Source organism: Streptomyces sp. WZ-12, from assembly GCF_028898845.1.
In the GTDB taxonomy this organism is placed as follows: domain Bacteria; phylum Actinomycetota; class Actinomycetes; order Streptomycetales; family Streptomycetaceae; genus Streptomyces.
Genome location: NZ_CP118574.1, coordinates 9,027,484 through 9,085,154, shown reverse-complemented (window position 1 = coordinate 9,085,154; position 57,671 = coordinate 9,027,484). Strand labels below are relative to the sequence as shown.

34 protein-coding genes and 1 pseudogene (2 of these 35 only partly in view) are annotated in these 57,671 nt (G+C 69.5%); 16 read left to right on the top strand and 19 right to left on the bottom strand.

Going from position 1 to position 57,671, the window contains the following annotated elements:
* The 5 genes and pseudogenes from PV796_RS39835 to PV796_RS39820 form a co-directional block, all read right to left on the bottom strand.
* Window positions 1-1,266 (bottom strand): annotated as a pseudogene (locus PV796_RS39835) (penicillin acylase family protein); its annotated part reaches 861 nt to the left of the window's first position; the annotation flags it as partial.
* Window positions 1,267-1,284: 18 nt separating this feature from the next.
* Entirely contained in the window at window positions 1,285-2,049 is a 765-nt protein-coding gene (locus PV796_RS39830) for an IS5 family transposase (protein WP_274918887.1), read from the bottom strand.
* A 95-nt stretch (window positions 2,050-2,144) separates the two neighbouring features.
* Entirely contained in the window at window positions 2,145-2,312 is a 168-nt protein-coding gene (locus PV796_RS42505; protein WP_446750715.1) for a penicillin acylase family protein, read from the bottom strand.
* A 762-nt stretch (window positions 2,313-3,074) separates the two neighbouring features.
* Window positions 3,075-3,212 carry a hypothetical protein gene (locus PV796_RS39825; protein WP_274918756.1) on the bottom strand — a complete coding sequence of 46 codons (138 nt, stop codon included), beginning with the start codon at window positions 3,210-3,212 and terminating at the stop codon, window positions 3,075-3,077.
* Window positions 3,213-3,351: 139 nt separating this feature from the next.
* Complete coding sequence (locus PV796_RS39820; RefSeq protein ID WP_274918755.1) at window positions 3,352-4,833, bottom strand: alanine/glycine:cation symporter family protein; 1,482 nt, start codon at window positions 4,831-4,833, stop codon at window positions 3,352-3,354.
* Window positions 4,834-5,254: 421 nt separating this feature from the next.
* On the opposite strand from PV796_RS39820, the gene PV796_RS39815 reads away from it, so the two are divergent.
* The 5 genes from PV796_RS39815 (at window position 5,255) to PV796_RS39795 (ending at window position 11,287) form a co-directional block, all read left to right on the top strand.
* Window positions 5,255-5,821 (top strand): glycerol-3-phosphate responsive antiterminator, encoded by a 567-nt coding sequence (locus tag PV796_RS39815; protein WP_274918754.1) that lies wholly within the window; start codon window positions 5,255-5,257, stop codon window positions 5,819-5,821.
* Between the two features lie 275 nt (window positions 5,822-6,096).
* Window positions 6,097-7,383 carry an MFS transporter gene (locus PV796_RS39810; protein ID WP_274918753.1) on the top strand — a complete coding sequence of 429 codons (1,287 nt, stop codon included), beginning with the start codon at window positions 6,097-6,099 and terminating at the stop codon, window positions 7,381-7,383.
* A gap of 25 nt (window positions 7,384-7,408) precedes the next feature.
* Window positions 7,409-8,185, top strand: a complete 777-nt coding sequence (locus PV796_RS39805; RefSeq protein ID WP_274918752.1) for an SDR family oxidoreductase — start codon at window positions 7,409-7,411, stop codon at window positions 8,183-8,185.
* Between the two features lie 80 nt (window positions 8,186-8,265).
* Window positions 8,266-9,723 (top strand): FAD-binding oxidoreductase, encoded by a 1,458-nt coding sequence (locus tag PV796_RS39800; protein ID WP_274918751.1) that lies wholly within the window; start codon window positions 8,266-8,268, stop codon window positions 9,721-9,723.
* A 130-nt stretch (window positions 9,724-9,853) separates the two neighbouring features.
* Window positions 9,854-11,287, top strand: coding sequence for an FGGY-family carbohydrate kinase (locus PV796_RS39795; protein WP_274918750.1), 1,434 nt, complete (start codon window positions 9,854-9,856; stop codon window positions 11,285-11,287).
* A gap of 155 nt (window positions 11,288-11,442) precedes the next feature.
* On the opposite strand, the gene PV796_RS39790 is transcribed toward PV796_RS39795, so the two are convergent.
* Window positions 11,443-11,718, bottom strand: a complete 276-nt coding sequence (locus PV796_RS39790; protein ID WP_274918749.1) for a hypothetical protein — start codon at window positions 11,716-11,718, stop codon at window positions 11,443-11,445.
* A gap of 87 nt (window positions 11,719-11,805) precedes the next feature.
* Between PV796_RS39790 and PV796_RS39785 the strand changes: the two genes are divergently transcribed.
* Window positions 11,806-11,943, top strand: a complete 138-nt coding sequence (locus PV796_RS39785) for a hypothetical protein (RefSeq protein WP_274918748.1) — start codon at window positions 11,806-11,808, stop codon at window positions 11,941-11,943.
* Window positions 11,944-12,019: 76 nt separating this feature from the next.
* On the opposite strand, the gene PV796_RS39780 is transcribed toward PV796_RS39785, so the two are convergent.
* Together PV796_RS39780 and PV796_RS39775 are read right to left on the bottom strand one after the other, a co-directional pair.
* Window positions 12,020-12,835 carry an SDR family NAD(P)-dependent oxidoreductase gene (locus PV796_RS39780; RefSeq protein ID WP_274918747.1) on the bottom strand — a complete coding sequence of 272 codons (816 nt, stop codon included), beginning with the start codon at window positions 12,833-12,835 and terminating at the stop codon, window positions 12,020-12,022.
* A gap of 547 nt (window positions 12,836-13,382) precedes the next feature.
* Window positions 13,383-14,132 carry a hypothetical protein gene (locus PV796_RS39775; RefSeq protein WP_274918746.1) on the bottom strand — a complete coding sequence of 250 codons (750 nt, stop codon included), beginning with the start codon at window positions 14,130-14,132 and terminating at the stop codon, window positions 13,383-13,385.
* A gap of 321 nt (window positions 14,133-14,453) precedes the next feature.
* Here PV796_RS39775 and PV796_RS39770 point away from each other — a divergent pair, with 321 nt between their 5' ends.
* The 4 genes from PV796_RS39770 (at window position 14,454) to PV796_RS39755 (ending at window position 18,844) form a co-directional block, all read left to right on the top strand.
* Window positions 14,454-15,095 (top strand): DUF1963 domain-containing protein, encoded by a 642-nt coding sequence (locus PV796_RS39770; RefSeq protein WP_274918745.1) that lies wholly within the window; start codon window positions 14,454-14,456, stop codon window positions 15,093-15,095.
* A 422-nt stretch (window positions 15,096-15,517) separates the two neighbouring features.
* Window positions 15,518-16,423, top strand: a complete 906-nt coding sequence (locus tag PV796_RS39765; RefSeq protein ID WP_274918744.1) for a hypothetical protein — start codon at window positions 15,518-15,520, stop codon at window positions 16,421-16,423.
* 357 nt (window positions 16,424-16,780) lie between these two features.
* Entirely contained in the window at window positions 16,781-17,371 is a 591-nt protein-coding gene (locus tag PV796_RS39760; RefSeq protein WP_274918743.1) for a snapalysin family zinc-dependent metalloprotease, read from the top strand.
* A 522-nt stretch (window positions 17,372-17,893) separates the two neighbouring features.
* On the top strand, window positions 17,894-18,844 hold the full coding sequence (locus PV796_RS39755) for an NADP-dependent oxidoreductase (RefSeq protein WP_274918742.1): 951 nt from the start codon (window positions 17,894-17,896) through the stop codon (window positions 18,842-18,844).
* Between the two features lie 286 nt (window positions 18,845-19,130).
* Here PV796_RS39755 and PV796_RS39750 read toward each other — a convergent pair whose 3' ends face one another.
* Window positions 19,131-20,567: an FAD-dependent monooxygenase gene (locus tag PV796_RS39750; RefSeq protein ID WP_274918741.1), complete on the bottom strand. Its 1,437-nt coding sequence runs from the start codon at window positions 20,565-20,567 to the stop codon at window positions 19,131-19,133.
* Window positions 20,568-20,698: 131 nt separating this feature from the next.
* Between PV796_RS39750 and PV796_RS39745 the strand changes: the two genes are divergently transcribed.
* Complete coding sequence (locus PV796_RS39745; RefSeq protein WP_274918739.1) at window positions 20,699-21,664, top strand: Lrp/AsnC family transcriptional regulator; 966 nt, start codon at window positions 20,699-20,701, stop codon at window positions 21,662-21,664.
* 257 nt (window positions 21,665-21,921) lie between these two features.
* On the opposite strand, the gene tpg is transcribed toward PV796_RS39745, so the two are convergent.
* From tpg to PV796_RS39720, 5 genes are all read right to left on the bottom strand, one after another.
* Window positions 21,922-22,479: a telomere-protecting terminal protein Tpg gene (tpg, locus tag PV796_RS39740; protein WP_274918738.1), complete on the bottom strand. Its 558-nt coding sequence runs from the start codon at window positions 22,477-22,479 to the stop codon at window positions 21,922-21,924.
* A gap of 9 nt (window positions 22,480-22,488) precedes the next feature.
* Window positions 22,489-24,729 carry a telomere-associated protein Tap gene (tap, locus tag PV796_RS39735; protein ID WP_274918737.1) on the bottom strand — a complete coding sequence of 747 codons (2,241 nt, stop codon included), beginning with the start codon at window positions 24,727-24,729 and terminating at the stop codon, window positions 22,489-22,491.
* 311 nt (window positions 24,730-25,040) lie between these two features.
* On the bottom strand, window positions 25,041-32,606 hold the full coding sequence (locus PV796_RS39730) for a non-ribosomal peptide synthetase (RefSeq protein WP_274918736.1): 7,566 nt from the start codon (window positions 32,604-32,606) through the stop codon (window positions 25,041-25,043).
* Window positions 32,603-46,939, bottom strand: coding sequence for a non-ribosomal peptide synthase/polyketide synthase (locus PV796_RS39725; protein ID WP_274918735.1), 14,337 nt, complete (start codon window positions 46,937-46,939; stop codon window positions 32,603-32,605). The genes PV796_RS39730 and PV796_RS39725 overlap by 4 nt, the downstream gene beginning before the upstream one ends.
* Before the next feature lie 334 nt (window positions 46,940-47,273).
* Complete coding sequence (locus PV796_RS39720; RefSeq protein WP_274918734.1) at window positions 47,274-47,492, bottom strand: MbtH family protein; 219 nt, start codon at window positions 47,490-47,492, stop codon at window positions 47,274-47,276.
* Between the two features lie 724 nt (window positions 47,493-48,216).
* Here PV796_RS39720 and PV796_RS39715 point away from each other — a divergent pair.
* The gene (locus tag PV796_RS39715) at window positions 48,217-48,807 is read left to right on the top strand and encodes a terpene synthase family protein (protein WP_274918733.1); all 591 of its coding nucleotides are present in this window, start codon (window positions 48,217-48,219) and stop codon (window positions 48,805-48,807) included.
* A gap of 151 nt (window positions 48,808-48,958) precedes the next feature.
* Here PV796_RS39715 and PV796_RS39710 read toward each other — a convergent pair whose 3' ends face one another.
* Window positions 48,959-49,891: a LysR family transcriptional regulator gene (locus tag PV796_RS39710; RefSeq protein WP_274918732.1), complete on the bottom strand. Its 933-nt coding sequence runs from the start codon at window positions 49,889-49,891 to the stop codon at window positions 48,959-48,961.
* 71 nt (window positions 49,892-49,962) lie between these two features.
* Between PV796_RS39710 and PV796_RS39705 the strand changes: the two genes are divergently transcribed.
* Window positions 49,963-50,850, top strand: coding sequence for an SDR family NAD(P)-dependent oxidoreductase (locus PV796_RS39705; RefSeq protein ID WP_274918731.1), 888 nt, complete (start codon window positions 49,963-49,965; stop codon window positions 50,848-50,850).
* Between the two features lie 42 nt (window positions 50,851-50,892).
* Window positions 50,893-51,825 (top strand): SDR family NAD(P)-dependent oxidoreductase, encoded by a 933-nt coding sequence (locus PV796_RS39700; protein WP_274918730.1) that lies wholly within the window; start codon window positions 50,893-50,895, stop codon window positions 51,823-51,825.
* A gap of 118 nt (window positions 51,826-51,943) precedes the next feature.
* Here the strand turns inward: PV796_RS39700 and mdlC are convergent, their stop codons facing one another.
* Both mdlC and PV796_RS39690 read right to left on the bottom strand, forming a co-directional pair.
* Window positions 51,944-53,593, bottom strand: coding sequence for a benzoylformate decarboxylase (gene mdlC, locus PV796_RS39695; RefSeq protein ID WP_274918728.1), 1,650 nt, complete (start codon window positions 53,591-53,593; stop codon window positions 51,944-51,946).
* Between the two features lie 243 nt (window positions 53,594-53,836).
* Entirely contained in the window at window positions 53,837-54,463 is a 627-nt protein-coding gene (locus tag PV796_RS39690) for an isochorismatase family protein (RefSeq protein ID WP_274918727.1), read from the bottom strand.
* Window positions 54,464-54,617: 154 nt separating this feature from the next.
* Here PV796_RS39690 and PV796_RS39685 point away from each other — a divergent pair, with 154 nt between their 5' ends.
* Window positions 54,618-55,067, top strand: a complete 450-nt coding sequence (locus tag PV796_RS39685) for a MarR family winged helix-turn-helix transcriptional regulator (RefSeq protein ID WP_274918726.1) — start codon at window positions 54,618-54,620, stop codon at window positions 55,065-55,067.
* A gap of 68 nt (window positions 55,068-55,135) precedes the next feature.
* Here the strand turns inward: PV796_RS39685 and PV796_RS39680 are convergent, their stop codons facing one another.
* Window positions 55,136-56,200: an NAD(+)/NADH kinase gene (locus PV796_RS39680; RefSeq protein ID WP_274918725.1), complete on the bottom strand. Its 1,065-nt coding sequence runs from the start codon at window positions 56,198-56,200 to the stop codon at window positions 55,136-55,138.
* Window positions 56,201-56,559: 359 nt separating this feature from the next.
* The gene (locus tag PV796_RS39675; RefSeq protein WP_274918724.1) at window positions 56,560-57,108 is read right to left on the bottom strand and encodes a winged helix-turn-helix transcriptional regulator; all 549 of its coding nucleotides are present in this window, start codon (window positions 57,106-57,108) and stop codon (window positions 56,560-56,562) included.
* Window positions 57,109-57,247: 139 nt separating this feature from the next.
* Between PV796_RS39675 and PV796_RS39670 the strand changes: the two genes are divergently transcribed.
* Window positions 57,248-57,671 carry the 5' portion of an SRPBCC family protein gene (locus PV796_RS39670; protein ID WP_274918723.1) on the top strand. 89 nt of this gene lie beyond the right edge of the window, so the window shows 424 of its 513 coding nt (coding positions 1-424); it begins with the start codon at window positions 57,248-57,250; its stop codon lies off the right edge, out of view.

The following is a 57,671-nucleotide window of genomic DNA, read 5'->3' as shown; positions in this document are numbered from 1 at the left end:
CGGATTGGCGATCCAGGGGCTGTTGTTCGCGTTGAACACATAGTCCCGGCGGGTGAGTTGCGGCCAGCGGCTCGGCGGCAGCAGCCCCGGCGCGGCCGCTCGGGGGCTCACCAGCCAGTCCTGCCGGGGGTCGCTGCCGTTCAGGAGGCCGATCGGGCTCGCCAGCCACGCCTTGGTCGCCGCGCGGCCGAGATAGGGAGTGCTCGCCGCGTCCCCGTACCAGGCGTTCCCCTTTTGGTCGGCGGCCAGGGTGTTCAGCCAGGGCGTGCCGTACCTCGCGTTCGCCTCGGCGACCTCGGCGACGCTGCCGGACCGTGCCAGGTCGAGCCAGAAGTCGAGTTGGCGGGTGTTGCCGGCGTTCGCGTCGCGGAAGGCGATGGCGCTGGTGGTGCTCCACCCGTAGCGCGGGTCCAGCGCCGAGAGGTCGACGATCGGCCCGTAGTCGGTCGACCACAACGTCCGGGTGACCGTGCCGAGTCGGCCGCCGGCCAGCCTGACCTTGACCGACGCGGTGGCCGGCCGCAGCCGTCGGAGGCGGTCACCGCTGCGATAGCGCGTCGGGTCTCCCGCGACCAACTGGAGCTTGGCGAAGGTGTAACGGGGCCCTTGTGCGACCGTGTGGGTCCAGGCGACCTTCTCGTTGAAGCCGAGCTGGATTCCCGGCAGGCCGCCGACGCCGGCACCGTAGACGTTCAACTCGCCGGGTACCGTGAGCTGGCACTCCCACAGCTGGAGCTCTCCCTGCCAGGGAAAGTGCGGGTTGGCCAGCAGCGCCCCCCGGCCGGTGGTCGACCGCTCGCCGCCGATCGCCCAGCCGTTGCTGCCCGGTGCCGCGCCATGGGCCCCCGGCAGCGCCTGCCGGACCGAGTCGGCGACGGCAGCCAGTGGCACCCGTAAGTCGGGCGGGTGCCGTGGGTCGGCGGGGCGGGCGGCCGGTGGCTGCGCCACGGCGATGGCGGGCAGCACGGCCCGACCGCTGGAAACGATCGCGAGATCCTGCTCGTAGGCGAGGAGGTCCACCGCGGTGAGGGGGCCCACCCACGGCCGTCCCGCGCACCAGCCGTGGACTCCGCGCGGCCCGACGGTGGCCAAGTACCGGTTGTATCCGGCGGCGTAGCCCTCGATCATGGACCGAGCGCGGCCCGACAAGGTCGGAAGCGAACGCCTCGCCCGGTCCACCAGGCGCAGGGCCCGGTACCCCAAGTCCGACGCCAGGTACCGGTCCCCCGGTCCGCGGCCGAGCCACCGCGCGCGTTCACCGCGGACCTTGAGCCTTTGCCAACCTCACTTTGAGCAGTTCAGGTGAAGCGTCAGCACTGCTTGAACGACGCCGGTGATGCGGGTGGTGCTGCAGCGGAGTTTGCGCAGGAGGCGCCACGTTTTGAGCGTGGCCATCGCCTGCTCTCCGAGAGCCCGAATGCGCGCATGTGCGACGTTAACAGCTTGCTGACCTGCGGAGAGGTTGTTGTGCCGGCCGCGGAAGGGCACCCGGACACTCCCGCCGGCGCCCTGGTATCCCTTGTCCGCCCAGCAGGCCAGGTCGGCATCAGACAGGGCGTTGATGATGCCGTGAGTGCGGGCGGCCTTGATGTCGTGGACGGCGCCGGGCAGGGCGGGCGATGCCCACAACAGTCGGCCGTGCGGGTCGGTGAGGACCTGCACGTTCATCCCGTGCTTGCGATGCTTGCCCGAATAGAAGGGTCGGTCGGCGGCGATCCGGTCGATCGGCAGCAGGGTCCCGTCCAAGATGACGAACGCCTTGCCCTGTGCCGCCTTCACCGCCGCCGCGAGCTCCGGCGCCAGGGCGGCCAGCAGTTCCACGGCTTCGGCGACATATCGGTAGACGGTGCTGAGACCAACCTTGAACCCGGCTGCGAGCTGCGCATACGTGTGCCCACAGCGCAGGTGCGCCAACACCAGCAGGGCCTGTCGGCCAGCGGGCAGCCGGCGCCAGCGCGTACCCCGCCCGGCCCGGTGTGCAGCCAGTTGAGCCGTCAGAAACCGCAGGTGGGAAGTGGACAGGTCGAGCGCGGACGGGTAGACAAGCACGCGAAGCTCCTGGAGCAGACGAGCGATCTTGGTCGTGAACTCGTCTACCAGGAGCTTCGTCATGTCACGCACCTGGGCCCCACCCCAACACCCCATCAAGCCCAGCAGGTTGGCAAAGGCTCCTTGACCACCTGGTCCGCGAGATCACACAGCCGGTCCTGGGCATAGGCCCAGCCCTGTCCGAACGCCACACTGCCCAGATTCGCCGCCCGAATATGGGGAATTCCATAGCTCGTTCGATATATCTCGGCGCGGTAACCCACCCCGCCGACCGCAAACTGTCGGCCAACTTCACGCGTCGGTACCGCACTCCCCAGCGCCGGCCCCGGCGAGGCCACCGGTAACAGGCATGCGGCGACGAACGCCACGGCCGGTAAAACCAGCGGGGCTCGGCGCCGACGCCTCCGGGCGTCAGGGATCGTGGACAGAACTCCTCGCCTCCAACAGGCACAGCCGTTCCGGAATCACGAAAGACTTTCAGTCCACAGCAGAATTCCCCCGACCCCAACTCGGACTGCTAGAAACTTCTACACACCGCCGCCCGCAGAAACAAGAGGACGGTAAGACTGGCTTTCGGACTCCATTCCGCCCGCACAGCCAACGGTCACGCCGAACAAGTGAACGGAATCCGCGGCCGCAAATCCCCTACCCGCTCAGGGCTTTGGGGCTCCAGAGGAAGTAGCGCTGGATGGGAAGAAAGTAAACGAATTGCCACCACGAAGAGTTGAGACGGGACGCGCTCGCGCTCGCCGACTCCGCGACCGCACGGCCATGTGAACTGGCTGAAACCCCTGGGGCGTTGCCGATGACTCCTGACTCACCGACCCCCCGCTGAGAAACACAAACCCGCCAAGCCCTCACGCCCATGCGCTGCTCAATGCACGCGCTGCTCGGGAACTCCACCTGATCTGAGCCATTTCGCTGACCGGGGGCGGGCAACACCCCACCGGCGCCCGCGCCGAGAGGTGCGCGCCCATCTGGCAGCGGCCGGGCGTTCCCTTCAGACCAGCCCTGCACCCCGGAGATCACCGCGTCTCACTGTGGGAGACGGACGGGAAGACCTCGGGCATCCGTCGCTTCAATTCGGCCTCGATACCCAGGATTTCGGCGATCTCCACGATCGGCGCCCGGCTCAGGCGCAGTTCCTGAAGCCGGGCGCTCATCCCGTCGCCGCCGGCGAAGCCACCCCGTACCCACCGTTCACGGGCACCGTTCGGTGGCGACCGTGCAGCGCTCCGTGTCCCCGGCGCGGCCAGGGTCTCGTCGCGCCGCCGTGCCGGGGATCTCGGCGTGGAGGTCGGGTCAGAGCTGTTGGGTGCTCGGCTGGCTCGTGCCGACCAAGGAGAGCTGGGGGTTGCTCGGCGTGCGGGGCGGGTCCCAGCACTGGATGCCCTTGAGGCCGGGCAGGCGGTCCCGGGTGAAGAGGGGGTCCAGGCCGGCCCGGCGCTGGGCGAGGTAGTCCTCCAGGAGCCGGAAGGCGATGCCGGAGAGGGGAATGATGGCGAGCAGGTTGATCAGGGCCATGATGCCCATGGAGACGTCGGCGAGGTTCCAGACGATCGAGACGGAGCCCAGCGAGCCGAGCACCACTGCGGCCAGGACCAGTGTCCGGTAGGAGGAGAGCACCCAGCGCTTGCGGGTGATGAATTGGATGTTGGTCTCGCCGTAGTAGTAGTTCCCGATCATCGAGCTGAAGGCGAGCAAGAAGACCACGGCGGTGAGCACGTGGCCGGCCCAGGAGCCGAGGGTGCCGCTCAGCGCGTTCTGGGTGAGGTCGGCGCCCTGCCGGCCGGCGAGTTCGGGGTTGGTGACCAGGACGATGAAGGCGGTCATCGTGCACACCAGGAGGGTGTCGAAGAAGACGCCCAGGGACTGGACGAGGCCCTGCTTGACCGGGTGGGAGACCTCGGCGGCGGCGCCTGCGTTGGGGGCCGAGCCCAGGCCGGCCTCGTTGGAGAACATGCCGCGCCGGATGCCCTGTTGGATGGCCGCGCCGATCCCGCCGGCGGCGAGCTCGCGCAGGCCGAATGCGCCGCCGACGATGTCTGCGATGACGCGGGGGAACTCGGTGATGTTCAGCAGCACCACGGCCAGACCGAGGAGCAGGTAGACGATGGCCATCACTGGGACGAGCACGCTGGTTACGGAGGAGAGTCGGCGGACCCCGCCGAAGACGGCCAGGCCCAGCAGGGCGGCCAGCAGGAGGCCGGTGGCCGGGCCGAACCAGGAACCGTCGGCTTCCGGCAGCGAGCCGCCGACCACGGTGGTGATGGTGTTGGCCTGGACGGCGTTGAAGACGAAGCCGAAGGTGGCGGTGATGACCACGGCGAACAGGACGCCGAGCCAGCGCTTCCCGAGGGCCCGCTGCATGTAGTAGGCCGGGCCGCCCCGGTAGGTTCCGGTGGCGCCGCGCACCTTGTAGAGCTGGGCGAGGGCCGACTCCACGAAGGCGGAGGCGGCGCCGATGATCGCCATCGCCCACATCCAGAAGACGGCCCCTGCTCCACCGAGGGTGATCGCGGTGGCCACACCGGCGATGTTGCCGGTCCCGACCCGGGCGGCCGCCGAGATGGTGAAGGCGCCGAAGGCGGACACCTGCTTACGGCCGTCAGCGCGCGGGGAGGTCTTCTCCCTGAGCACCCGGAAGGTCTCGGGCAGCAGGCGAAGCTGCACGGCCTTGGATCGGATCGTGAAGTACAGACCGGCGCCGATCACCAGGGGGATCAGCAGCCAGGTCCATAGGTGATCGCTCACGGAAACGATCAGTGTGTCCAGGTTCTCCATGTCGGAAGTGTCTCGGGGGGCGAGGAGCCCTCGACAGGGACTAAGGTCCATCGCTCGCAGGTCGCTGGACCTTGGGTTTGCGTCTTTGGTCCTTTCCCGCTGCGCGGTGGTGTTCGGGGAGCGGTGTCTTGGGCTCCGTCGCAGGTGGTGTCCGGTGCGTCGGTTGTCTGGGGGCTGCGCGAGCCCGGGAGGAGGGCGGGGCCGGTGGAGCCTGGTCCTGGCGATGGTTGGGGGCCCGGTGATGGGTTGGTCGTGGAGTGGGTGAGGGCGTTCGCCGTGGATCTGGCTGGGGGCCCTCCCGGCCGCGGCGCGCATACTGGGGGCAGGTGGCAGGGGTGGTGAAGTGCCGGCCTCTTCCGTGCTCTTGGGCGTTGGTGGAGCCTGCTGCCACATGCCGCTGCTATGTGCCTGGGAGATGAGTATGGCTGCTGCCCTTGCAGAGCTACTGGAAGAGCATCCGGTCGTCGCCAGCGTGGTGGACGAGTCCGGGTTGCAGGCGGTGCTGCGTTCCGATTGCCGCATCGTGTTCCTGCTCTACGGCTCGGTTCTCGACCTCCCGGACATCGTGCAGCGTCTCAAGGACGATGGGCGCGTCGTCTTGGTGAACGTCGATCTGCTCGATGGTTTCGCCGGGAAAGAGGTGGTCGTGCGGTACGTCAAGGAGCGGACGGCCGCCGATGGGATCCTCAGCTCCAAGGCGTTTATGGTGCGGGCCGCTCGCGAGCTGGGATTGTTCGCGGTGCACCGCTTCTTCCTCATCGACTCGCTCTCGTACCACAATCTCGCGCCGCAGGTGCGTAGGTCGCAGCCGGACTGTGTGGAGATCCTGCCCGGCTGTATGCCGCGGGTCATCTCCTGGGTGGTGGCGGACATCGGTGTGCCGCTCATCGCCGGCGGGCTGGTCTGTGATCGCGACGATGTGTTCGCGGCCCTGAAGGCGGGTGCGTGCGCGATCGCCTCGTCGAATCGGGACGTCTGGGCCATGTGAGCCTCGTACCCGCAGGTCGTGGGGGTAAGCAGGTGGTTGACAGCGGGAAACGTTCGCTCGTACTGTTCGTGAACGGACCGATGAGGGCCGAATAACTTCATACCGGCTCCGGCTCTGCGCCGGAGCAGTTACTAGAGACCAGAGAACAGTAACTCCTCACCACAGAGGGTTACTGTTCTTTTTTTGTATCCAGTTTCTCGGATTCTGGGCTTCCACGAAGAGGTGGTTGTGCGTTGTCCACGTTGCAAAGATGGGTCAGCTTTCTGGTCCTTTCGATGTCCGGCGGGATCATCTTCCAGGTCGCTTACATTCGCTTTGTGTTCCTCGGGCCCACTACCGAGGCACTACGGTTGTCGGCGCAGGACTACGGCAACATCATTTCGGTGTTCGGCGCCGTTGCGGTGTTCATGTACTTTCTCGGCGGCTGGTTCGCCGACCGGTTCGAGCCGCGAACGCTGATCACCGTGGCGCTGGCCGGAACCGGCGCCGCTGATCTGTACCTCGCGCAGGCACCCGGATATTGGGGTGCGCTGGCCGCCCATGTGGTGATGGCCGTGATGGGGATGGGTCTGTACTGGCCGGCGCTCGTCAAGGCGATCGGAATGCTCGGGAGCTCTTCCGAGCAGGGGCGTCTCTTCGGGTTTTTGGAAGGGACGCGTGGCGTCACCTCCACCGTGGTGGGGTTCGCCGGAACCGCTATCGTCGCGATGGCTGTGGCGCAGTCGGCGGGCGTCATCTGGCTGATCCGGCTCTACGGTGTGCTGTGTTTCGTCTTCGCCGCGCTGACGTGGCTCTTTGTGAAGAGTGACGCGGGGAGGCTCGCTGAACTCGGCTCGTCGTCGGTGACGTTGCGTCAGTTGTGGCGGGCGGTGCGGAACAAGTACACGTGGCTCATCGGCATCACCGCCATGCTGATGTACTGCTTCTACACGACGCTCGGCTATTTCTCGCCGCTGCTGGAAAACCGCTTCGGCATGGCCGCCGGGCTCATCGGTGTCATCGGCGTGATCCGCACCTACGTCTTCCAGTTCGTCGCGGGCCCCGCGGGTGGTGTCGTCGTCGACAAGGTCACCAAGTCCTCGCCGCGCCTTCTGCGTTGGATGTTCGTCGGCAGCGCCGCCGTTGCCCTGGTCTTCTTGGTGCTGCCGCACCAGCCCGCCTACAAGTGGGGGGCGCTGGGGTTGATGTTCCTGCTCTGCCTGTTCGTGTTCACCAGCCGGGGTGTCTACTTCGCGACGGTCGGTGAGGTGGAGATCCCCAAGAACGAGCGGGGCGGTGTCATCGGACTGGCCTCTGGTATCGCGTTCCTGCCCGATGCGTTCCTGCCCTCGCTGTGCGCCTGGTGGATCGGCGACCCCACCGCGACGCCCGCCGTGCCGGAGCAGGGCGGCGGCTACACGACGCTGTTCGTCTTCCTGCTGGCGATGGCACTGCTGGGGGTCTTGGTGACGACCCTGACCACGCGGGCCCGCGCCCGGACCTGGCCTCCCGCCCCGCCCCCCCCCCCCGGCCCCTCCCACGGTCCCCGCGACCGCCTGAGCCGCCCCCCCCCCTCTTCCTGAGCCGCACTACTGAAGGCAGAACCCCATGGACATCACGGACTTCCACTCAGGTTTCTTCTCCCTCGCGGGCAAGAACGCCATCGTCACCGGTGGCAACACCGGTTTGGGCCAGGCGTTCTCACTGGCCCTCGCCAAGGCCGGCGCGAACGTCTTCATCCCCTCCGTCGCCGAGGACGACGGCACCACGCGTCGGCTCATCGAGGACGCGGGGGCTCGTATGGAGTTCCTTGAGGCCGATCTCACGGCGCCGGGTGCTCCGCTGCGGATCGTTCAGGGGTGTGTGGAGGCATTCGGTTCGGTGGATGTGCTGGTGAACTCGGCGGGCATCTGCAACCTCGCCCCCGTGGAGGAGTTCGGCCGTGCCGAATGGGATCCCATGGTCGCGGTCAATCTGACGGCGGCCTTCGAACTCAGCCACGAGGCGGCGCAGTTCATGATTCCGCAGCGCTCGGGGAAGATCATCAACATCGCGTCGATGTTCTCGTTCCTGGGCGGTCAGCGCTCGCCCGCCTACGCCGCAACCAAGCACGGCATCGCAGGACTGACCAAGGCGTACTGCGACGAGCTCGCCCCGTACAACATCCAGGTCAATGCGATCGCGCCCGGTTACTTCGCCACGAAGATCACCGAAGAGACGCGGTCGGACCCGGAGAGCAACGGCCGCGTCCTTTCCCATATCCCGGCCGGGCGTTGGGGGGACGTGGCCGACCTGATGGGGACGACGGTGTTCCTGGCCTCGCGCGCCTCGGACTACGTCAACGGCCATGTGCTGCCGGTGGACGGAGGCTATCTGGTCCGCTGACCCCTCCCCCGGCGCACCGTCTCCCTTTTCCTTGCCCTCGTCGCACTTTTGACATCGCAACACCCGAAGGTGAAACCATCATGGCCAAGTCGCATTCGACACTCACCCGCGCAGACATCCTCACCGGCCTCGCCGACCTCGTCGCCGCCGAGCAGATCGTCACCGACCCGGAGCAGCTTCAGCAGGCGAGCGTCGACCGCTTCAAGAAGTACCAGTCCGTGCACGGCATCTACGACGGCCCGCTGCCCGCGGCGATCGTCAACGCCCGTTCCACCCAGGACGTTTCACGCGTCCTGGCCTTCGCCAACGCCCACGGCATTAACGTGGTCGCCCGCACCGGCCGCACCGGCACCGAGGGCGGGCTGGAGACCGCCGTGGAGGACACGATCGTGCTCGACGGCTCGGGCCTGGACCGGATCCTCGCGATCGACACCGACAACATGCAGGTCACCGTGGAGTGCGGTGTGCCCCTCCAACTCCTGGAGGACCGCCTGCGCGAGCAGGGCCTGACCACCGGCCACTCCCCCCAGTCCAAGCCGCTGGCGCAGTACGGCGGCCTGGTCGCCACCCGCTCGATCGGCCAGCTCTCCACGCTGTACGGCGCGATCGAGGACATGGTCGTCGGCCTGGAGGCGGTCTTCGCCGACGGCACCGTCACCCGCATCAAGAACGTCCCGCGTCGCGCCGCCGGCCCCGACATCCGACACATCGTCATCGGCAACGAAGGCGCGCTGTGCTACCTCACCGAGGTCACGGTCAAGGTCTTCAAGTACCAGCCGGAGAACAACGAGTTCCACGGCTTCCTCGTCGATGACATGGCCACCGGTGTCGCGATGATCCGCGAGGTGGTCACGGGCGGCTACCGTCCCTCGGTGGTGCGCGTCTACTCCCCCGAGGACGCCCGCCAACACTTCGACCACTTCTACCAGGGCAAGGTTGTCGTGGTGTTCGTCGCGGAAGGCCCCAAGGGCCTGGTGCGCGCCACGAGCGAGGAGATCACGCGGGTCGCGGCCCAGTATCCGCACACCGCGGTCGACCCCGGGCTGATCGAGGAGTGGTTCGCGAACCTCAACTGGGGCGTCGAGAAGATCGAGGCCGAGAAGCAGCACATGCTCAAGGAGGCCGAACTCGGCTACACCACCGAGGTGTCCGTGGACTGGTCACGCACCGTGGAGCTCTACGACAACGTCATGGACCGCATCCGCAACCACTTTCCGGCGGCAGACGACCTGGTGATGCTGGGCGCCCACTCCTCGCACAGCTACCAAACAGGCACCAACCTGTACTTCGTCTACGACTACAAGATCAACTGCGCGCCGCGTGAGGAGATCGACAAGTACCACATCCCGCTCAACGCCATCATCGTCGAAGAGGCCCTGAAGGTCGGCGGCTCGATCGTGCACCACCACGGCATCGGCAAGTACCGGGCACCGTGGACACGGCAGGAGCACGGCAGTGCCTACTACCTGCTGGCCAAGCTCAAGGAGACGTTCGACCCGAACGGGATCATGAACAAGGGGACGATCTTCCCCATCTAGGGCTTGAGGCCCCTCCCGCACGGCGCACGGCCGCTGTGCACACGGCCCCGCCGCGCCCGGGTGTGCGGCGGGCCACCTCTTCCCCTTCCCCCGCCGGACAGCGCCGTCCGGCCCGCACCCCGGAGTGGGCATGACCAGCACCCGTCCCCGCTACTTCATCGGCATCGACAACGGTTCACAGTCCTCGAAGGTAACCGTCTTCGACGCCCGCGGCCGGGCTGTGAGCGAGGGTCGCGCCGCCCTACGCCCCTACCACACCCCACGCCCCGGCATCGTCGAGCACCCCGACGACGACCTGTGGACCACCATCGGACAGGCAAGCCGAGCGGCGCTCGCCGCCTTCCCCGGCGACCCGGCGGACATCGCCGGGGTCGGCCTGTGCACAATCCGCTTTTGCCGCGCGGTACTCAAGGCGGACGGCACACTGGCCCAACCCGTCATGAGTTGGATGGACCAACGTGTCTCCCAACCACACGCCGTACCGGACGCGGCATATGTGACCACGTCCTCCGGCTACCTCACCCACCGCATGACGGGCGCCTTCCGCGACACCGCCGCCAATTACGCAGGCAGATGGCCCGTCGACCCCGAGACCTGGAACTGGTCCACAGATGACGGGCAGTTGGCGGCCTTCGGCGTCACGCGGTCCATGCTGTTCGACCTCGTCCAGCCCGGCGAGATCCTCGGCCAGGTCACACCGCAGGCCGCCGCGCACACCGGCATCCCCGCGGGCATCCCCGTCGTGGCGACCGCCAACGACAAAGCCGTCGAAGCACTCGGTTGCGGACTGCGCAATCCCCACACCCTCCTGATCTCACTCGGCACCTACGTCGCCGGCATGACCACCGGAACACACCACGTACCGGCCGCCCGGGACTTCTGGACCAACTACGCGAGCGAGCCCGGCCGTTACCTCTACGAATCCACCGGCGTACGGCGCGGCATGTGGACCGTGAGCTGGTACCGCGACCTCCTCGGCGAAGAAGCGGCCCTCCACGCACGAGCCGCCGGCCTCGGCGTCGAGGACTACCTCAACGCCCAGGCCGAGAAGGTCCCCGCCGGCTGCGACGGCCTCATGACGGTCCTGGACTGGCTCGCCCCACCCACCGCGCCCTTCCGCAAAGGCACCCTCCTGGGCTTCGACGGCCGCCAAGGCCGCTTCCACATCTACCGCTCCATCCTCGAAGCGCTCGCCCTGACCATCCACGACACCTCCGCCCGCATGGCCACCGAACTGGGCACCACCTTCGACGAAGTCATCCTCACCGGCGGCGGCTCCCACTCAGACCTCATGATGCAAATCCACGCCGACGTCCACGGCCTCCCCACCCACCGCGCCACCGCCACCAGCACAGCCGGCCTCGGCGCAGCCATCTGCACGGCCGTCGCCCTCGGCACCTACCCGAACACCGACGAGGCCCTCACACACATGACCCACCCGGGCACGGTGTTCGAACCAAACGAGGCCAACCACGCGACCTACCAACGCCTCAACCAGGTGTACCGAAACATCCGCAACCACACCGACGCCATCTACCAACACACCTACGGCATCTTCAACTGAACCAACAGCGCCGCCGACCTCGGAGGCGGCGAGCGCGCTCGTCCCGCTAGACGGCGCCGTCTTTGCCCTCCCCCGGCGGCACCTACTGCGCTGACCCCTTCGACGCCCCGGCGTGTCCGCACCCCGGGGCACCGAAGGCATCCTGACCCCGGCGTCTACACGTCTTCCAGGAGCCGTACCGTGCAGGGCGCGTACCCCTTGCGGTCCCTTGCGACTATCAGAAACTCATCGTCGATGCCGTGGCGGCGACAGATGGCCTTGGAAGCGCCCTGCAGCGCCTGCGGGGTGTACTTCTTCGCCTCATCCTGCAGCCGCTTCAGCGCGAACGGCCGATCCAACTCCCCCAATGACTGGAGGGTCTTCACCTGGAGTTGCGCCGGTCCGCCCTCCACCTCGACCATCTCCTCGGCCACGATCAGCCACTTCGCCATGGACAACCTCACTCCCTGATGTCGTCTGCCCTGACAACGCCCCACCGCAGCGGGCTGTTCCCGTGACTCGTGCCCCTACGACAAGGTGTGGATGCGCGCCTGGTCGACGCCCATGCGGCGGCCGGGGTCACACCGCTGACGCTCTTCCTCGACGAGCTTGACGAAGGTCGCGCCCTTGCCCGTCTGGACGATCCGGCGAAACTGATCGAGCGGTACGGCGGCTGACTGCCGTCGTCCTGTCGCCCCGTCCGTTCCCGGCTCTGCCACAGGCCCTGTGGAACGGGCCTGTGGCGGGAGCCCGCTACGGGCGCGGGGTGCGTGCCTCGATCCGATAGTCGAAGGCGGCGCCGCCGACGCCGAGTTGGGTCACCCCGCCGTCGACGGTCAGGGCGGCCCCGTTGACGTAGGAAGCGGCGGGCGAGAGCAGCCAGTCGATCGCCTCGGCGACCTCCTGCGGATCGCCCGGCCGCCGGGCGGGATTCAGCCGGTTCGCCTCCTCGTACCCCGCCTCGGCACCGCCCGCCAGCCCCGCCTCCGCCGCGAACCGCGTCATCCGCTGGTCGGCCATCTCCGTACGCACCCAGCCCGGGCACACCGCGTTGGCCCGCAACCCCTGCGGCCCGTAGTCAACGGCCATTGAACGGCACAGGTGGAGCAAAGCCGCCTTGGACGTCGAATAGCCGGCGCTGCCAATGCTGTTGCGCAGCGCGCCGACCGAGGCGACCGCGACCACCGCACCGCGGGCCGCCAGCAGATGCGGCAGCGCGGCACGCAGCAGCAGGAACGGTCCGGTGACATTGGTTCGTATCAGCTCCTCCCAGTCCTCGACCGCGAGGTCGCCGACCGCGCCGGCCCGCCCGATTCCGGCGTTGAGCACCACACCGTCGAGCCTCCCGTAGGCCGCCACCGTCGCCTCGACGAGCTCACGGACGGCCTCGGGGTCACCGACGTCGGAAGGGTGAGCCAACGCTCCGGTCTCCTCAGCCACCCGCCGCAGTGGCTCAGGCCGTCGCCCGGAGATCACCACCTGATGCCCGGCGGTACGCAGCAGTCGGGCCGTGGCGGCCCCGATTCCCGTCCCCCCACCCGTCACCAGGACAACACGCTGCTCCGCCATGGTCGTTCGCCTTTCGAAGATGCTCGGCTTCCGGTTCCCGCACCGCGAGCATACGAAGCCCCCGCACCACCAGGCCGACGGGGTACCGCTGCTGACAGCACCGCGGCTGAGTGCACGGCGACGGCAGCCGAGAACGCGCCGGAATGGCAAGGTGGACGGCCCAAAACTCCGGCCGATACGGGTCGTTGCGGGGGTCTTCGGGCGCAACGCTGTGGTAGCGACGAGGAGTGACCCGGCAGCCGTGCCCCCTGCCGGGCCCCGTTCATCACAGCAAACTGCGGTCAGTTGCCGTGCGGTCCAGGTCGGCGCCCCAGCAAACTTCCCGGCAGCCGTTGACGTTCGTGGTGGCAGGGGTTGCGAGCCCGACCGCGTGGCCGCCACCGAGCTGTTGCCGCAGCACGAGCCGCCGGTGGCACGCCACATGGCCTGGTGCTCCGCTCCCGAACCGGAGCGGAGCAGGGCGGCATCCCGACAGGCGTCGGCCGTGCCGGTCACCGTACGCACCAATCGGGCCGAATTCGGGCCCACTTGAGGGCTCCCCACCGCTCTACTGTTGCCAGGCACGGACCAGCTTCGGCCGCACGGCGGCGCCCATCGCCGTCGCCGATACCGCGACGACCAGGAGAAAGACGCTGCCCGCCACGGCGAGCACCGCCTGGATCTGATCGTCCGCCACCGATCCTGCGCGTTGGGGACGGACCCATGCTCCTGGGTCTCGGACCACGTTCATGCGTTCACCGGGCCGGTCGTCGCGCTCGCAGAAGATGGTGTCCGTTATCCCGCCCGAGCCGTCCTCTCGGACTCTACAGAGGTACTCGGTGACCTTTCCCCGCCACGGCGTGACCGCGGTGACGACTCCGGAGTGCGTCACGCCCCTTTCCCGCAGGACGATTGCTCCCGCCGATCCGTAGGCCAGCACCGGAACCGCGAGCAGTGGTACGAGCATCAACGGGTGTGCCAGGGGGCGCACCAGTGGGGTGGCCAACACCCACACCACCTTCATCAGCCCCACCCCGCTGACGACGCTGAGCAGTATCCCCGGCAGCCGCATCCCGTCGTTCGCCCCCAGGGCACCGCCGAGGAGGTGCAGCGTCACGAAGACCGGAATCGAGACGGCGAGCAGCCACGGACGGCGCGGGTACCAGGGGAGCGGTTCCGCGCGTCCGCGGTGCCGCCCGCGGGGCCTTACAGAACTCGGCGGGCTCCCCAACTCCCCTTTGCTGCCGGGCTGTTCTTCTGTTCCAGCACACCCCTGCGGCCCCGGGCCGTTCGACGTGCTGTCCCCCATCTCCGTCATGGATCACATCCTCGCACCCACCACTGACATCCCGTGCCCGACAGCGCAGCGGGCAGTGTGCAGGAGGTGATTGCTGGGTCGATGGTGAGGTGACGGTGGGTTGCTGGCCGGCGCCGGGCTGGGCGAGGGGGCTTGCTGTGAAGGCCCGTTGGGCGGTTAGACCCTGATGCAGGCGACGTTCAGGGGTCCGCTCGCGAGAGGGGCACCGTTTCGGCAGGTCAAGCGCTTGTGCGGCAGCAGGGCGCGTTGGTCACGGTGCCGGAGGGAGGTCGGGGTCGGCTCGCCCGCGCGATGTCAGTGGGGTGACCTAGAGTCCTGGATATGACGACTCTCATGATTGATGCAGGTCCGGTTGCACCGACTGCTCTGGTTACCCGGACCGGCGGAGTGCCACTGGCTCCGGCGGCTGCTCCGTGGCCCTGCTGCGCTTCGTGCGAGGGCCCGATGCAGTTCCTCGCCCAGGTGGTCCTGGATGACCTCGGAGGCGGGGTGGGAAACCGGGGAATCCTCGCCTTGTTCGCGTGCCAGAACGACCCGGGTATGTGTGACGACTGGGATCCGGACTCCGGCGGGAACCAGGCATTGCTCTTCCCCGCGGATGGTCTTGAGCCGCTGCCTCGGCCCGAGGGCGGTGTCGATGAGGCCCTGCTCGCGCTCGGTTCCGTTCGGGGCGTCAGCTTGGTGCACGCGGACGAGCACCATTACGACCAGGCCGGCGAAGAGTGGGCGGCGAGAAATGACCGCCCCGCGTCATCCGTGCTCGGCCAGCTCGGCGGAAGTCCCGCCTGGCTTCAGGGCGATGAGACGCCGTCCTGTCCCTCATGCGCCTCCCCCATGCCACTGATCGTCCAGCTCGAAGAAGGCCCTGACCACAGCACCGCGATGAACTTCGGCGGTGGCGGCGGCGCCTACGCGTTCGCCTGTGAGCCGTGCGGCCGTGCGAAGTTCCTGTGGCAGTGCTGAGCCGCCCTCAACAAACGTGAGGAGCGCGGCACCGACGAGGGAGCTGATCGCGACGCCTGAAGGAGATGTGCGAAGCCTTTTCGGCGCGGGTGTCTCAGCGGGTAGGAACGTTTGGCGGCCCGCTCGACTGCCACGAGTTATGCGTGGGAAACCGAATAGATGGCGTGGTTGAAGTCCCCGACGGACTTGTTCGGATCCCGTGACGCCTCCTGATCCATACCTCGCCCGACGATGCGGCCGGAGCAGGTGCCCAGCCCAACCCCCGACCTGCGGCCACAACACCACGCCGCCGAGCCCAGGCACGTCCCGGTCGCGCGCAAGTCGTCGGGAGGAGAGGGGCCGGCTTATCCCTTCGCGACATGTCGGACTAATGCGCTACGGTGCGTAGCGTAAGTAAGGAAGACGGACAAACAGGGGTAGGCGTGCGCAAGAGCATCACGCGACGTGCGGGGATCTCGGTGGCGGCGGTGGCCGCGCTGGCGGGCGTGACGAGCTGCCAGGGCGGCTCGGACAAGGCCGAGGGTAGCCCGCGGGACTCCGGCAAGGGCTCGGTAACACACGCGCTTTCGGCGGCCTACAAGAAGACCGCGGCGGCGAAGTCCGCGAAGGTCACGATGAGCATGACGACGCCGGCGGGCATGCCGGACAGCGGCGTGACGAAGATGTCCGGTGTCATGGGCTGGGACCCGATGGTGATGGATGTGACCATGACCGAAAGCCCGCTCGGGGCGAAAGCTGGCGACGGTGCCGAGAAGACCCACATGATCTGGCTCGACGACGCCATGTACGTGGACATGAACGAGCGGCCCGAGGAGTTCGACGGCAAGCGGTGGGGCAAGCTCGACTTGGGGGCCGCGCTGAAGCAGAGCGACAACGCCAAGCTCGTGAAGCAGATGACCGCCGGCCTGGACGACATGAAGCAGGACCCGGCGCAGCAGCTCGCGATGTTGCTTGGTTCGCCGGACGTCAAGCACCTGGGGTCTGGTGAGGTGAACGGCGAGCGCGCCGAGCACTACAAGGGCTCGTTGACGATCGAGGAGGGGCTGAAGGGCGCCAAGACCGCGCAGGCCCTCTCGCCCGAGGAACGCGAGAAGTTGCTCGCGAACGCCAAGAAGGCGGGCGTCAAGGGCTACACCTACGACGTGTGGGTCAACGGTGATGACTACCCGGTGAAGATGGACATGGACGTCAAGACGCCGCAGGGCGCCATCAGCACCACCATGGACTTCTCCGACTACGGGACCAAGGCATCGGTGAAGGCCCCGCCGGCCGACGACACCGTCGACCTGATCAAGGAGCTCCAGAAAATCACCGCTCAGGGCGCGTAGTTCCCCGCCACGGCGGGACCACTCGATCCACTCCAACGCCACGACCACGTCGCGGCCCCGGCACGGGTCAGTCAATGCCTCGGCGATCCAACATCTGATGCACAGTCAATGTCCCTTCCTGTGCAGGGTTATGAGCAGGCGAGGCCGCCGCACGACGGGTCCGCCATCTACGCGGAGGCACGACCGACAACCGACGCACGCCTGCCATCCTCCCCCTCCACCCCGTCGTCAACTCCTGTGCGCTTTGAGCCAACTTGAAGTCATCGAGGCTCGATTACCGGCGAGAGGTTGTCGTGTTCGCGACGAACCCCGTTTACTGCGGACACCAGTTGAGACTCAAGGAGGCGCACCCGTCCCATGATCAAGCAACTAGCCGCCCTGACGGCGCTCATCCCCGCCATGCTGAGCCCCACGATCGGCGTCGCCGCGGCGCACTCCGCACCGCACGCGACCTCGGCCGTGGTCACCCTGACCTATGACGCCAGCGGTGCCGGCCAGTGGGCGGACCCGATCAAGCAGGCCGTACAGAACTGGAACGCCGCGGTGCACAACGTGCGCTTGGAGCCGGCGAGCTCCGGCGCCTCGGCCGACTACGTCTACACAGCGACCAGCGGCTGGCCGCAGACCACGTTGGGGCCGATCTTCCCCGGCGGCAGCGGTGAAGTGCAGTTGGGCCAGCAAGCGGTGGACGAGGGCTACGACACGACCCGGATCGCGGCGCACGAAACCGGGCACATCCTCGGGCTGCCCGACGACTACAGCGGCCCCTGCTCGGAGCTCATGTCCGGCCACGGTCCCGGCACGTCCTGCACCAACGCCAAGCCGAACGCGGCCGAGGCGGCGCAGGTCGACAAGAACTACGCCGCCGGTGGACCGGCGGTTCGCCCGCATCGTCACCAGGTGGTGATCGACATCTGGTCCAACCGGGTTCCCGCCGGCGCGCGCTGACCGGCCATCAGCCCACCTGCCGCAGGGGACGGCTGCGGCAGAGGGCCGGCCGATGGGCGAGCGCCCTGGCGCCGGCCGCCAGCGCAGCGACCTCGAACGAAGACCTCCGAAGACCTCCGGGCAAAGCCATCAACTCGGGCCCACGGACGCCGAGTCGACATCCGCGTCAACCTCCCGTCACCACCGACGATCCGCCACCAGCCAGGCCCCGCCAACGCGGCGGCGTAGGCGAGCTGGTCCAGCGCCAGAGCCCGGCGCCCCGCTCTGAACGCACGGCGAGTTGGCGCCCACGCCCGGCCACGGCCCCGATCACCGATCTCGCCATCCGAGCCGAGGACGGCCGGAATGGCGCAGTCGAACAATCTCTCCGCGCAGTACCGGCACACCTCCCTCGACCAAGACATGACGCCGCGGAAGACCCGGCGCACGGTGACGGCTCCGCCGCTCGCGAGCCGGGGTTGTACGTCAAGCACTCACCCTCTAAGGTTAGTTCGATAGTTGTCGTACAAAGAGGTGAGAGCCATGCGCGCGATCGGTCTGACGGAGTTTGGTGGTCCCGAAGTGCTGCGGGTGATCGAGCTGCCGGATCCGGTGCCTGGCCGCGGTGAAGTGCGCATCCGCATCCACGCCGCCTCGGTCAACCCCACCGACACCATGCTGCGTTCCGGCACCACCCGCGGACGGTTCAACGGCCGCCCGGGGCCGTACGTACCGGGTATGGACGCGGCCGGCGTGGTCGATGCGATCGGGCCGGACACCTCCACCCCGCTCCAGCAGGGGGATGCAGTGATCGCGATCGTGCGCCCCTACGAGCCGCGCGGCGGCGCCTACGCCGAATTCGTCGTGGTGCCCGTGGAGTCGGTGGTGCCGATGCTCTCCGACGTGGACTTCCCGGCCGCCTCGACGCTGCTGATGAACGCCCTCACCGCCCGCGTCGGGCTGGACTTGCTCGACGTGCCGGCCGGTGGCACCGTCGCGGTGACCGGGGCGGCCGGGGCCTTCGGCGGGTACGCGGTGCAACTGGCCAAGAGCCAAGGGCTGCGGGTGCTGGCCGACGCCTCTCCGTCCGACGCGCAGTTGGTGGCAGACCTGGGCGCGGACGAGGTGGTACCGCGCGGTGATGACGTCGCCGATCGGTTCCGCGCGCTCGCGCCCGACGGGGTGGACGGCGTGCTCGACGGCGCGATGCTGCACGAGTTGGTCCTCCCGGCAATCCGGGACGGCGGTGGTATCGCCGTCATCCGTGGCTGGGAGGGCCCGGTGGACCGCGGCATCCGGGTCCATCCGGTCTGGGTCAACGAGGCGGCCACCGACCACGCCCGACTGCTCCGGCTGCGCGACCAGGCCGAGGCAGGCGAACTGACCCTGCGCGTGGCCGACGTACTGCCCGCCGACCAAGCGGCCTCGGCACACCGCCGACTGGCCAAGGGCGGGCTGCGGGGCCGCCTCGTACTGGACTTCACCACCCTCTAGCAACCTGGCAACCCCGGCTCAAGCGAACGCCTTGCGCGCCGACGACGCGGCCGGCGAGACGGGCGACGCGACGCGACGGGTCATCCACCGGGCGAGGTCCCGGGGCGACCCTCCTCAGGACCTCGCGCAGGCTAGGCCACTGCCCGGCGCACCGGATAGTCCCAGCGCCTGAGCGACCGGACCACGGCTTCGGCGCCGATGGGATTGGCGCTGTGGCGGTGGTCACCATCGGTGTTCGGTGATGGTCACCGGCCGTTCCGCGATGGCCAGTATCGTGGGCGTCGGCTCAGCGGGGCTCGCCGAACCAGCGGTGGAGCGCCGGTTCCAGGGCGTCCGCGCCGGCCCAACACACGTAGCCGTCCGGCCGGATGAGCATCGGTTCGGTGTCGGTGCCCTGGTCTACCCGGTCCACCCGGTCCGACCAGGGGCCGGCGATCTTGGCGAAGGCGTCGGCCGGGTCGAGCAGGATGCCGTGCCCGGACCGCAGCAGTTCGTGTATCCGGGCCGGGCCGAGGTCCAGGTCCGGTGCGGGTCGGCCGACGAGCGGATGGGTTTCGGTGCCCGGCATCGGATAGCGGATGGCCATGCCGGACATCAGGTCGGCGAGATGGTGCTGGACGTCCGGCAGTTGGGCCATCGCCGTGAAGATCTCCCGGGCGGACAGCACGTCCGGATCGCGGGTGCCGGCCCAGTCCATCAGCAGGCTCTGTGCCCGGACGTTGCGCAGTACGGCGGCCCCGGCCGGATGCCGTTCCGCGTGATACGTGTCGAGCAGGTTCTGCGGTGCCCAACCGTGCACGGCGGCGCCGAGCTTCCAACCGAGGTTGAGCGCGTCCTGCATTCCGGTGTTCATGCCTTGTGCGCCGAGCGGAAGGTGGACGTGGGCGGCATCGCCCGCGAGGAACACCCGCCCGTGCCGGTACTGCTCGACCTGCCGCGACGCGTTGGTGATACGGCGGGCGTAGCGCAGTTCGCGCAGGTGCACCCGTGTTCCGAACACCGTGCTCAGGCCGTGGCGGATTTCGTCCTCGGTGACCGGGGTCTCCCTCGGCAGTGACTGGCCCGGTCCGCCGAGGACCAGTCGGCGCAGTTGCCTGCCCTGCGGATCGGTGCCGAGCGGGAACAGTGCCGCCCAGTGTCCGTCCTCGTTCCAGGTGTGTGACGTGGACGGATCGGTGCCGCCCAGCCGTACGTCGGCGGCGACGATCGTCAACGTGCCCGGTTGACCGGTGAATTCGGCCCGCAGCAGGGACCGTACGGTGCTGTGAGCGCCGTCGGCGGCCACGAGGTATCGGGAGCGGAGGGTGGTGCCGTTGGCGAAGGTCGCGGTGACCCCGTTGTCGTCCTGGGTCAGGCCGACCAGTTCGTGGTCCCTGCGGGGGTGGAGGCCGTGCGCGGCGAGATGCTTCTCGAAGAACCCCTCGATCACCACCTGCGGCACGGACCGCCAGGGCAGGCGGTGTCGGTTGGCGTGGAGTGGGAGGGGGATACCGGCGAAGTGGCCGGTGGTGACGGGGTGGTCTCCCGTGGCCAACAAGGGTTCCAGCAGCCCTCGTTGGTCGAGTGCCTCCAGCGTGCGGGACTGCACGCCGCCCGCCTTGGACAGGTCACTGCGCTGCGACAGCTTGTCGACCAGCGCAGTCGAAACCCCCGCCATCAGCAGTTCGTTGGCCAGCGTCATTCCGGTCGGGCCGGCTCCGACGATGAGCACATCGGTGTCCACGGACTCTCCTTGGGTCGGTGTCGATCCTGTCTGTGTCGATCAGGGCAGGAGCAACGGTCCGTCAGCCGGGCTGCCCGAGCCAGAATCCGGCTCGATTGCGTCGGTATCTGACGCCGTATAGCCTCGGCTCGGTGGAATCCGACTACGACGAGCTGGATCGACGGCTCGTGCATGCCCTGCAGATCGACGGCCGCGCCCCGTTCAGCACCATCGCCGAGGTTCTCGGCGTATCGGATCGCACCGTCGCCCGCCGCTACGCCCGGTTGCGGTCGGCCGGGGCGGTACGGGTGCTCGGCGGGGTCGCCCCGACCGCGCTGGGCGCCATCCAGTGGTTCCTGCGGGTGCGATGTGCGCCCGCGGCGTCGCTTCCGGTCGCCGAGGCGCTGGCCAGGCGCCCCGACACGTCCTGGGTGAGCCTCAGTTCCGGCGGCACCGAGATCACCTGCGTGGTCCGAACCGAGAACGAGACGGACAGCGAGGCGCTGCTGCTGGCCAAACTCCCCCACACCCCGCGCGTGGAGGGCGTGACCGCGCACTCCGTGTTGCACGCCTTCTACGGCGGCCCGGACAACCTGGTGGGAAAACTCGGATCGTTGGACGAGGCGGCGATCGAGCGGCTCCGCCCGCCTCCGGTGCCGCATCGACGGGGACCGGTGCGGCTCGACGACGGCGATCGCAAGCTCCTCGCCCTGCTCGCCGCTGACGGCCGGGCCGGGTTCGAGCAGTTGGCCGCGGCGACCGGCTGGTCGCCGACGACGGTCCGGCGCCGGATGACGGAGTTGCGCGAACTCGGCCTGCTCTATCTCGACATCGACGTCGACTGGCGGATGTTCGGCGTGCACGCCCGAACGCTGCTCTGGCTCTCGGTCGCCCCCGCATACCTGGAGGAGGTCGGTCAGGCACTGGCCGGGCATCCGGAGATCGCGTTCGCCGCCGCCACCACCGGCCCGACCAATCTGTACGCGAGCGTGGTGTGCGCGAACCAACGGGAGTTGTACCGGTACCTGACCACCCGGGTCGCCACGCTCCCCGCCGTCACACACCTCGAAACGGCACCCGTGATCAGGACCGTCAAGAAGGCAGCGAACCAGGCATAGCAGCTGACCGGCGCCCCGCTGGCTCGATCGCACGGCGCCACGGTGATGTCATCGGCTCCGGCGCCGTATCGACTGTCTGGCTGACCGGCCGGGCCGCCGGTCAGCGTGCTTGGCCAGGCCCGGGTTCACTCCCAACGGCGTGCTCCCACCGACGGTCCTCGCGACGGAACGCTGCCTTGCTGACACCCCTCGTGCATCAGCTCAACTGGTCTCGCTCAACTGGCCCTGGATCGTGGGCCGTTCGCGCCGCGCGACCGCTACAGGTCGAACTCCACGTGTTCGATGTCGGTGAAGCGCACCTCCTCCAGGCTCCCGGCGCGGCGGCCGTTGTCTTGGAAGTAGACCTCCCTGAGCGCTTCGGCAGCGATCTGCTTGAGCTGTTGGTCGCCGGCGCCGGTCTGTTGGGCGTCGAAGAGGCGGGCGGCGTAGCGGGGTGGCAGGGCGACGGTCAGGTGGCGGATGCGGTCCTGGTCGGTGGAGCCGATCGGCGCGGTGTAGCCGAGGCGGGCGCGGGTGTCGATGACGATGCCACCGGTGGTCGCCGCCTGTTCCCGGGCCTTGGCCCGGATCTGCGGCTGCCACCGCTTGACCACCTCGTGTTCCAGGCGTGCGGCGAGGTCCGGTCGCGGCTTCTTGAGCTGGTCCTTGACGTACCGTTCGACGGTGCGTTGGGAGACGCGCAACAGCTCGGCGACCCGCCTGGTGCCCTTGAGCTGCTTGACCAGGTACCGCATCTGCGCGCCGGCCGACTTCGGCGCGGGGCGGGTGAACGACTTCTGCACCGCCTTGTCCAGGCCGTCCCCGAAGATGTCCATGTCCCTCTCCTACTCTCCGTTGTCGACGTCGGTGACGGTGCCGTCCTTGATGTACCGGGCGAGGTTGAGCTCGGGGGCGGCAAACCGGTCGCGGAGCTCTTCGCCCCACAACACGGTCTGGGTGCCCTCGTGCTTGACCAGGCCCGGGTTCACTCCCAACTTGAAGCCACCAGGCAGCGGTTTGCCGTCCCGGTAGGGCAGGAAGTCCAGCGGCGAGGTCCCGTCGGTCGCGTAGACGGCGCAGTCGGAGAGGACCGCGACCGGGTACTGGCCGGTGAACGCCGCGTGCTTGACGATCTTTCGGTGCATGTTGATCCGCGTGCGGGAGATGACCGCCGCGCGGATGTCCGGCCGCCACGTCGGCCGGGACAGGGCACGCCAGGGCTCCCCCGGCCGCCAGCCCTCCCCCCGCGGGCGCTCGCGCAGCTTGCCCAGGCCGCCCTTGACCGTCGCCTTGATCGCCGAGACGACGATTGCCAGGTGGGGGTCGCGCTGGCGGTAGCCGTCCATCGCCGTCAGGAAGTCCGCCGGCGCCAGGTCCGCGGCCACCCCGAGATCGGCCATGGTGGCGAGGTAGGCGTCGCGCAGGCGGTTGTACCAGGCGTCCAGGTAACGGCCGTTGTCGTGGCGCACCCACGCCTCGATCGGCGTGACGTCGTAGCCGAGCTCCACCGCGTACGCCACGGTGGGCGTGGCGTACCAGGCCGGGCCCTCGGGGCGCTCGCCCTTGGGCGTGAACGGACTCGGCAGCAGACTGCCGTCCAACTCCACCCGCTCCTTGCCGACCTTCACCCTCGACAGGTCGACGTGAGACAGGTCGACCAGCCACGAGCCGGGCAACTTCGGGTCGAACACCGGGTTGTTGACGTGCGTCGGCGCGCCGAGGCCGACGGGCAGCCCGTTCGCGCCGGCGGCGAAGGCCATGTTGACGTCGATGCCGACCAGGTGTTGCCGCATGGTGGCCTCGGTGTCGGTGAGCGGCCGGGCCCAGTCATACGCCTCTTCGAAGAGCTTCTCGGCCGGGCCGCGGACGTGGAAGCGCGGCAGGTCCTTGAGCAACGGGTGCCCGTCGGGGGCTTCGCAGGGTGCGCAGTCCACCGGGTCCTTGCCCAGGCTGCCGGGGTTGCGCTCGGAGTGCCGCTTGCCGTCGGCGTCGGGCGCGGAGGCGCGGGTCGGCGGGTGCAGGGCGGTCATCAGCTCCAGGCCGGTCACGGCCGTGGAACCGCGCGGCGTCATCACCCTGGACGCGTACACGCCCAGGAGCCGGGCCAGTTCCGCCGGCGGGAGGTGCGCGGCGTCGGCCCAGTGGCGGGAGTCGAGCGCGTGCCAGGACGGGATGCACAACTGGACGCAGGCCCGCTCCGAGCCCTGCGCCGGGCGGTAGATCCGCGCCCACGGACCGAACCCGCGCTTGGTCAACTTCCATTCCGCACGCGCCAGTTGCTTGATGACCTTGTGGCCTTCGGGGATCCGCCCGGCGAGTCGCTCCTCATCCGTGAGGGCAACCGGCAGGCCGTAGCGCTCCAGTGCGGCTTCGGTGAGCGCGAGCAACGGATCGGCGTCCTTGCCCGGGCCGGACAGCTTCGGCTGCCCGAGCCTGGCTTCGCGCAGCGTCCAATCCACCAGGGACGGGACGGACTTGGCGGGCACCTCCAGGACCAGGCCGCCGGGGCAGTACGCCGACACCTGCCCGTTGTCGTCGACGTCCACGACGGCGAGCGGCCCGTTCTCGAAGCGTGGGTCGACGCCCCCCGCCGGGGTGTTGGCCGATGCCGCCTTCTGCGCGCCTGGTCGGCGCGGTGTCGATGAGGAACGGGCGGTGCGCATCGGGCGCTGCGGGGCTGCCGGGGCAGCGCTCGGCTCGGCGATCTCCTGGGCGGGCACGGCCGCCGCTTCGGGCGCCGCGGGGGACGGAGTTCGCCTCTCGGCCTCGGCGGGCGCGTCAGCGGCGGGCGTGTCGGTGGGCGTCTCCGGTGGCTGCGCGCCTTCGGTGTCGGCGGGCTTGGGGTACTTCTCCGCCCACCCGTCCAGCAGCCGTTGGTACGCCTGACGGCGCGGCGGCCGCGGCTCCGAGCGGCCGGCCTCCCAGTTCTTCACCGTCTGCGTGGACGTCCGCAGCGCCTGCGCGAGCCGGGCCTGCGAGATGTGGGCCGCTTCGCGCAGTCGCGTCCGCTCTGCCGGGGGTGGCAACTCCGGTTCGCCTTCCAGCAGTTCATCCACTGCCGCGAACAGCTCGTCTTCGGTCGGCATGATGCACCTCCGCCCCCACACTATCCCAAGCTTACCCCTCATTTTATCTTTGGAATCGCATCCGCCTTAACCTTGGATTTGGATCGCTTCGGGGCGGCCTGAACGAGCGTGCCAGGGGCGCGGCTTGCGTCCACCGCTAGCGAGCGGCGAACGACACACCGTGATGCGGGCCCGCGCTTGAGTGGGGGACGTGCTCTGCCCCTCGACCCGACGGGTGCGGGTCGAGGGGCAGAGCGTGAAGCCCTCCGCGTAGGTCCTCTCTGCGCCGAGCGCGTCGCCGGTGCCGGGCGGACGCGCCGGCCCGGGCCGGTTCACCGATCCTGGGCGGGCAGGGGGAGGAATCCCGTGCGGGCGAAGTACGTCAGGTAGGCCCGTACGGTGTCGTCGGTGAGGGGCGGGAGGTGGACTCCCGATGCCGCCGCCGCGCGGTGCGTTGCGGAGGAGTCGAAGGTCCGGCGTGCGCGGGCTGCCCCGGCCGCCGTTTCGTCGGCCGCCTGTTGGCTGCCGGCGCCGAGGAAGAGCTGGGCGGCGTTGTCCGGCTGGTCGGCCACCAGCTTGCGCCAGTGGTCGAGTGGCACCGGCCGCACCGGGTGGCCCAGCGCGACCGCTGCCCGGAACACCTGCGAGAGCATCGGCGGCGCGGGGTGGGTGAGGTGGAAGGCGGTCGGTGCCTGGCCGGCCGGATTGCCCATCGTCTGCTGGTGGTTGGCGAGGGCGACGACTGCCGCGCTCACGTAGTCCACCGGTATCCAGTCGGTCGACTCGTCGGCCCCCTCGGGGACCGCCTGTGCCTGGAGGCATCCCTTGATGTACTGCCACAGCAGGTCGCGGTCCTGACAGGCGCCGGTGCGCGTGGCGCCCGAGATGCGCGCGGGGCGGTAGACGGTGACCGGGATGCCGCGGCTCCGTGCGATGCGGACGAGTTCCTCGGCGACCCACTTGCTCTGCGCGTAGCCGTCGGGCAGTTCGTGCACGGGGCCGATGGCGGAGGCTTCGGTGCGGGGTTGGCCGTCGGCGGTGTGGGGTGCGTACACGCCGGTGGTCGAGATGTAGTGCATGCCGCCGAACTCCGATGCGGCGGCGATCCGCAGGAGTTCCTCGGTGCCCGTGACGTTGGCAGCGCGGAGTTCGGTGTAGGGGGCGGCGAAGTTGACCCTGGCGCCGTTGTGGTAGACGGCGCCGACCCGCTTGCGCAGTGCCTGGTGCTCCCGGTCGGACAGGCCCAGGCCCGGCGCGCTCAGGTCACCCGGCAGGGGACGGATCAGCTCGCCGTAGTGCTCCTGCCACAGTCCGTACCGCTCCAGGCCGGACCGCAGCCTGCGGGCCCCCTCGGCGGTGTCGCGCGCCCGCACCAGGCAGTCCACCGGGGCCTGCGTCGACTCCAGCAGGTCGCGGAGCAGGAACGCTCCGAGGAAGCCCGAGGCTCCGGTGAGCAACGGGCGGCGGGGGCCAGCGGGTTCGCCGGGTAGGGGCCTGATCTCCGGGGCGATGTCGGGTGCCAGGCGCGCGTCCTGCCGGGGGTCGGGGCCGGGTGTGTCCGCGGTGCCGCCGTCCGGATCGTCCAGGAGGCACCGCACGCCGTCCGGGGTGGGTGCGGCGAAGAGGGCGCGCATCGACAGCCGTGTGCCGAACCGGTCCTCGATGCGTTGGGCCAACTTGACGGCGAGCAGGGAGTGTCCGCCGGCCTCGAAGAAATCGTCGTCCAGGCCCATTTCGGGCACGCCGAGGACTTCGGCGAACACCTCGCACAGCAGTTTCTCCCGCTCGGTGTCCGGCGCCCGTCCGGCGGCCGGGCCCGTGGCCGGGCCGGGGGCGGGCAGTCCGCGCCGGTCGATCTTCCCGTTCGGGGTCAGGGGCAGGGCGTCGAGCGTGACGAACGCGGACGGCACCATGTGTTCCGGCAGTTGCGCGGCGAGTGCCTGGCGCATCCGGGCGGGTGCCGTCTCCCGCTGCCCGTCGGCGGGGACGGCGTAGGCCACCAGTCGCCGGTCGCCCGGCCGGTCCTCCCGGACGACGGCGCAGGCGGCGGTGATCCCTGGTACGGCGGCCAACGCCGCCTCGATCTCGCCGAGTTCGATGCGGAAGCCCCGTAGCTTGACCTGGTCGTCGGCGCGGGAGAGGTATTCGAGTTCGCCCCGGTCGTTCCAGCGGACCAGGTCGCCCGTGCGGTACATGCGTCCGCCGGTGCGGCTGAACGGGTCGGCGACGAACCGGGTGGCGGTCAGGCCCGGGTTGCGGAGGTAGCCGCGAGCCAGTCCGTCGCCGGCCACGTACAGTTCGCCGCTGACCCCTGGTGGCACCAACTGCAGGGTGGCGTCGAGCACATACACCTGTGCGTTGCGCACCGGGACGCCGATCGGTACCCGGTGTGTCGGGGTTTGTGGCGCGGTCGGATGTTGGAAGTCGCTCATGGTGGCGCAGACCGTGGTCTCGGTCGGCCCGTAGGCGTTGACCACCCGTCGGCCGTCGGCCCACCTGGCGACCAGCGCCGGTGGGCACGCCTCACCGGCGAGCACCAGGGTGGTCCCGCCCGGTATGCCCTCGTGCTGGGGCATCACCGCGAGGGCGGCGGGCGGGAGGGTCAGGTGGGTGATGCCGCGTTCGGCGAGCAGGCCGGCCAGCGGGGGTCCCGGTACCAGTTGCGCCGGGTCGGCGACCTCCAGGCAGGCGCCGGTCAGCAGGCCCATGCAGATGTCCCAGAACGCCGCGTCGAAGCTGACCGAGGCCATCTGCAACACCCGGCTGGTGCGGGTGAGTTGGAGCCTTTCCGCCTGCGTGCGGACCATCGCGCCGACGCCCTGGTGGGTGACCACGACGCCCTTGGGTCGGCCGGTGGAGCCGGAGGTGTAGATGACGTAGGCGGGGTGGGTGAGCAGGGGGCGGGTGCGCGGGGGTGCGGTGTGGCCGGTGGACCAGGCGGGGGCGTCGTCGAGTGCCAGGCAGCGGGCGGCGGTGGGGAGTTCGTCGCGGAGGGTCGTGGTGGAGATCAGGAAGGCCGGCGCGGCGTCGTCGAGCATGAAGGAGATGCGGGCGGGCGGGTAGGCGGGGTCGAGGGGGAGGTAGGCCGCTCCGGTCTTCAGTACCGCCAGTATCGCGACGATCATGTCTGCCGAGCGGGGCAGCGCGAGGGCGACCAGGTCCTCGGGGCCGATGCCCCGTCCTGAGAGGTGGTGGGCGAGGTCGTTGGCGCGGGCTTCGAGCTGCGCGTAGGTCAGGGTGCCCGTCGCGTCGCGGACCGCCTGGGCGTCGGGGGTGCGGGCGACCCACTCCCCGAACAGCTCCGGCACCGTCGGGGCCGGCGGGTACGCGGCGGGGCCGCGTCCCCACTCCCCCAGCATCCGCACCCGCTCCTGGTCGGTGAGCAGGTCGTGGTTGCGGAGGGGCAGGTCGGGGTCGGCGACGACCGCGGAGAGCAGGCGGCACAGCCGGTGGGCCAGTCGGTGCACCGTCTCGGCGTCGAACAGCTCGGTGGAGTACTCCAGGTGGGCGTCGATGCCCGCGGCGGTACCGGCCGCGTCCCGGGTCTCGGTGAAGCTGAAGGTGAGGTCGAACTTGCTGATGCCGGTGTGCGCCGCCTGGCCGGTCGCCGTGATCCCGGGCAGCTCGATGCCGGCCGTCGCCTGGTTCTGCAGCACCAACATCACCTGGAACAACGGGTGGTGGTCCTGCGCCCGCGCCGGGTTGAGTGCCTGCACCAGCCGCTCGAACGGCACGTCCTGATGCGCGAACGCGGCGAGGTCGAACTCCCGTACCCGATCGAGGAGTTCGCGGAAGGTGGGGTCGCCGGACAGGTCCGTGCGCAGGACGAGGGTGTTGACGAAGAACCCGACCAGGTCGTCCAGGGCCTCGTCGCTCCGGCCGGCCACCGCGGTACCCAGCGGGATGTCGTCGCCGGCACCGTGCCGGGACAGCAGGGCGGACACCGCCGCCTGCACGACCATGAACAGGGTGCAGCCGGAGGACCGCGCCAACTCGACGAGTCCGCGGTGGGTTTCCTGGTCCAGGCCGAAGAAGTGGGCCTCGCCCCTGTGGTCGGTCACGGCGGGCCGCGGCCGGTCCCAGGGCAGCACCAGCTCCTCCGGCACGCCCGCCAGTGCCCGGCGCCAGAAGTCCAGTTGACGTGCCATCAGGCTGTCAGGGTCGGACTCCTCCCCCAGCATGCGCCGCTGCCACAGCGCGTAGTCGGCGTACTGCACCGGCAGCGGCGACCAGTCGGGAGTCCCACCCCCGGCGCGCGCCCGGTAGGCGGCGCCCAGGTCGCGGGCCAACGGCGCCAGCGACCAGCCGTCGCCGGCGATGTGGTGCAGCGCCAGTACCATCACATGGCTCTCCGCGCCCATCCGCAACAGACTCGCGCGCAGCGGTAGTTGGGCTTCCACGTCGATCGGCTCGGCCATCGCGGCGGAGATCCGGGCGGGCAGCTCGGGCTCCTCGACGTCGTCGACGGTCAGCGCGGGCGGTGCCTGGGCCGGGCCGAGGACCAGTTGCTCGGGCTCACCGTCGTGCTGGGGGAAGACGGTGCGCAGCGCCTCATGGCGCTCGATGACGTCGCCCAGCGCCGCGCCCAGCGCGTCGATGTCCAGCGGGCCGTCGAGCCGCACCACCAGCGGGATGTGGTAGGTGGCGCCGGACCCGTCCAACTTGCCCAGGAACCACAGGCGTTGCTGCGCGAAGGACAGTGGCAGCCTCGCCGGGCGCTGCGCGGGCACCAGGGCGTCCCGCGCCGCGTCCGCACCATCGAGGGCCGCGGCCAGTCGCGCGACGGTGGGGTGCTCGAAGAGCGTGCGCACTTCCAGTTCCACGCCGAGGGTGGTGCGGATGCGACTGACCAGGCGGGTGGCCAACAGGGAGTGTCCGCCGAGCGAGAAGAAACTCTCGTCGGCGGGAACCCGGCCGACGCCGAGCACGTCGGCGAACAGGTCGGCGAGCAGTTCCTCCTGCACGGTGCGTGGGCCGCGTCCGGCGCCGTCCGCGGTGTGTTGGGGCGCCGGCAGTGCCCGTCGGTCCAGCTTGCCGTTGGGGGTCAGCGGCAGCGCGTCCAGCACGACGAACGCCGACGGGACCAGGTAACCGGGCAGGGTCCGGCCGAGCTGCTCCGCCAGCGCCTCCGCGGATGTCGTGGTGCCGTCCGCGGCCACGGCGTAGGCCACCAGCCGCCGGTCGCCGGGGGTGTCCTCGCGGACGACGACGCAGGCGGCCGCCACTGTCGGCAGGGCGGTGAGCGCGGCCTCGATCTCGCCGGGTTCGATCCGGTGGCCGCGGAGTTTGACCTGGTCGTCGGCGCGGGTGAGGTATTCGAGTTCGTCCCGGTCGTTCCACCGCACGAGGTCGCCGGTGCGGTACATCCGTCCGCCCGCGGCGTCGAACGGGTCGGCCACGAAACGCGTGGCCGTCGCGTCGGGTCGGCCCACATAGCCGCGGGCCACTCCCGGTCCGGCGAGGTACAACTCGCCCACCACGCCCGCGGGTACCGGCCGCAGCCGGGCATCGAGGACGTAGCACCGCATGCCGTCCAGCGGCCGGCCAATCGGCGGAACCCGGTGTTCCGCGGTCGGCTGCGACGGCACCTCATACCGGGTCGCGAACGTCGTCGCCTCCGTCGGCCCGTAGCCGTTGACGAACGTCGTCCGGGGGCAGGCGGTCGCGGCGCGTTGCAGGACGCCCGCTGCCGCCGCCTCGCCGCCGGTCACCACCAGGCGCACGGTCGCGAACAGGTGCGGATCGCCGTCGGCGATGAGGTTGAACAGGGAGGTGGTTAGGAAGAGCGCGGTGATCCGCTCGGCGGCCAGGACGCGACCCAGGCGGTGCGGTTCGAGCGGGCCGTCTGGGGCGACGACGACCGTTCCGCCGTTGAGCAGCGGGACCCAGATCTCGCAGGTCGAGGCGTCGAAGACATAGGCGGAGTGCATCAGGACCGCGTCGGCGGCGCCGCGCCACATGGCATCGGCGGCGAGCGCCGCCACGTCGGCGTGGGTGACGCCGATGGCCTTGGGCTCGCCGGTGGAGCCGGAGGTGAACATCACGTACGCCAACCGCGCGGCACCGGTCGGCGCGGGAAGCGGGCCCGGCTCGGCGGGTGTGCCGTCGATGACGCGGCCGTCGGTGTCGACCACGACGACCGGGAGCCAGTCGCGGGCTTCCGCCACCCAGGGGTGGCCGGCGAGGTCCGCCGCGACGACGAGGGCGCGCAGACCGGCGGAGGCGGATATCCGGCGCAGCCTCCCGGCCGGCCAGCGGTCGTCCAGCGGTACGTATGCGCCGCCGGCCCGGACCGCGGCCAGGGAGGCCGTCACGACTGCGGCCGAGCGGCCGACCAGCACACCGACGCCGTCCTCGGCGGCCACGCCCAGACCCGTCAGACATCGTGCCAGGGATCCGGAGATTTCCGCCAACTCCCCGTACGACAAGGCACGTTCGCCCTGGCTGACCGCCACCGCGTCAGGGTTCGAAGCCGCTCGGGCGGCGAACAGTTCCGGCAGACCGGCCCGCAACGCACCGGACGGCAGGGGGGCGCCCCTCCCCTGGTCGAGCAGGCGTGCGCGCTCGCCGTCGAGCAACACCGACAGGCCGGCGACCGGCCGTTGGAGGTCATCGGCGCAGGCTTCCAGCAGCAGCCGCAGCCGCTCGGCCATCAGCCCTACGGTCCCGGATGCGAAGGCGTCCGTGCGATGGCCGAAGGTGATCCGCAGATCGTCCCCCGGCGCGATCGTGAGGGTGAGCGGGTAGTGCGCCGCGTCGGTGCCCCGGACGCCGGAGACCCGAAGGCCCGGGAGGCCCTCCTGGGCCTGCCGCAGCGCCGCCGCATCCATGGGGTAGTTCTCGAACACGGCGAGCGTGTCGAAGAGGTCGTCCAGGCCGGTCAGGGCGCGGATCTCGGTCAGCCCGAGGTACTGGGAGCCCAGGAGTCGGCCCTGCTCGTCCTGCATCCGGTGCAGCAGCGTGGCCAGGGTGTCGTCGGGGCGAATGCCGACGCGGACCGGAATCGTGTTGATGAACAGTCCGACCATGGTCTCGACACCGGGGAGCTCCGGCGGCCGTCCCGAGACGGTGGTGCCGAACAACACGTCGTCCTGGCCGGTGAGTTGGTGCAGCAGGACGCCCCAGGCGCCCTGCACCACCGTGTTGAGCGTCAGGCGGTGCCGGCGGGCCGCCTCCCGCAGCCGGGCGGTGGTGGCCTCCCCCAGATTCAGCACCACTTGCTCAGGCAACTCGCCCGACGACGCGGCGGCCGGCTGCTGGCCGGCCAGCAGGGTCGGCTGCGCCACTCCGGCCAGCGCCGCGCGCCAGGCACCGGCCGCGGCCGTCCGGTCCTGGGCGGCCAGCCAGGCGAGGTAGTCCCGGTACGGGGCGACGCGCGGCATCGCACTGCCGTCCCCGCCGCGCGCGTAGAGCTCGAACAGCTCGCGCACCAGCAGCGGCATCGACCAGCCGTCGAGGAGGAGGTGATGGTTCGTCATCACCAGGTGGTACCGGTGGTGTTCCCTCCGGATCAGGGTGAAGCGCATCAGGGGCGGTTCGGAGAGGTCGAACCGCCGCGTGCGGTCGGCGGCCAGGAACGCGGCGAACCGCTCCGCCCGTCCGGCCTCGTCACCGGTGCCGAAGTCGAGTTCCTCGAAGACCGGTGGGACCTCCACGGCGACGGCCTGGACCGGCTCGTCGAGGTCTTCGTGGAGGAACCCCACCCGGAGGTTCGCGTGCCTGCGCAGCAGTCCCTTCACGGCCGCGTACAGCACCGCCGCGTCGACCGGTCCCTCAAGGTCGAAGACGAACTGTGCGGTGTAGACGTCCACCGCCTCGGAGTCGTACACGGCATGGAACAGCATGCCTGCCTGCAGCGGTGTCAACGGCAGGACGTCCTGCAACTGAAACCCGGTCACTTGCGTCCACCCCACTTGTTCTGCAGCTTGTTCTGCAGTCGATCGATCTGAGCCTGGTTGAGCGAAACCAACGGAAGGTCGGAGGGCGTGTAGCCGCCGGCGTCGGGTGACTGAGCGTGCTCCGCGACGGCGCGCAGCGCCCGCAGCCAGCCTTCGGCCAGTTCCTCGACGTCCTCCTCCTTGAGCAGATCCGTCGGCCAGGTCCAGCCGGCGACCAGTTGGGGCCCCTCCGGCAGGTCCTTGGTGTAGGCGTTGATGTCCAGCACGTGGTGCACCGGCATGTCCGGGTCCTGACTGCGTGGCCCGCCCCCGTCGAAGAGCAACTGCCAGTCCCCGGCGTCACCGGCTGCCGATGAACCGGCATAGCGCCCCAGGTAGTTGAAGCCGACCTGCGGTGTCACGGCGTCCCTGAGCACGTCGCGGGTACGCGGATTGAGGTGGCGCAGCAGGCCGTAGCCGATGCCGTGGTCCGGGACGGTCCGCAGCTGTTCCTTGACCCGCTTCAGCGCGCGATCGACGAGCGGGGCGTCGAAGGCCCGTGCCTCATACCGGTTCACCGGACCCGGATCGAGCCGCACCGGGTACATGCTGGTGAACCAGCCGACGGTCCGGGACAGGTCGATGTGCTCGGCGATCTGCTCGCGACCGTGCCCCTCCAGGTCGAGCAGCACCGCGGATCCGCCCGCGTCCCCGCGCTCGGCACGCCACCCGACGATCGCCAGCGCCAGGCCGGTGAGCAGCACATCGTTGATACCCGCGTGGAAGGCGGTCGGCACGGTGGTCAGCAGCGGCCCGGTCCACTGTGCGGGCAGGGTGACCGTCAGCGTCCGCACGCCGTCGGCGGTGTCCCGGTCCGGGTCGAGCGGTCGGTATCCCCACTGCGGGTCCCCGGTGCGCAGGATCTCCTGCCAGAGCGGTAGTTCAGCGGCGCGCTCGGCGCTGCGCGCATCGGCCACCAGCAGCTCCGCCCATCTGCGGTAGGAGGTGCGCACCGGCGGCAGGGGCGATGTGCCGCCGTCCGCCGCGCCGGTGGTGACCGCCTGCCAGGCCGCGGCAAGGTCCGCGGTGAGGGTGCGCCACGAGACCGCGTCCACCGCGAGGTGATGGATGACGAGCAGCAGCCGACCGGGCCGGCCGGGCCCCGCGTCGTACCAGACGGCCTCCAGCACGCCGCCGGTGCCGGGCCGCAGCCGCAGGCGGGCGGCCTCCGCGGCCTCGGCGACCGCCTCATCGGTCCGGACGCCGTCGAGCCCGGCGATGTCGACCCGCGTCAGCCGCGCGCGGGCGCTCACGGCGCCCTGGGGCAGCACTTCGAGACCGGGGCGCCCCCCGGGCATGGCAGTCACCCGGAGCCGCAGCATGTCGTGGTGGTCCAGGAGGAGTTGGAGCGCCGCGGCGATGTCGCTCTCCGTCGCGCCGGCCGGTGAACGCAGCACGCTCGACTGGTTGTAACCGTCGGATGTGCCTGGCCGGTCGAGGAACCAGGCGGCGATGGGCGTGAGCGGCACCTCGCCGATGCCTGGGGTGGCTGCGGTCTCCGGTTCCGCGCCCAGCGGCACGGCGACCGACGCGATCGCCGCCACCGTCCGGTGCACGAAGACGTCGCGCGGGGTGATGACCAGTCCCTCGCTACGGGCCCTGCTGACGACCTGGATGGACAGGATGCTGTCGCCACCGAGGGCGAAGAAGTCGTCGTCGACGCCGACTTCAGGGATGCCGAGCGTCTCGGCGATCACCCCACACAGGAGCCGTTCCCCGTCGGTGCGCGGTGCCTGCCCGCCGGCCCGGTGCGTGTCCGGTTCGGGGGCGGGCAGGGCACGGCGGTCGACCTTGCCGTTGGGCAGCAGCGGCAACGCGTCGAGGACGACGAACGCGGCCGGCACCATGTAGTCGGGCAATGCCACAGTCAGGCTCCGCCGCAGCTCGACGGCGTCCACCTCCTGCCCGGCATCGGCCACCAGGTACGCAACCAGGCGTTTGTCGCCGGGGCGGTCCTCGCGGATGAGCGCACGCGCCGCCATAACGCCCGGGAGTGCCGTCAACGCACTCTCCACCTCACCCAACTCGATCCGAAAACCCCGCAACTTCACCTGGTCATCAGACCGCCCCACATACTCCAACCGACCCCACGCATCCCACCGCACCACATCACCCGTGCGATACATCCGCCCACCCGACGCACCAAACGGATCCGCCACAAAACGAGACGCCGTCAAACCCGGACGCCCCACATACCCACGCGCCAACAACCCACCCGCCACATACAACTCCCCCGACACACCCGGAGGCACCACCCGCAACGACCCATCCAACACATACACCCGCGCATTCCAAATCGGCCGCCCCAACGGCACCGAACCCAAACCCTCACCCGAACCCACCACATGCGCAGCAGCATCAATCGTCGCCTCCGTCGGCCCATACAAGTTGTGCACCTCCACCGACCACACCTCAGCCACCCGAGCCGCCAACTCCCCCCGCAACGGCTCACCACCACACAACACAACCCGCAAACACCCAGGAACCACCCCAGCCCCACCACCCAACACCAACGACAAATGCGACGGCACAAACTGCGCCACCGTCACCCCAAACTCCCGCATCCGATAAAGCAGTTGATCCGGATCACGATTAGTCTCCGGCGACACCAAACAGGCGGACGCACCATGCAGCAACGGCAGCCAAATCTCCCACACCGAGGCATCAAAACTCGGCGACGTCCGAGCCAACACCCGATCCTCACCCGTCAACCCCAGATGGTCAGCCATCCACGCCATGTGCTGCGTCAAGGCCGCATGAGTCACCACCACCCCCTTCGGACGCCCCGTAGAACCCGACGTGTAAATCACATACGCCGACCCCTCAGCCGACACCGGCCCCACCGGAACACACCCACCCCCCACAGACCAAGACGCCACATCATCCACCACAACCAACGGCACACCCACCGAAGGCAATTGACCCCGAACCACCCGATCCGTAATCAACAACTTCGGACCAGCGTCCTCCAACAAAAACGCAACACGACCAGCCGGATACGCCGGATCCACCGGCAAATACGCCGCCCCCACCATCAACACCGCCAACATCGCCACAACCATCTCCGCAGTACCCGGCAACGCCAACGCCACCACATCCTCCCGACCAACCCCACACCCCGACAAACACCGCGCCAAACCCTCCGCCTCCACCTCCAACTCCGCATACGTCAACACCCGCCGACCATCCCGAACCGCCACCGCACCCGGAACCCGCACCACCTGCGCACGGAAAAGCTCCGGCACCGTCAACGCCGGCACCCACCGAGACTCACCGTGCCCCGCAGTGATCACCCGCGACCGCTCCTCATCGGTGAACAACTCGACGTCGTGCACCCGCTGGTCGGGGTCGACAACCACGGCCACCAGCAACCGCGACAGGCGGTCGGCCAGCGCCTGGACGGTGTCGCGCTCGAACAGCTCGGTGGAGAACTCCAAGTGCCCCTCGATGCCCGCGATACCACCGGCCTCGTCCCGCTTCTCGGTGAGGGAGAAGGTCAGATCGAACTTGCTGACACCCGTGTGCACGGGCTGCCCGGTCACCACGACCCCCGGCAGGTCGATGTCCGCCGCCGCCTGGTTCTGCAGTACCAACATCACCTGGAACAACGGATGACGATCCTGCGACCGCACCGGGTTGAGTGCCTCCACCAACCGCTCGAATGGCACGTCCTGATGGGCGAACGCCGCTAGAGCGAAGTCCCGTACCCGGTCGAGCAGTTCGCGGAAACTGGGAGCGCCCGACAGGTCCGTCCGCAGCACGAGGGTGTTGACGAAGAACCCGACCAGGTCGTCCAGGGCCTCATCGGTCCGCCCGGCCACCGCAGTGCCCAGCGGGATGTCGTCGCCGGCACCGTGCCGGGACAGCAGCACGGACACCGCCGCCTGCACGACCATGAACAGGGTGCATCCACACGACCGGGCCAACTCCACGAGCCCCCGGTGCGTATCCTGGTCGATCACGAAGGTGAGGGCGTCGCCCTCGTGCTTCAGCACTGCGGGACGCGGCCGGTCCCACGGCAGTTCGACCAACTCGGGTATGCCGCCGAGCTGTTGGCGCCAGAAGTCCAGTTGGCGGGCCGTCAGGCTCTCGGGGTCGGACTCCTCGCCGAGCATGCGCCGCTGCCACAGGGTGTAGTCGGCGTACTGCACCGGCAGCGGCGACCAGTCAGGGACCCGGCCCTCGGTCCGCGCCCGATAGGCCGTGCCGAGGTCCCGGGCCAGCGGCGCCACCGACCAGCCGTCTGCCGCGATGTGATGCACCACCAGTGCCAGTACGTGCGCCTCGGCGCCCAGCCGCAGCAATCGCGCTCGCACGGGAACGTCCTTCGCCACGTCGAAGGCGCAACTGACGCTGTCCGTGAGTGCCCGGTCGAGTTCGGCGGGCGACACGTCCTGGGGCTGCGGTGCGAGGTCGACGGCGGACGCGTCCAGCACGAGCTGACGGGCGACGCCGTCGGTCACCGGATAGACCGTGCGCAGGGTCTCGTGGCGCTCGACGAGGTCGCCGAGCGCCGCGCCCAGCGCGGGGACGTCCAGCGCGCCGTCGAGCCGCAGCACCATCGGAATGTTGTAGGTGGCGCCAGGGTCCTCAAGCCGGTTGAGGAACCACAGGCGCTGCTGCGCGAAGGAGAGCGGCATGCCCTCGGGCCGCTGTTCGGGCAGTACCGACGGCCGTGCCGCGTCGGCGCTGTCGAGTACCGCGGCGAGCCCGGCGACCGACGGGTGTGCGAAGAGCGTGCGGACCTCGACCTCGACGCCCAAGGTGGAGCGCACCCGGCTCACCAGTCGCGTCGCCAGCAGCGAATGTCCGCCGGCCGCGAAGAAGTTGTCCGTCACGCCGACCCGGTCGACGCCCAGGACCGTGGCGAACAGGCCACACAGGATCTCCTCGCGGGCCGTGCGCGGGCCGCGGCCCTCAGCGGCACCGGACGCCTCGGGCACCGGAAGCGCGCGGTGGTCGACCTTCCCGTTCGGCGTCAGCGGAAGCGCGTCGAGCATGACGAACGCCGAGGGAACGCTGTACGCCGGGAGGACCCGTCCCGCATCCGACGCCAGTTCCGCGGGGTCCAGTTCCGCGCCTGCGGAGGGCACCACATACCCGACCAGCCGCCGGTCGCCCGGCAGGTCCTCCCGTACCCGCACGTGCGCGGTGGCGACGCCCGGCAGACCGGCGAGCACGCCCTCCACCTCACCGGGTTCGATGCGGTGGCCGCGGAGTTTGACCTGATCGTCGGCGCGGGCGAGGTAGACCAGCCGCCCATCCTCGTCCCACCGGACCAGGTCCCCGGTGCGGTACATCCGCCCGCCCGACGGATCGAACGGGTCGGCGACGAAGCGGGTGGCCGTCAGGCCGGGGCGGCCCAGATACCCGCGGGCCACGCCCGGTCCGGCGAGGTACAACTCTCCGGTCACGCCTGGCGCCACCCTGGCCAGGCCGGCGTCCAACACGTAGGCACGCATGCCGTCGAGCGGTTGGCCGATGGGCGGCGGTCCCATCGGTGTGTCGGGGGTGACGTGGTACCGGGTGGCGAACGTGGTCGTCTCCGTCGGCCCGTAGACGTGCTGGACCCGCGTGCCGGGCAGGTGACTGGCGAGGCGTTGCATCGCTCCTGGCGAGGCCGTTTCGCCGCCCGCGCAGACCATCCGGACGCCGGCCAGGGCCTGCGGGTCCACCTCCGCCACGACGTTGAACAGGGCGGTGGTCAGGAACAGGCCGGTGACACGCTCAGCGACGACGATGTCACGCAGGACATGAGGCTCAACAGCACCCTCCGGCGCAACAACCACACGCCCACCCCGCAGCAGCGGCACCCAAATCTCGAAAGTCGAAGCATCAAAGACATACGCAGAATGCAAAAGCACCGCATCCGCAACACCACCACCCCACGCACTATCAGCCGCCAACGCCGCCACATCCGCATGCGACACCCCCACACCCTTGGGCACACCCGTCGAACCAGACGTGAACATCACATACGCCAACCGCTCACCCCCCACCACCGACGGCAACACCACACCACCCACCGACCGCGAACCCTCAACCACCCGACCCACCCCATCAACCACCACAACCGGCACAGACGCACGCGCCTCCTCAACCCACACATGACCAGCCAACTCCACACCAACCACCAACACCTGGATGCCACCCACATCCGCCACCTGACGCAACCGCTCCACAGGCCAACGAGCATCCAACGGCACATACACACCACCCGCCCGCACCACAGCCAACGACGCCACCACCACCCCCACAGAACGCCCCAACAACACACCCACACCACCCTCAACCCCTACACCACACCCCACCAAACACAACGCCAAAACACCCGAAACCTCCCCCAACTCACCATACGACAAAGCCACTTCACCACCCGACACCGCCACCGCACACGGATCCGCAACCACCCGCGCCGCGAACAACTCGGGCAGGCTCGCCCCGGCCGTAGCGGCCGGGAGCCGCGCACCCTCGCCCCAGCCGACGACCTCGGCGTGTTCGCGGTCGGACAGCAGGTCGTAGCTGTGCAGGGGGCGATCCGGATCGGTGGCGACGGCCTCCAGCAGCCGGATCAGGCGGCAGGTCAGGGCCTCGATAGTGGCGGCATCGAAGAGCGCGGTCGCGTACTCGACTCCGGCCGTCAGCCCGCCCTGCGCGCCGTCCGCCCCGAAGGCGAACGTCAGGTCGAACTTGCTGATCCCGTTGTGCACCAGTCGGCTGCCGACCGTGAGCCCCGGCAGATCGGTGTCGGCGGTGTCCTGGTTCTGCAGCACCAGCATCGTCTGAAACAGCGGGTGATGGTTGCGCGCACGGACCGGGTTGAGGCTCTCCACCAGCCATTCGAACGGCACGTCCTGATGGGCGTACGCCGCGAGGTCGAACTCCCGAACACGGCCGAGGAGTTCGCGGAACGTCGGGTCGCCCGACACGTCCGTGCGCAGGACGAGGGTGTTGACGAAGAAGCCGATCAGATCGTCCAGTGCCTCGTCGGTACGGCCTGCGACAGGGGTGCCGAGGGGGATGTCGGACCCGGCGCCGTGCCGGGAGAGCACCGTCGCCACGGCGGCCTGCAGCACCATGAACAGCGTGCTGCCGGAGGACCGGGCGAGATCGAGCAACCGGTGATGCAGCGCGGCTTCCAACGTGCGGACGAAGACACCACCGGAAGGGTCCGTGACGGCCGGGCGGGGCCGGTCGAGGGGAAGTTCGAGCAGTTCCGGGAGCCCGTTCAACGCGTCCCGCCAGAAGGCGAGTTGCTGTGACGCCAGGCTGTCGGGGTCGCTCTCCGCGCCGAGGATGTCCCGCTGCCAGAGGGTGTAGTCGGCGTACTGCACCGTCGGCCTCGGCCGGTCGGGTGCCTTGCCAGCGATGCGCGCCCGGTAGGCGGCACCCAGGTCGCGGGCCAACGGTGCCAGGGACCAGCCGTCACCGGCGATGTGGTGCAGGACCAGCACCAACACGTGGTGTTCGGCATCCGTCCTGAACAGCCAGGCGCGCAGCGGCAGATCGGTCATCACGTCGAACGCACTCGTCACCGCGTCGCTCACGGCCGTGTCGAGCGCGTCCGCCGCGATCTCACGCACCCGCAGGTCCAGGCCCACGAAGGAGGAATCCAGCACGCGTTGGTGTGGTACGCCGTCCCGCTCGGGAAAGACGGTGCGCAACACCTCATGCCGTTCGACCACGTCACCGAGTGCGGAGCGCAGGGCCCGGGCATCGAGCGTCCCGTCGAGTTCCAGCACGAGCGGGATGTTGTAGGTGGCACCGGGACCGTCAAGTCGGTTGAGGAACCACAGACGTTGCTGGGCGAAGGACAGCGGGACGGTCGTGGGCCGCTCTGCCCGCGCCACCGAGGTCCTGGCCCGCCCCGCTCCGTCCAGCACGGCGGCGAGACCGGAGGGTGTGGGGTGTTGGAAGAGCGTGCGGACGGCGAGCTCGACTCCGAGGACGGAGCGCACCCGGCTGACGAGCCGGGTGGCGAGCAACGAATGCCCGCCCAGATCGAAGAAACCGTCGTCGACTCCGACCCGGGCTCGGCCCAGCACGTCGGCGAAGAGACCACACAGGATCTCTTCCTGGGCCGTGTGCGGGTTGCGCCCCTCGCTGCCCGCCGACGCCTCGGGGGCGGGCAGGGCGCGGCGGTCGACCTTGCCGTTGGGCAGCAGCGGCAACGCGTCGAGGACGACGAACGCGGCCGGCACCATGTAGTCGGGCAGGGCGCCGATCAACTCCGTCCGCAGCGCGGCCTGATGCACGGTGCTGCCGTCCGCGGGAACGACATAGGCGACCAGGCGTTTGTCGCCGGGGCGGTCCTCGCGGATAAGCGCACGCGCCGCCATAACGCCCGGGAGTGCCGTCAACGCACTCTCCACCTCACCCAACTCGATCCGAAAACCCCGCAACTTCACCTGGTCATCAGACCGCCCCACATACTCCAACCGACCCCACGCATCCCACCGCACCACATCACCCGTGCGATACATCCGCCCACCCGACGCACCAAACGGATCCGCCACAAAACGAGACGCCGTCAAACCCGGACGCCCCACATACCCACGCGCCAACAACCCACCCGCCACATACAACTCCCCCGACACACCCGGAGGCACCACCCGCAACGACCCATCCAACACATACACCCGCGCATTCCAAATCGGCCGCCCCAACGGCACCGAACCCAAACCCTCACCCGAACCCACCACATGCGCAGCAGCATCAATCGTCGCCTCCGTCGGCCCATACAAGTTGTGCACCTCCACCGACCACACCTCAGCCACCCGAGCCGCCAACTCCCCCCGCAACGGCTCACCACCACACAACACAACCCGCAAACACCCAGGAACCACCCCAGCCCCACCACCCAACACCAACGACAAATGCGACGGCACAAACTGCGCCACCGTCACCCCAAACTCCCGCATCCGATAAAGCAGTTGATCCGGATCACGATTAGTCTCCGGCGACACCAAACAGGCGGACGCACCATGCAGCAACGGCAGCCAAATCTCCCACACCGAGGCATCAAAACTCGGCGACGTCCGAGCCAACACCCGATCCTCACCCGTCAACCCCAGATGGTCAGCCATCCACGCCATGTGCTGCGTCAAGGCCGCATGAGTCACCACCACCCCCTTCGGACGCCCCGTAGAACCCGACGTGTAAATCACATACGCCGACCCCTCAGCCGACACCGGCCCCACCGGAACACACCCACCCCCCACAGACCAAGACGCCACATCATCCACCACAACCAACGGCACACCCACCGAAGGCAATTGACCCCGAACCACCCGATCCGTAATCAACAACTTCGGACCAGCGTCCTCCAACAAAAACGCAACACGACCAGCCGGATACGCCGGATCCACCGGCAAATACGCCGCCCCCACCATCAACACCGCCAACATCGCCACAACCATCTCCGCAGTACCCGGCAACGCCAACGCCACCACATCCTCCCGACCAACCCCACACCCCGACAAACACCGCGCCAAACCCTCCGCCTCCACCTCCAACTCCGCATACGTCAACACCCGCCGACCATCCCGAACCGCCACCGCACCCGGAACCCGCACCACCTGCGCACGGAAAAGCTCCGGCACCGTCAACGCCGGCACCCACCGAGACTCACCGTGCCCCGCAGTGATCACCCGCGACCGCTCCTCATCGGTGAACAACTCGACGTCGTGCACCCGCTGGTCGGGGTCGACAACCACGGCCACCAGCAACCGCGACAGGCGGTCGGCCAGCGCCTGGACGGTGTCGCGCTCGAACAGCTCGGTGGAGAACTCCAAGTGCCCCTCGATGCCCGCGATACCACCGGCCTCGTCCCGCTTCTCGGTGAGGGAGAAGGTCAGATCGAACTTGCTGACACCCGTGTGCACGGGCTGCCCGGTCACCACGACCCCCGGCAGGTCGATGTCCGCCGCCGCCTGGTTCTGCAGTACCAACATCACCTGGAACAACGGATGACGATCCTGCGACCGCACCGGGTTGAGTGCCTCCACCAACCGCTCGAATGGCACGTCCTGATGGGCGAACGCCGCTAGAGCGAAGTCCCGTACCCGGTCGAGCAGTTCGCGGAAACTGGGAGCGCCCGACAGGTCCGTCCGCAGCACGAGGGTGTTGACGAAGAACCCGACCAGGTCGTCCAGGGCCTCATCGGTCCGCCCGGCCACCGCAGTGCCCAGCGGGATGTCGTCGCCGGCACCGTGCCGGGACAGCAGCACGGACACCGCCGCCTGCACGACCATGAACAACGTGCAGCCACCCGACCGCGCCAACTCCACGAGCCCCCGGTGCACTTCCGCCGTGACGAGGAAGGGGACGGCGTCACCGCGGTGCTGCGACACGGCGGGCCGGGACCGGTCCAGTGGCAGTGCCAGCGTTTCGGGCACGCCGGCCAACGCCCGGCGCCAGAAGTCGAGTTGGCGGGCCGTCAGGCTCTCGGGGTCGGACTCCTCGCCGAGCATGCGCCGCTGCCACAGGGTGTAGTCGGCGTACTGCACCGGCAGCGGCGACCAGTCAGGAACCCGACCCTCGGCACGCACCCGATAGGCGGCACCCAGGTCGCGAGCCAGCGGCGCCAACGACCAGCCGTCCGCGGCGATGTGATGCACCACCAGGATGAGTACGTGCGCGTCGGCACCGAGTCGCAGCAACCGCACCCGTATCGCGGGGTCTCCCGACAGGTCGAAGGCTCCGGTCGCCGCCGAGCGGATCTCTTCACCGGCCCACTGCTCGACCACGGCCGGGTCTCCGCCGCCCGGCGCCTCCTCGAAGCCCAGCGGCACCAGCCCGGCCGCTTGCGCCGCGTCGCAGATATGCTGGCGCGGCGCTCCGCCCTCCTCTACGAAGACGGTGCGCAGGGTCTCGTGGCGCTCGACGACATCCGCGAGCCCGGCGCGCAGGGCATCAAGGTCCAGGGGGCCGTCGAGCCGTAGCACCAGCGGGATGTTGTAGGTGGCGCCGGGCCCCTCAAGCCGGTTGAGGAACCACAGGCGCTGCTGCGCGAAGGACAACGGGAGATCCCGCGGGCGCTCCTCGCGGACCAGGGCGGCCCGCGCCCGGTCGGCCGTGTCGAGCGCGGTGGCGAGTTCGCTGACGGTCGGGTGTTGGAAGAGCGTGCGCACGTCCAGTTCGGCGTCGAGTGCCGAGCGCGCGCGGCTGACCAGGCGCGTCGCCAGGAGCGAATGCCCTCCGAGGGCGAAGAAGTCGTCGTGTACGCCGATGCCGTCGGTGCCGAGGACGTCGGCGAACAAGGCCAGCAGCAGTTCCTCGCGGACGGTGCGCGGGCCGCGCCCGGCGGTGCGTTCCGGCAGCCGGGGCGCGGGCAGGGCCCGGCGGTCGACCTTCCCGTTCGGCGTCAGCGGCAGCGTCGCGAGGGGCACGAAGACCGAGGGGACCATATAGGCGGGAAGGACGCGGCCCACCGACGAGGACAGTTCACCCTCGTCCACGGACGAGCCGTCCGCCGGGACCACATAGCCCACCAACTGCCGGTCGCCGGGCAGGTCTTCGCGTACGACGACGCAGGCGGCGACCACCGAGGGCAGTTCGGCGAGGACGCTTTCGATCTCTCCGGGCTCGATGCGGTGGCCGCGGAGTTTGACCTGGTCGTCGGCGCGGGCAAGGTAGACCAGCCGCCCGTCCTCGTCCCACCGGACCAGATCGCCGGTGCGGTACATCCGCCCGCCCGACGGGTCGAAGGGGTCGGCGACGAAGCGGGTCGCGGTCAGCCCCGGGCGGCCTGCGTAGCCGCGTGCTACGCCCTTGCCTGCCAGGTACAGCTCACCTGCGACCCCGGGCGGGACGAGTCCCAGGGCGGAGTCGAGGACGTAGGCGCGCATGCCGTCGAGCGGTTGGCCGATGGGCGGCGGTCCCATCAGTGTGTCGGGGGTGACGTGGTACCGGGTGGCGAACGTGGTCGTCTCCGTCGGCCCGTAGACGTGCTGGACCCGCGTACTGGGCAGTTCGCGGGCGAGGCGCTGCATGGCATGGGGCGCGGCCCGTTCGCCGCCGGTGCAGACCGCGCGGACCCCGGTGAGGGCTTGCGGGTCGACTTCGGCGATGACGTTGAACAGGGCGGTGGTCAGGAACAGGCCGGTGACACGCTCAGCAGCGACGATGTCACGCAGGACATGAGGCTCAACAGCACCCTCCGGCGCAACAACCACACGCCCACCCCGCAGCAGCGGCACCCAAATCTCAAAAGTCGAGGCATCAAAGACATACGCAGAATGCAAAAGCACCGCATCCGCAACACCGCCACCCCACGCACTGTCTGCCGCCAACGCCGCCACATCCGCATGCGACACCCCCACCCCCTTGGGCACACCCGTCGAACCAGACGTGAACATCACATACGCCAACCGCTCACCCCCCACCACCGACGGCAACACCACACCACCCACCGACCGCGAACCCTCAACCACCCGACCCACCCCATCAACCACCACAACCGGCACAGACGCACGCGCCTCCTCAACCCACACATGACCAGCCAACTCCACACCAACCACCAACACCTGGATGCCACCCACATCCGCCACCTGACGCAACCGCTCCACAGGCCAACGAGCATCCAACGGCACATACACACCACCCGCCCGCACCACAGCCAACGACGCCACCACCACCCCCACAGAACGCCCCAACAACACACCCACACCACCCTCAACCCCTACACCACACCCCACCAAACACAACGCCAAAACACCCGAAACCTCCCCCAACTCACCATACGACAAAGCCACTTCACCACCCGACACCGCCACCGCACACGGATCCGCAACCACCCGCGCCGCGAACAACTCGGGGAGCGATGCCTGTCGGGCCGACTCGTCGCCTCGTCGTTCGAGGTGGGCGCCGCGCCCTGCCGCAAGCACCTGGCCGGCGGTCTGCTCGTCGAGGATCGCGAGGCGGGAGAGCGGAGACGTGGCGTCGGCCCGGGAGAGTTCGGCGACGAGCGTGGTGATGCCCTGCTGGTGTGGCCTGATGTCCTCGGGGCGGTACAGGTCCGGGTTCACGTCGAAGCCGATCAGCGGCCCCTTCCCCTCTGACCGCTCGGAGAGGAAGAGGGAGAGCTCGTCAACCGGGCCGGTGGACAGCAGCCTTGAAACGCCGGCGCTTCCGGCGAAGTCGAGGGCGTACTCGTAGGGCATGACGTTCACGACCACGTCACACATCCGGGCCGCGTCGCCGGTGATCCTGAGGTCGCGCGCGAGCTGCTCCTTGGAGTAGCGACGGTGGCGCAGCGCCAACCGCATCTCGGCGGCGACGGTCCGCACCAGCGTTTCGACGGTCATGTCCGGAGTGATCCGCACGCGCAGCGGGAGGATGTTCGCCGTCATGCCCGGGATGGCGCGCAGACGGCCGGGGCGGCCGTTCGAGGCGAGTCCGACGGTCACGTCGCTCGCGCCGGCGACCCGGCCGAGGTACGCGGCGACCGCGCTGACGAAGACGGCGGACCAGGTGGTTCTGGTCGCGGTGGCCAACGCGCGCAGGCCGTCCATCAGTTGCGGGTCGAGGGTCTCGCCCTGGTGCAGATGATTACCGCCCGCCGCATGCCGTTCGTCGCCGGCCCCCGGTCGTGAAGCGACGTCCTGTGGCGTAGGGGCTTCGTCACCGATTTGGTGAGCGGCAACGAGCAGCGCGTTACCGGCGGCACCGTCGGCCCGGGTGAAATCAGCGAATTTCTCGGTCCAATACGCCTTGTCCCGTTGGAAATCAGCTGATTGCCGGTACGCCGTCTCGTCGTCGACGAGAGCACTGAGCGGAGCGAATAATTCCGGCTCCGCCTCGCCGCGCACCGCGGCGGTATACGTCTCGGCCACCTTGCGTGCGAGAACGGAGCAGCCGAGGCCGTCCATCACAATGTGGTGATAGCGGATGTACCAATAGTGGCGGTCGGGGCTCAGTGTGAGCAGGGCGAAGGCGTGGTGCGGCGGGGTCGACGTGCCGGTGGTGGCCATGTCGGCGGCCATGAAGCGCTCGGCGGCGCCGGCCGGGTCCGGCTCGGCGGAGAGGTCAATGGCGCGCGAACGTCCAGGTAACGCGGGCACCACGCGTTGACGAATGTCGTCACCCTGCTCGATTAACTCGATATTGAGCGTGTCACAGCCATTGCTGACTTTTTCCAGCGATGCCATGAACAGGGCCTCGTCCAACGGGCCCTGGATTTCTATGCATTCACCGATGTTGTACTTCGGGCTCTGCGGATCCAACTGCTGCCCGTACCACACCCCCTGCTGCGACATCGTCAGCGGGAGGAGGCGTGCGTGGTTTTTCGGCATGGTGCTTCCGCCCTTTCAGGGGGTGTGTATTCGGTCGCCCCATCAGGGCTCGGGAATGCGTCCGGGGTCACCGGAGAGGAGTCACATCTTGAACTATGGGTAACGGCCCGAAGAATTACCTTCGTTCGCCGTTTCCGCCATGCCGGAGATCACTTCCGGGCACGGCGAAGCGACATCATCGAAGGGAATCGAGACAGAAGGACTGATGTGCATGCGCATCACCGCCCGGCACGGGCGATGGCGGATGGCACGGCCGTGACCATGCGGCACCACCGGTGGGCGCGCCCTCAATCGGGCGCGCCACAGCCGTACTTGCCCTGGTCACGACCGTGGGCTAGGAGCCCTGGGCCTCCATGGCCGCGACCAGACTGGCCGGTCGCATGTCGGTCCAGGTGGACTCGATGAATTCCAGGCACTCCTGGCGCGCGCCCTCGGGCCGCGCGACCTGCCAGCCGCCCGGCACCTCTGTGGCGGCGGGCCAGAGCGAGTACTGACGCTCCTCGTTGACCAGAACGATGAATCGGGCGGACTCATCGTCAAAAACGTTGGCCATAGCTTCCCCCTGCTCCTTCCTTCCCACTGACAAACCAGGAGGTGATCGGGATCGCACCCGCGCCCCAACCCCACCTATGCGCTACGGCATTGGCCGATATTCCGAACGAAAATCGGCCGAGCGTCAGTACGGTACACCACAAAACCTTCACACCTGACCAGTCCGCGAACCGGCCCGCCCATGTGATCACACACCACGACGGAACCAGCGCCCCACCGCCCCTAAGCGTCCGAACGCTCCCTCCTTTCCCTTTGACGTCACCGACCTGCCGATTCACGAGTAAGAAACACGAAGGCTTTGCCATCGACATACGAACGGCGCCCTGTGGCGGGCGATATACAGCCACACCTTGGCCGATTCCGAACAGGCCAACAACGCTTCCCGCTCGCGCTCACCACGCATCACGCCCGGGGCGCATTGAAGCTCCATCAACACTCCAACAAACCTCAATGCGCCCCCAATGCACTCTTGCGCAACACCGAGTGGACTGCTAAAAGGTTCGCGCCTTGCGACTCCCACCGGCGGCCCCGCCCTCCGCGGCCCGGCGGATCTGGGGCAGCCTTCCCTAATCGTGTGGCGCGTCCCGGCGCAGATTGACCTGGCGGTACCAGTTACGCAAGCACTCGGGGCTGCCCCCGAGTTCCCGGGCGCGAGTCACCACTCACGCCGGCGAAGACGTCGCACCGTGCGTGTAAGAGCTGTGACGGCCGTGCAGGATGCGGGCATGGAGCCGCAGTTGCAACAGCCCGTCTTTCACATGCCGTTCACCGCACGCACCAACCCCCATCTGAGCCGGACTCGTGGGCAGGTGAAGCAGTGGGCGCATCAGGTCGGGCTGCTCGACCCCGAGTACACCACCCCCTGGCCGGAGCGATGGAGCGAGCGGAAGTTCGACGAGGCGGACTTCCCGTTGTGGACGGCGCTGACGCATCCGGACGCCACGGCGGACGAACTGGACCTGGTCACCGACTGGCATGTGGCCCTGTGGTTCGTCGACGATCTCTTCCTGCCGCTGTTCAGGCAGCACATCGACCGTGCGACCGCGCGACGACAGGTAGGTCGTCTGCTGCACTTTCTACCCGTTGATGCCCTGCCCCGGCCGCAGTTGACGTCCCAGAACCCAGTGGAGCGGGCGTTTGACGACCTGTGGCCCAAGACGGCCCCCTCGATGACGCCTGTCTGGCGCCTGCGGTTCCGGGGCGACATCGAGCGCTTCTTGCACGGCGTGCTGTGGGAGCTCGACCAACTTGAGACCGCCATTCCCCACGGCCCCACCGGCCTGGGCACCTCAGCCGCCCGTCTGACGTATACCTGAGGCCAGTTCAGGGGGCGCGTCGTTCGGGGTGGCTGTCCGGGTGGTGGGGCCCGTTGGATGAATGAGTGGCGATGTCTTGAGTGGTCGAAGGCGACCAGGGATCGTGGGGCCAGCTGAGTGTCCGGGGCGCCGTTGCCGTCTCCCCAGACGGTCAGATGGGCGGAGCGGGGGCATCGTTGTCCAGCGCAGCGGCCCGCAGGGCGGCCGCGAGGCGGGTGACCGCCTCGGTCGGTGGCTGGGGCAGTCGGGCGAGCAGCAGGCGCCGCTGCTCTTGAGGGCCCCCGTGCACGGAGAGGACGCGGACACCCGGCGGTACGGCGGCGGCGAGCGCGGCGGGCACGGTGGTCAACCCGCAGCCGGCGGCCACGAGTTGGAGCTTGGCCAGCCAGTCCCGCGCCGTGCAGACGATCTCGGGCCGTTCGTCCAAGCCCGGCCAGACACCCATCACGCGATCCTCGCCCGAAGAGGACCCGACGATCCAGCGTTGCCCACGCAGGTCGACGACATCGACGAAGTCTCCGCGGGCGAGGGGGTGGGCTGCGGGCACGGCCAGCAGTAGTGCCCGTTCGGTGAGTGTCCGCAGCGCGAGCGGAGGCGACTCGGCGTCCGGTGGCCGAAACGGTGGAGCCGACGACAGTAGGGCGAGATCGATGCTGCCGGCCCGCAGGGCGCGCGTCAGCGCCGGGGTGCCCCCCTCCCGGCCGACGACCTGGATCTCCGGGTCCGTCCGGCGGAGCGCGGTCAGGGCCCGGGGCACCAGCACGGCGCCGGCACTGGGTACCCAACCCAGTCGGACCGTCCCTCCTCGCCCGGGCATACCCGACAGTTCCCTCGCGGTCGCGTCGATCTCGTCGAGCACGACCTTCGCGCGGCGCAGCACCGTGCGACCCGCCGAGGTGAGCCGCACCCCGTCCCGTCGCCGCTCCAGCAGTTCGGCACCCGCGGCCCGTTCGATCGCGGCGATCTGGCGGGACACCGCCGACTGGGTATAGCCCAGCGACACCGCGGCCGCGGTGAACGTCCCTTGCTCGGCGACGGCTCGGAAAACCCGCAACGCGGTCAGTGACACATCCGTGAAGTCCATGACGATTACGCATGGTATATGTGCGCAACATTCGTTGGACGCATGGTGGCGTGATCCCTAGCGTGGCAGACGTGAACCCTTCCCGCATCGCCCTCGTCACCGGTGCCAACCAAGGACTCGGCCGCGCCCTCGTCGCAGGACTGGCGGCCCGCATGAACCCGCAGGACCTGGTCCTGCTCACGGGACGCCACCGCCAGCGCGTAGCGGACGCCGCCCGCGAGGTCTCCCAACTGCCCGGCACCCGCGCCCGTGTCGAGGGCGGACTCCTGGACGTCACCGACACGCAGGCCGTCGCCCGCCTCGCCGACGAGCTCAGGAACCGGTACGGCGGCGCCGACATCGTCCTCTCCAACGCGGTCGCCCGTCTGCTGCCCGGGGAATCGCAGGCCGAGCGGGCCGACGAGTTCATCGACGTCTCCAACACCGCCACCCTCGCGGTCCTGCGCTCCTTCAGCCCGGTCCTGCGTCCGGGCGGCCGGCTGATCGTCGTGGCCAGCAGTCTCGGCACCCTCGGCCACCTGGCGCCACGGCTGCACCCGCTGTTCGACGGCGCGAGCCTCGACCAGGTCGAGTACGCCGTCGAGTCCTGGCGCACCGCCCTCCACAACAACACCGCTGCGGAAGCGGGTTGGCCACGGTGGCTGAACGTGCCCTCCAAGGTGGCGCAGGTCGCCGCCGTACGCGCAGTCGCCGCCGAACGCCGCGAACACGACCTCGCCACCGACACGCTGGTGGCCTCGGTCTGTCCCGGCATGGTCGATACCGCGACCTCCCGGCCGTGGTTCAGCGACTACAGCCAGGCCCAGTCACCGTCCGAGGCGGCCCGGGCCGTGCTCGACCTCGTGTTCGCCGAGCGCGTCGACCCGGCCCTGTACGGCGAGTTGATCCGCTTCGGCGAGGTACTGGACTGGCACGACGGCACGCCGCCGGAAGAACAGGACCGCATGCTCACCCCCTGACACCTCCACGTCAACACACCACCCATCTCCAGGAGTTCCTCGATGTCCACCCCCATCACCACGCCCTACGGTTTCGCCAGCACGGCCGCAGAAGTCACCCACGGCATCGACCTCACCGGCCGCCGCGCACTGGTCACCGGCGCCTCCTCCGGACTCGGCGCGGAAACGGCCCGTGCCCTGGCCGGTACGGGGGCTGCCGTGACCCTGGCGGTCCGCGACGTGGCAGCGGGCGAACGCGTCGCCGAACAGATCACCGCGGCGACCGGGAACCACGAACTGCACGTAGCCCACCTCGACCTCACCGATCCGGCGTCCATCACGGCCTTCACCGCCGCCTGGCAGGGCCCGCTGCACATCCTGGTGAACAACGCCGGCGTCATGGCCTGCCCCGAGCAGTACACCGAACGGGGCTGGGAATGGCAGTTCGCCACCAACCACCTGGGCCACTTCGCCCTCGCCACGGGTCTGCACGATGCGCTCGCCGCCAGCGACGCCGCCCGGATCGTCGTCGTCAGCTCCACCGGCCACCAGCAGTCACCCGTCGTGTGGGACGACGTCAACTTCGCCTTCCGCCGCTACGACCCCTGGCTCGCCTACGGCCAGTCCAAGACCGCCAACATCCTCTTCGCGGTGGAGGCCACCCGCCGCTGGGCCGACGACAACATCACCGCCAACGCCCTGATGCCGGGCGCCATCTACACCAACCTCCAGCGCCACACCGGCGGCCGAGGCAGCGGCCGGGTCCCGGCCGAACTCATCAAGACGGTTGAGCAGGGCGCCGCCACCTCCGTGCTCCTCGCCACCTCGCCCCTCCTCGAAGGCATCGGCGGCCGCTACTTCGTCGACTGCAACGAGACCGCCACCGTCGACCGCCGCACCGGCACCCTGCACGGCGTCGCGCGCTACGCCGTCGACCCGGACAACGCCCAACGCCTGTGGACGCTGTCGGAGGAGTTGCTCACCCCCGCCGCATGAACACGCGCCGCACGACGGGGCGTTCGCCCCCACGGCGGCGGGCCGCACCGCAGCCACCCGCCCGCCTCAGACCGGCGATCCACCGGACATCCCCCGCACCCAAGCGTGCGGGATCACGCTAGAGAGCGGCCTTCTGCGGTTGCGTGGCGACCACGATGACCGTTGGGGTTTCGGCGGTGAGGGCCTGGGTGAAGGCGCGTTCCAGGTCCTGGGTGGTGTCGACGGCGACGGCGCGGCAGCCGAAGCCGTGGGCCAGGGAAACGATGTCGATGCCGGGCAGGTCGAGTCCCGGAACACCGGGTGTCTCCTCCAGCTCCGCAAAGGACTTGAGGATGGAGTATTCCTTGTTGCGCATGACCACGTAGACGATCGGCAGCTTGTGCTGGGCGGCGGTCCAGATGGCTTGGACGGAGTACTGGAACGACCCGTCGCCGATGAGGCCGACAACGGGTCGGGAGGTACCCCTGCTGCGGTCGGCCAAGGCGACCCCCACCGCCGCCGGAGTACCCCATCCGATGCCTCCGCTGGCCGTGGCGAAGAAGGATCCCGACGCGGTGGTGGGCAGCCACTCGATCTGTTGGGCCATGGTGGAGGTCGACTCGTTGACGATGACGGCGTCGAGCGGCCTGAGCTTGCTGAGAGACGCGTAGACCTCTGGAGGGGTGAGCGGGCGGCTCGGTGTCGCGGGGAGTTTCCGCGGCCTCTCCATCGCCCTGGGGGTGGCACGCGCCGACCCGTCCGCGACGAGTTCGAGGAGTTGGTCCATGGCGGTCTTGGGATCACCCAGGAGGCTGTCGCCCCTCCGCGCGGCCGCGGCGACTTCGGGGTCCGCGGTGATCTGGAGCAGTTCCGTCCCTGCCGGGAGGTAGTCGCCGGGAACGTAGGGGTAGTAGCGGAACACCTCGCCGCCGATCACGACGACCAGGTCGTGCCCGGCCAGCCGATCGCTGACGGCCTTGATGGAGATGCCGAGCGGGCCACAGAAGAGTGCGTGGTCTTCGGGGAACGAGGCGCGGTCCAGCAAGGGGGCCCCGTAAACGGCCGCGCGCACCTTCTCGGCCAGGGCGATCGCCGCGTCCCATCCGCCGCTGCGGTCCACCTCCGGCCCGAAGACCAGCGCCGGGCGGCTACTTGCCGAGATGCGGTCGGCGAAGGACCGAAGCCGCTGCTCGTCGGGGACGACCCGATCGCTCACGGTGCGCACAGGCGCCGGGCCGGCCAGCGGCCGTTTCCAGTCGTCGAGCGGAATCGACAGGTAGACCGGCCCCGCCGGCGGCTGGAGGGCCATCGCGTAGGCCCGCATGAAGGCGTTCGGCACGTCTTCGGCGCGGGCGGGCTCGTAGGACCACTTCACCCATGGCTTCGGCATGGTGGTCGCGTCCCGATTGCCCAGGTACGGCTCGCCGATGACCATCTCGCGGTGCTGTTGCCCGGACGTGATGATCAGGGGGGTGTTGCCGTGGTATGCGGCCACCAGATTGCCCAGGGAGTTGCCCAGCCCCGCCGAGGAGTGGACGTTGACCAGCGCCGGGCGCCGGGTGACTTGGGCGAAGGTGTCGGCCATGGCGATGACCGAAGCCTCTTGCAGCGCCAGCACATAGGTGAAGTCGTCGGGGAATTCCTGGAGGAACGGCTGCTCCGTCGAACCGGGATTCCCGAAGACCGTGGTCAGTTGAAGGGCGCGTAGCAGATCGTACGTCACGCTGTGGACCGTCGATTCCGGAGCCACGGACACCACCCGTTCCTCGTCACGGAGCTGAGAGACCATCCGGGCCAGTATGCGGCGGACGGAACGACCGCCGGCGCGTCATCGCCGTGTCCGCTGAATGTTGGCCCGTTCGCGATGCGCGATGCCCACGGCGCCCTACGGCCCACTTCGTCGCCTCGAACCGGCCGCCGGCGCGCGGTACTTCGGCGGCGCACGTCACGGGTCCGGTGCCCGTCCGCGCACCGGGGCGACGCGGCTGCCCCCGGTCACCTGGTTGCGTCTCGCCGGGGCTGCCGAAGGCCGCTATGCCTGGCGGGCGGCGGAGATCTGACCGACCAGGACGGCGAACGGCATGTCGAGGGCGGCGTAGACGGCACCGGACTCGGGTGCCGCGTTGTCCGCCAGGGCCTCGACCATGAGGGTGGCGTAGTCGCTGACGATGACGCCCGCCTGCTGCATGCGCAACAGCCCCGCCTGCCGTTTCGTTTGACTGAAGGTGCCGGAGGCGTCCACGGCGACGTACGCGTCGTATCCGGCGGCGGTGGCGGCGTACGCGGGCAGCGCCGCGCACACCTCCAGCGACACCCCGGCGAAGATCAGCTTCTGTCGGCCGGTGGCTTCGATGGCCTCGCGGACGCGGTTGTCGTGCCAGGCATTGACCGTGCTGCGGTCGATGATCCGCTGTCCGGCCGGCAGCGCCTCGACCAGCTCAGGGGTGGTCGGACCCCACATGCTGTCGGCCGCGGTGGTGGTCACGACCAGCGGGATGCCCAAGGCCGTCGCTGCCCTGGCCAGCGCCGTCACGTTGTGCTTGAGCTCGTCGACGGTGATGTCGCGGACGCCGGACAACAGGCCCACCTGGTGGTCGACCAGCACCACGGCGGCGTTCTCCCGCGTGAGCGGTTCCAGGAACTTGCTGCGCTCGCTCATCTCGCACTCCTCATCGGGTTGAGACACAGCTCATCGGTCACTAATCTTGATAGTCAATATTCGTGACTACTTACCCCACGCTATGCCTCGGCCCGACAGGGCGCAAGCACCCCACGGAGCGGGGCGGTGGACGATCAGCGAGACGGGAGCTGCATTGACCAGGAACCAGACCACGGAACCAGACCTCGGCGTACTTGCCGCCCAGGTCCTCATCTCCGTTCAACGCGAGCTGTTCGCCGAGCTCGCCGAGCAGGGCTTCGACGACATCCAGCCGCGTGCCGGCGCCGTCCTCGCCCACCTACGTCCGGACGGCGTCCGGGCCAGCGAACTCGCCCTCGCCTCCGGACGGCACAAGCAGGTCATCGGATCCCTCGTCGACGATCTCGAACGCCTGGGGTACGTCGAGCGCAGACCCGATCCCGCAGACCGCCGCGCCAAACTGGTCCACCCCACCGAGCGCGGCCTGCTCCAGATGGAGACCGCCGCCGCCATCATGCGCACGATCGAGGCGCGTCACGCGAAGGCGATGGGCAGGCGGGAATACGCCACTTTCAAGTCGGCCCTCCGCCGGGTGGCCGGCCTCCCGCACAGGCCCCCAAGCTGAACGCGCGAACCACCGGCCCACCATCGCGGCCCACACGGCGGTGCGGCGCGGAAAGAGTGCGTGGGCGCTCAGCGCGCTGCTGTGGGAGGCGGCAGCCGCAGGTCCGCCAGGTCCGGCGGCAAGGGAGCGTCGGGGCGCATGAAGGGCGGGGACTCACCGTCGGTCTCCGTGGCGGGCGCGTCGGTGAGGCGGAACCGGTCCCGGAGGCGGCCGTAGAAGTCGGTGGGGTGGAGGCGGATGAGCCGCGCGCGTTGCGGGGCGCGGTAGACGCCGATCCAGTCCCCCGGTTCGAGCACGCCGCGGAGCTGGCCGTCGATACTGACCGCGGCGCGGCCGGAGTTGGGCAGGATGCGGAGGGCGACCGGTTCGTCGGGGGCCGCCACGACGGTGCGGTTGAAGGTCATGTGGGGCGCGATCGGCGTGAACACGACGGCGTCCATGTGCGGGGAGAGCACGGGACCGCCGGCGGCGAAGCAGTAGGCGGTCGAGCCGGTGGGCGTGGCGACCGCGAGCGCGTCCGCGGAGTAGGCGGCCAGCAGCCGTCCTGAAATGTAGACGCCTGCGGTGACCTGGTGGTCGCGGGCGAGCTTCTCCACGACGACGTCGTTGAGGGCGTTGACGTCCAGGGCGATGCCCCAGCCGTCGCGCACGGTGCTCTCGGGGCGCACCGGGGGCGGCGGCAGAGCGGGGCCGCGCCCGTAACAGAGGAACTCCTCCAACTCGGCGGGCAGCTCCGGTGGTTTGGAGGCCCGCATGGTCAAGGTCATGCGTTCCTCCACCAGCGCGTGGCCCGCGTGGACGGCGTCGAGGGCCACGGTGATGTCCGTGGCCGGCACCTCGGTGAGGAACCCGACCTTTCCGAGGTCGACGCCGAGCACCGCGGCCCCGGTCTTCACCGCGATCCGGGCGCCGCGCAGGAACGTCCCGTCCCCGCCGAGGGTGACGACCAGGTCGGGGTCCCCGGCCGCGTGCGCCTCCTCGCGGCCGGAGCGGCGCTGATGGTCCGTCGACCAGACGTCGATCTCGGTGCAGGGGAGGCCCTGCGCGTCGCACCAGGCATGCACGCGACGGGCGGCATCCAAGGCAGCGGCACGGCCTTGATGGACAACGAGTCCAATGCGATGCACGGGCATGGCGAACCTCGTCTCGGTGCCGTGTTGCGAGCCCCCGAGCGCTCAGGGGCCTCCTGCCCAGCCTGCCATCAGGTGGGAGCGGATCCCGGTAGTGGTCGACGACGCGCCGGGGATCGGAGCTGCCCGTTGCCGAAGCCCTCCACCAGCGGCGGGACTTCCGGCAGCGGGGCCATGAACTGACCGCCCAGGAAGCCTGGGTTGTGCGCCTGGCAGCTAGGGATGCCACCAACGCCGAGATCGCCGTGCGCCCGTTCCCGGACACCAACTGGAGGCCCTCGCGCGGGGCCGTTCGCCCGCCGCCGCGCGGTGGCGGGAGCCGTCTGATCGCGCTCGGCAGCGCCGGTGGCCGATACCGCGGGTCAAGCCTCGGTGTCCGCCGGTCGGTCGGAGGCCACCGGGTCTTGGGCCTCGTCCAGAGGGAACCGCCGCCGGACGTCGGGGCGGTTCAGGAGCTTGGTCGGGTAGCCGGGGCCGGGCCGCGGCGTGACATCGGCCCACTCCATCGGCTGTCGGCAGTGCGAGCACACGACGTCCGCGTGCGCGTCGTGGCCGCAGGTCTCGTGGCGGGTCAGCACGGGTGTTCCCGCCTCACCTGCCAGCCATCGGTCGCCCCAACTGGTCATGGCCAGGATGACGCTGTGGAAGTCCCGCCCCGACTCGGTCAGTAGGTACTCGTGCCGCAGGGGCTGCGTCTCGTACACGTGCTTCTCCATCAGGCCCGCTTCCACCAGGCGGCGCAGCCGCTCCGAGAGGGTGTTGCGGGCGATCCCCAGTTCCTGCTGGAAGTCGCCGAACCGGCGGATTCCGTAGAAAGCCTCGCGCAGGACCAGCGGCGTCCACCAGTCCCCGAGCAGATCCATGGTCCGGGCCACCGAGCATGGCCAGTTCGCGAAGGAGGTACGCCTCATGCCGCGAGTGTATGGGTCTCCTTACGAGACTGAGTTGTCTGCGGCGGGGACGGTCTTGCCCGAGTCGGTCTATCTACGCAACCATGGACGTGGCAGGGCGGCAGTTGGGCCGCGACGGTCCGAAAGGGAGGCAGCCCCGATGGATTGGACCGGACAGGTCTACGCCGACATCCCCACCGTGGCCTCACGCGTCTTCATCGACGCACCGCCGGAACGGGTGTGGCGGTACGTCAGCGACATCCGCGTCATGCCCCGCCTCAGCAGCGAACTGCAGGAGGTCGAGTGGCTGGACGGTGCGACCGGGCCCGGTATCGGTCACCGCTTCACGGGACGCAGCGCGCACCCGTCGCTGGGGCAGTGGGAGACCGTCAGCACGGTGGTGGAGTGGGAGGCCCCGCGGCGGTTCTGCTGGGCGGTGGGAGATCCGGCCGTCCCGACCAGCAAGTGGCGTTTCACCCTCCACGGCGAGGCGGACGGCACGGTGCTGGAACAGTGGGCGCAGATGGGGCCCGCACCGTCGGGGCTGAGCGTCGCCATCGAGGCGATGCCCGACAAGGAACAGA

Bases quoted from the DNA above. Each gene is read 5' to 3' on its own strand.
- PV796_RS39825 (WP_274918756.1), bottom strand. From the start codon at position 3,212: ATGAGCGCCCGGCTTCAGGAACTGCGCCTGAGCCGGGCGCCGATCGTG.
- PV796_RS39820 (WP_274918755.1), bottom strand. From the start codon at position 4,833: ATGGAGAACCTGGACACACTGATCGTTTCCGTGAGCGATCACCTATGG.
- PV796_RS39815 (WP_274918754.1), top strand. From the start codon at position 5,255: ATGGCTGCTGCCCTTGCAGAGCTACTGGAAGAGCATCCGGTCGTCGCC.
- PV796_RS39810 (WP_274918753.1), top strand. From the start codon at position 6,097: ATGTCCGGCGGGATCATCTTCCAGGTCGCTTACATTCGCTTTGTGTTC.
- PV796_RS39805 (WP_274918752.1), top strand. From the start codon at position 7,409: ATGGACATCACGGACTTCCACTCAGGTTTCTTCTCCCTCGCGGGCAAG.
- PV796_RS39800 (WP_274918751.1), top strand. From the start codon at position 8,266: ATGGCCAAGTCGCATTCGACACTCACCCGCGCAGACATCCTCACCGGC.
- PV796_RS39795 (WP_274918750.1), top strand. From the start codon at position 9,854: ATGACCAGCACCCGTCCCCGCTACTTCATCGGCATCGACAACGGTTCA.
- PV796_RS39790 (WP_274918749.1), bottom strand. From the start codon at position 11,718: ATGGCGAAGTGGCTGATCGTGGCCGAGGAGATGGTCGAGGTGGAGGGC.
- PV796_RS39780 (WP_274918747.1), bottom strand. From the start codon at position 12,835: ATGGCGGAGCAGCGTGTTGTCCTGGTGACGGGTGGGGGGACGGGAATC.
- PV796_RS39775 (WP_274918746.1), bottom strand. From the start codon at position 14,132: ATGACGGAGATGGGGGACAGCACGTCGAACGGCCCGGGGCCGCAGGGG.
- PV796_RS39770 (WP_274918745.1), top strand. From the start codon at position 14,454: ATGACGACTCTCATGATTGATGCAGGTCCGGTTGCACCGACTGCTCTG.
- PV796_RS39760 (WP_274918743.1), top strand. From the start codon at position 16,781: ATGATCAAGCAACTAGCCGCCCTGACGGCGCTCATCCCCGCCATGCTG.
- PV796_RS39755 (WP_274918742.1), top strand. From the start codon at position 17,894: ATGCGCGCGATCGGTCTGACGGAGTTTGGTGGTCCCGAAGTGCTGCGG.
- tpg (WP_274918738.1), bottom strand. From the start codon at position 22,479: ATGGACATCTTCGGGGACGGCCTGGACAAGGCGGTGCAGAAGTCGTTC.
- tap (WP_274918737.1), bottom strand. From the start codon at position 24,729: ATGCCGACCGAAGACGAGCTGTTCGCGGCAGTGGATGAACTGCTGGAA.
- PV796_RS39725 (WP_274918735.1), bottom strand. From the start codon at position 46,939: ATGCCGAAAAACCACGCACGCCTCCTCCCGCTGACGATGTCGCAGCAG.
- PV796_RS39720 (WP_274918734.1), bottom strand. From the start codon at position 47,492: ATGGCCAACGTTTTTGACGATGAGTCCGCCCGATTCATCGTTCTGGTC.
- PV796_RS39715 (WP_274918733.1), top strand. From the start codon at position 48,217: ATGGAGCCGCAGTTGCAACAGCCCGTCTTTCACATGCCGTTCACCGCA.
- PV796_RS39710 (WP_274918732.1), bottom strand. From the start codon at position 49,891: ATGGACTTCACGGATGTGTCACTGACCGCGTTGCGGGTTTTCCGAGCC.
- PV796_RS39700 (WP_274918730.1), top strand. From the start codon at position 50,893: ATGTCCACCCCCATCACCACGCCCTACGGTTTCGCCAGCACGGCCGCA.
- mdlC (WP_274918728.1), bottom strand. From the start codon at position 53,593: ATGGTCTCTCAGCTCCGTGACGAGGAACGGGTGGTGTCCGTGGCTCCG.
- PV796_RS39690 (WP_274918727.1), bottom strand. From the start codon at position 54,463: ATGAGCGAGCGCAGCAAGTTCCTGGAACCGCTCACGCGGGAGAACGCC.
- PV796_RS39680 (WP_274918725.1), bottom strand. From the start codon at position 56,200: ATGCCCGTGCATCGCATTGGACTCGTTGTCCATCAAGGCCGTGCCGCT.
- PV796_RS39675 (WP_274918724.1), bottom strand. From the start codon at position 57,108: ATGAGGCGTACCTCCTTCGCGAACTGGCCATGCTCGGTGGCCCGGACC.